The 51,597-nt window shown below is 70.9% G+C and carries 50 protein-coding genes (1 of these 50 cut by a window edge); 20 read left to right on the top strand and 30 right to left on the bottom strand.

What is annotated here, in order from left to right; genetic code table 11:
- A partial coding sequence (locus AAF430_19175; GenBank protein MEM7412359.1) for a hypothetical protein occupies positions 1-273 on the bottom strand: 273 nt, incomplete at its 3' end.
- Between the two features lie 134 nt (positions 274-407).
- Between AAF430_19175 and AAF430_19170 the strand changes: the two genes are divergently transcribed.
- Positions 408-1,808 (top strand): hypothetical protein, encoded by a 1,401-nt coding sequence (locus tag AAF430_19170; GenBank protein MEM7412358.1) that lies wholly within the window; start codon positions 408-410, stop codon positions 1,806-1,808.
- Here the strand turns inward: AAF430_19170 and AAF430_19165 are convergent.
- Positions 1,782-3,251 carry an MFS transporter gene (locus AAF430_19165; GenBank protein ID MEM7412357.1) on the bottom strand — a complete coding sequence of 490 codons (1,470 nt, stop codon included), beginning with the start codon at positions 3,249-3,251 and terminating at the stop codon, positions 1,782-1,784. The genes AAF430_19170 and AAF430_19165 overlap by 27 nt on opposite strands.
- Before the next feature lie 85 nt (positions 3,252-3,336).
- On the opposite strand from AAF430_19165, the gene AAF430_19160 reads away from it, so the two are divergent.
- Positions 3,337-3,888, top strand: a complete 552-nt coding sequence (locus AAF430_19160; GenBank protein ID MEM7412356.1) for a class IV adenylate cyclase — start codon at positions 3,337-3,339, stop codon at positions 3,886-3,888.
- Here AAF430_19160 and AAF430_19155 read toward each other — a convergent pair.
- The 3 genes from AAF430_19155 to AAF430_19145 form a co-directional block, all read right to left on the bottom strand.
- On the bottom strand, positions 3,869-4,246 hold the full coding sequence (locus tag AAF430_19155) for a hypothetical protein (GenBank protein ID MEM7412355.1): 378 nt from the start codon (positions 4,244-4,246) through the stop codon (positions 3,869-3,871). The two genes, AAF430_19160 and AAF430_19155, sit on opposite strands and share 20 nt — an antisense overlap.
- Before the next feature lie 377 nt (positions 4,247-4,623).
- Positions 4,624-5,814, bottom strand: a complete 1,191-nt coding sequence (locus AAF430_19150) for a lipid-transfer protein (protein ID MEM7412354.1) — start codon at positions 5,812-5,814, stop codon at positions 4,624-4,626.
- A gap of 180 nt (positions 5,815-5,994) precedes the next feature.
- Positions 5,995-6,816, bottom strand: a complete 822-nt coding sequence (locus AAF430_19145) for an SDR family NAD(P)-dependent oxidoreductase (GenBank protein MEM7412353.1) — start codon at positions 6,814-6,816, stop codon at positions 5,995-5,997.
- Between the two features lie 144 nt (positions 6,817-6,960).
- Here AAF430_19145 and AAF430_19140 point away from each other — a divergent pair, with 144 nt between their 5' ends.
- Positions 6,961-7,764, top strand: a complete 804-nt coding sequence (locus tag AAF430_19140; GenBank protein ID MEM7412352.1) for a lipoate--protein ligase family protein — start codon at positions 6,961-6,963, stop codon at positions 7,762-7,764.
- Here the strand turns inward: AAF430_19140 and AAF430_19135 are convergent.
- Genes AAF430_19135 through AAF430_19115 form a run of 5 tightly spaced genes read right to left on the bottom strand, consistent with a single transcriptional unit; the run spans position 7,761 to position 12,560 of the window.
- Positions 7,761-8,525 carry an SDR family NAD(P)-dependent oxidoreductase gene (locus tag AAF430_19135; protein MEM7412351.1) on the bottom strand — a complete coding sequence of 255 codons (765 nt, stop codon included), beginning with the start codon at positions 8,523-8,525 and terminating at the stop codon, positions 7,761-7,763. The two genes, AAF430_19140 and AAF430_19135, sit on opposite strands and share 4 nt — an antisense overlap.
- Before the next feature lie 33 nt (positions 8,526-8,558).
- Positions 8,559-9,440 carry a hypothetical protein gene (locus AAF430_19130; protein ID MEM7412350.1) on the bottom strand — a complete coding sequence of 294 codons (882 nt, stop codon included), beginning with the start codon at positions 9,438-9,440 and terminating at the stop codon, positions 8,559-8,561.
- The gene (locus AAF430_19125; protein ID MEM7412349.1) at positions 9,437-10,387 is read right to left on the bottom strand and encodes a diacylglycerol kinase family protein; all 951 of its coding nucleotides are present in this window, start codon (positions 10,385-10,387) and stop codon (positions 9,437-9,439) included. Before AAF430_19125 ends, AAF430_19130 begins: the two co-directional genes overlap by 4 nt.
- Positions 10,387-11,394: a hypothetical protein gene (locus tag AAF430_19120; GenBank protein MEM7412348.1), complete on the bottom strand. Its 1,008-nt coding sequence runs from the start codon at positions 11,392-11,394 to the stop codon at positions 10,387-10,389. The genes AAF430_19125 and AAF430_19120 overlap by 1 nt, the downstream gene beginning before the upstream one ends.
- Positions 11,379-12,560, bottom strand: a complete 1,182-nt coding sequence (locus AAF430_19115; GenBank protein ID MEM7412347.1) for a CDP-alcohol phosphatidyltransferase family protein — start codon at positions 12,558-12,560, stop codon at positions 11,379-11,381. Before AAF430_19115 ends, AAF430_19120 begins: the two co-directional genes overlap by 16 nt.
- A 71-nt stretch (positions 12,561-12,631) precedes the next feature.
- Between AAF430_19115 and AAF430_19110 the strand changes: the two genes are divergently transcribed.
- Complete coding sequence (locus AAF430_19110) at positions 12,632-13,510, top strand: metallophosphoesterase (protein MEM7412346.1); 879 nt, start codon at positions 12,632-12,634, stop codon at positions 13,508-13,510.
- A 1-nt stretch (position 13,511) separates the two neighbouring features.
- On the opposite strand, the gene AAF430_19105 is transcribed toward AAF430_19110, so the two are convergent.
- The 5 genes from AAF430_19105 to AAF430_19085 all read right to left on the bottom strand — a co-directional run bounded on the left by AAF430_19105 (position 13,512) and on the right by AAF430_19085 (position 19,932).
- Positions 13,512-14,306, bottom strand: a complete 795-nt coding sequence (locus tag AAF430_19105; protein MEM7412345.1) for an NTP transferase domain-containing protein — start codon at positions 14,304-14,306, stop codon at positions 13,512-13,514.
- On the bottom strand, positions 14,306-16,012 hold the full coding sequence (locus tag AAF430_19100; protein MEM7412344.1) for an ABC transporter ATP-binding protein: 1,707 nt from the start codon (positions 16,010-16,012) through the stop codon (positions 14,306-14,308). The genes AAF430_19105 and AAF430_19100 overlap by 1 nt, the downstream gene beginning before the upstream one ends.
- On the bottom strand, positions 16,009-18,222 hold the full coding sequence (locus AAF430_19095) for a mitochondrial fission ELM1 family protein (protein ID MEM7412343.1): 2,214 nt from the start codon (positions 18,220-18,222) through the stop codon (positions 16,009-16,011). Before AAF430_19095 ends, AAF430_19100 begins: the two co-directional genes overlap by 4 nt.
- 86 nt (positions 18,223-18,308) lie before the next feature.
- Complete coding sequence (gene kdsA, locus AAF430_19090) at positions 18,309-19,115, bottom strand: 3-deoxy-8-phosphooctulonate synthase (protein MEM7412342.1); 807 nt, start codon at positions 19,113-19,115, stop codon at positions 18,309-18,311.
- A gap of 25 nt (positions 19,116-19,140) precedes the next feature.
- Complete coding sequence (locus tag AAF430_19085) at positions 19,141-19,932, bottom strand: phosphocholine cytidylyltransferase family protein (protein MEM7412341.1); 792 nt, start codon at positions 19,930-19,932, stop codon at positions 19,141-19,143.
- A 284-nt stretch (positions 19,933-20,216) separates the two neighbouring features.
- Here AAF430_19085 and AAF430_19080 point away from each other — a divergent pair, with 284 nt between their 5' ends.
- On the top strand, positions 20,217-22,430 hold the full coding sequence (locus AAF430_19080) for an LptF/LptG family permease (GenBank protein ID MEM7412340.1): 2,214 nt from the start codon (positions 20,217-20,219) through the stop codon (positions 22,428-22,430).
- An 81-nt stretch (positions 22,431-22,511) separates the two neighbouring features.
- Positions 22,512-25,238, top strand: coding sequence for a CehA/McbA family metallohydrolase (locus tag AAF430_19075; GenBank protein MEM7412339.1), 2,727 nt, complete (start codon positions 22,512-22,514; stop codon positions 25,236-25,238).
- 9 nt (positions 25,239-25,247) lie between these two features.
- Here the strand turns inward: AAF430_19075 and AAF430_19070 are convergent, their stop codons facing one another.
- Both AAF430_19070 and AAF430_19065 read right to left on the bottom strand, forming a co-directional pair.
- Positions 25,248-26,057 carry an enoyl-CoA hydratase/isomerase family protein gene (locus AAF430_19070; protein MEM7412338.1) on the bottom strand — a complete coding sequence of 270 codons (810 nt, stop codon included), beginning with the start codon at positions 26,055-26,057 and terminating at the stop codon, positions 25,248-25,250.
- A gap of 24 nt (positions 26,058-26,081) precedes the next feature.
- Positions 26,082-26,951 carry an SDR family oxidoreductase gene (locus AAF430_19065; GenBank protein ID MEM7412337.1) on the bottom strand — a complete coding sequence of 290 codons (870 nt, stop codon included), beginning with the start codon at positions 26,949-26,951 and terminating at the stop codon, positions 26,082-26,084.
- Between the two features lie 126 nt (positions 26,952-27,077).
- On the opposite strand from AAF430_19065, the gene AAF430_19060 reads away from it, so the two are divergent.
- Positions 27,078-27,884: an enoyl-CoA hydratase-related protein gene (locus tag AAF430_19060; GenBank protein MEM7412336.1), complete on the top strand. Its 807-nt coding sequence runs from the start codon at positions 27,078-27,080 to the stop codon at positions 27,882-27,884.
- Here the strand turns inward: AAF430_19060 and AAF430_19055 are convergent.
- Complete coding sequence (locus AAF430_19055) at positions 27,847-28,326, bottom strand: MarR family transcriptional regulator (GenBank protein ID MEM7412335.1); 480 nt, start codon at positions 28,324-28,326, stop codon at positions 27,847-27,849. The genes AAF430_19060 and AAF430_19055 overlap by 38 nt on opposite strands.
- Positions 28,327-28,408: 82 nt before the next feature.
- Between AAF430_19055 and AAF430_19050 the strand changes: the two genes are divergently transcribed.
- Positions 28,409-29,176 (top strand): methyltransferase domain-containing protein, encoded by a 768-nt coding sequence (locus AAF430_19050; protein ID MEM7412334.1) that lies wholly within the window; start codon positions 28,409-28,411, stop codon positions 29,174-29,176.
- A 9-nt stretch (positions 29,177-29,185) separates the two neighbouring features.
- Here AAF430_19050 and AAF430_19045 read toward each other — a convergent pair whose 3' ends face one another.
- From AAF430_19045 to AAF430_19030, 4 genes are all read right to left on the bottom strand, one after another.
- Entirely contained in the window at positions 29,186-29,956 is a 771-nt protein-coding gene (locus tag AAF430_19045) for an NYN domain-containing protein (protein MEM7412333.1), read from the bottom strand.
- 4 nt (positions 29,957-29,960) lie between these two features.
- The gene (locus AAF430_19040) at positions 29,961-30,155 is read right to left on the bottom strand and encodes a hypothetical protein (GenBank protein ID MEM7412332.1); all 195 of its coding nucleotides are present in this window, start codon (positions 30,153-30,155) and stop codon (positions 29,961-29,963) included.
- 92 nt (positions 30,156-30,247) lie between these two features.
- On the bottom strand, positions 30,248-31,234 hold the full coding sequence (locus tag AAF430_19035; GenBank protein ID MEM7412331.1) for a lysylphosphatidylglycerol synthase domain-containing protein: 987 nt from the start codon (positions 31,232-31,234) through the stop codon (positions 30,248-30,250).
- Between the two features lie 32 nt (positions 31,235-31,266).
- Positions 31,267-32,988: an AAA family ATPase gene (locus tag AAF430_19030; GenBank protein MEM7412330.1), complete on the bottom strand. Its 1,722-nt coding sequence runs from the start codon at positions 32,986-32,988 to the stop codon at positions 31,267-31,269.
- A gap of 233 nt (positions 32,989-33,221) precedes the next feature.
- Between AAF430_19030 and AAF430_19025 the strand changes: the two genes are divergently transcribed.
- Entirely contained in the window at positions 33,222-33,785 is a 564-nt protein-coding gene (locus AAF430_19025) for a DUF697 domain-containing protein (protein MEM7412329.1), read from the top strand.
- A 24-nt stretch (positions 33,786-33,809) separates the two neighbouring features.
- Here AAF430_19025 and AAF430_19020 read toward each other — a convergent pair whose 3' ends face one another.
- Both AAF430_19020 and AAF430_19015 read right to left on the bottom strand, forming a co-directional pair.
- On the bottom strand, positions 33,810-35,504 hold the full coding sequence (locus AAF430_19020; GenBank protein MEM7412328.1) for a class I adenylate-forming enzyme family protein: 1,695 nt from the start codon (positions 35,502-35,504) through the stop codon (positions 33,810-33,812).
- Positions 35,505-35,863: 359 nt separating this feature from the next.
- The gene (locus tag AAF430_19015; protein MEM7412327.1) at positions 35,864-36,856 is read right to left on the bottom strand and encodes a pentapeptide repeat-containing protein; all 993 of its coding nucleotides are present in this window, start codon (positions 36,854-36,856) and stop codon (positions 35,864-35,866) included.
- 245 nt (positions 36,857-37,101) lie between these two features.
- Here AAF430_19015 and AAF430_19010 point away from each other — a divergent pair, with 245 nt between their 5' ends.
- The 6 genes from AAF430_19010 (at position 37,102) to AAF430_18985 (ending at position 42,214) form a co-directional block, all read left to right on the top strand.
- Positions 37,102-37,902, top strand: a complete 801-nt coding sequence (locus AAF430_19010; GenBank protein ID MEM7412326.1) for a crotonase/enoyl-CoA hydratase family protein — start codon at positions 37,102-37,104, stop codon at positions 37,900-37,902.
- A 115-nt stretch (positions 37,903-38,017) separates the two neighbouring features.
- Positions 38,018-38,413 carry a VOC family protein gene (locus AAF430_19005; protein MEM7412325.1) on the top strand — a complete coding sequence of 132 codons (396 nt, stop codon included), beginning with the start codon at positions 38,018-38,020 and terminating at the stop codon, positions 38,411-38,413.
- Between the two features lie 113 nt (positions 38,414-38,526).
- On the top strand, positions 38,527-39,354 hold the full coding sequence (locus AAF430_19000) for a MerR family transcriptional regulator (protein MEM7412324.1): 828 nt from the start codon (positions 38,527-38,529) through the stop codon (positions 39,352-39,354).
- 49 nt (positions 39,355-39,403) lie between these two features.
- A complete protein-coding gene (locus AAF430_18995) occupies positions 39,404-39,589 on the top strand; it encodes a hypothetical protein (protein ID MEM7412323.1) in 186 nt (61 codons plus the stop codon).
- Positions 39,590-39,818: 229 nt separating this feature from the next.
- Positions 39,819-40,613: a crotonase/enoyl-CoA hydratase family protein gene (locus tag AAF430_18990; protein ID MEM7412322.1), complete on the top strand. Its 795-nt coding sequence runs from the start codon at positions 39,819-39,821 to the stop codon at positions 40,611-40,613.
- Positions 40,614-40,996: 383 nt separating this feature from the next.
- On the top strand, positions 40,997-42,214 hold the full coding sequence (locus AAF430_18985) for an amidohydrolase family protein (protein MEM7412321.1): 1,218 nt from the start codon (positions 40,997-40,999) through the stop codon (positions 42,212-42,214).
- 164 nt (positions 42,215-42,378) lie between these two features.
- On the opposite strand, the gene AAF430_18980 is transcribed toward AAF430_18985, so the two are convergent.
- Positions 42,379-43,662, bottom strand: coding sequence for a GDSL-type esterase/lipase family protein (locus AAF430_18980; GenBank protein ID MEM7412320.1), 1,284 nt, complete (start codon positions 43,660-43,662; stop codon positions 42,379-42,381).
- Between the two features lie 460 nt (positions 43,663-44,122).
- Between AAF430_18980 and AAF430_18975 the strand changes: the two genes are divergently transcribed.
- Both AAF430_18975 and AAF430_18970 read left to right on the top strand, forming a co-directional pair.
- Positions 44,123-45,067, top strand: coding sequence for a DnaJ C-terminal domain-containing protein (locus AAF430_18975; GenBank protein ID MEM7412319.1), 945 nt, complete (start codon positions 44,123-44,125; stop codon positions 45,065-45,067).
- Positions 45,064-45,342: a MerR family DNA-binding transcriptional regulator gene (locus AAF430_18970; GenBank protein MEM7412318.1), complete on the top strand. Its 279-nt coding sequence runs from the start codon at positions 45,064-45,066 to the stop codon at positions 45,340-45,342. The genes AAF430_18975 and AAF430_18970 overlap by 4 nt, the downstream gene beginning before the upstream one ends.
- Before the next feature lie 10 nt (positions 45,343-45,352).
- Here the strand turns inward: AAF430_18970 and AAF430_18965 are convergent, their stop codons facing one another.
- Positions 45,353-46,105, bottom strand: a complete 753-nt coding sequence (locus AAF430_18965; GenBank protein MEM7412317.1) for a TerC family protein — start codon at positions 46,103-46,105, stop codon at positions 45,353-45,355.
- 54 nt (positions 46,106-46,159) lie between these two features.
- Positions 46,160-46,681: a methylated-DNA--[protein]-cysteine S-methyltransferase gene (locus AAF430_18960; GenBank protein MEM7412316.1), complete on the bottom strand. Its 522-nt coding sequence runs from the start codon at positions 46,679-46,681 to the stop codon at positions 46,160-46,162.
- A 121-nt stretch (positions 46,682-46,802) separates the two neighbouring features.
- Here AAF430_18960 and AAF430_18955 point away from each other — a divergent pair, with 121 nt between their 5' ends.
- The 3 genes from AAF430_18955 (at position 46,803) to AAF430_18945 (ending at position 48,811) form a co-directional block, all read left to right on the top strand.
- Positions 46,803-47,243 carry a DUF3237 domain-containing protein gene (locus AAF430_18955; GenBank protein MEM7412315.1) on the top strand — a complete coding sequence of 147 codons (441 nt, stop codon included), beginning with the start codon at positions 46,803-46,805 and terminating at the stop codon, positions 47,241-47,243.
- Positions 47,244-47,396: 153 nt separating this feature from the next.
- Positions 47,397-48,182, top strand: a complete 786-nt coding sequence (locus tag AAF430_18950; protein ID MEM7412314.1) for a molybdopterin-dependent oxidoreductase — start codon at positions 47,397-47,399, stop codon at positions 48,180-48,182.
- Positions 48,183-48,322: 140 nt separating this feature from the next.
- On the top strand, positions 48,323-48,811 hold the full coding sequence (locus AAF430_18945; GenBank protein ID MEM7412313.1) for a hypothetical protein: 489 nt from the start codon (positions 48,323-48,325) through the stop codon (positions 48,809-48,811).
- 56 nt (positions 48,812-48,867) lie between these two features.
- Here AAF430_18945 and AAF430_18940 read toward each other — a convergent pair whose 3' ends face one another.
- From AAF430_18940 to AAF430_18930, 3 genes are all read right to left on the bottom strand, one after another.
- A complete protein-coding gene (locus tag AAF430_18940) occupies positions 48,868-49,713 on the bottom strand; it encodes an alpha/beta hydrolase (protein ID MEM7412312.1) in 846 nt (281 codons plus the stop codon).
- Between the two features lie 329 nt (positions 49,714-50,042).
- Positions 50,043-51,251, bottom strand: a complete 1,209-nt coding sequence (locus AAF430_18935) for a galactokinase family protein (protein MEM7412311.1) — start codon at positions 51,249-51,251, stop codon at positions 50,043-50,045.
- Between the two features lie 138 nt (positions 51,252-51,389).
- Positions 51,390-51,597 carry the end of an MAPEG family protein gene (locus AAF430_18930; GenBank protein ID MEM7412310.1) on the bottom strand. Its footprint extends 227 nt past the window's final position, so 208 of the gene's 435 nt are visible here — the last part of the coding sequence; its start codon lies beyond the right edge, outside the window; the stop codon is at positions 51,390-51,392.

The following is a 51,597-nucleotide window of genomic DNA, read 5'->3' as shown; positions in this document are numbered from 1 at the left end:
GCCCGTGTGGGCGATCTCGGTGCGCACTTCGAGGCCGAGGGCGCGCAGGTGTTCGGCGACCTTGCCGGCCGTGCGCACCTCGCGGTTCGAGAGTTCCGGGTGCTGGTGGAAGTCGCGGCGCCAGGCGACCACGCGCTCTTCCACCGCGTCGATGCCCCGGGTGAGTGAGGCATCGAGGTCGTCGGTCGTGGTGGCCGGGACGGAAACGCCGGACGCCACGAGCGCGAGCCCGACCCCTGCCGCTCCCGTCCATCGCCACTTCTGGGAAGCCATGCCGATCCCCCTTCGCGTTCGTCGTCGCGGCGCGCCGCGTTTGGCCCGCTCGAGGCCGCAGGGTATCGTCGGCCGCCCAGCGACGCCGCGCGCTCCGAGCCGTCGCTGCTGCGCTGTTCGCATGGGAGGCCGCCATGTTCGATCCGGTTCGTTGGCCCTCGGAAGCCTGGGTGCCCCTCGTCTCGGGCCTGGGCTGGCTCGCGGCCGCCCTGTCGTGGGGCATCCCGGGTGGTGCGCTGGCCCTGGTGCCGGGCGTGATGCTCGCGAGCGCGGGCGGGAGCATGTTGCTCGCCCCCGGCGACCTGCGTCTGCCGCAGATCGCGGCGCTCGGCGGGGCGCTGGGCGTGGTCGTCGCCGTGCTCGCGTTGTTCTTCACGCCGGGCGTGGCGCTGCTGCTCGGTGGGTTGTCGGCCGGGTCGGCGCTCGCCGCCGGTCATCACGCGCTGCGCCTCGATCCCCACCCGGAGGGCGTGCCCGAGCCGCGCACCGGTCTCGGTGTCACGACGGCGGTCGCGATCGACGAGGCGATCCTCGGCACGATGGCGCTCTCGATCCGGTTTCCGACGGCGCCCGACCACGACCGTCTCCAGCGCGAGGTCGACACGGCCCTCGAGCAGTTCGACCGGGCGGGCTTCCTCGCCGATCCCACCCAGTATCACGAGAAGCCGTCGGCGCCGACCGACGTGAAGCTCCAGCCCCGCCGCTTCCGGGACGTCGCCTACGAACAGCTGTCCTTCGACAGCGGCTATGCCCCGCGCGAAGGCGAGCCCGGTCGCGAACGCTGGCTCGCCTACGCGCCGAACGCGACGGCCCATGCCTGGGTGGTTCGCGGCGACCCGGCGGCGCCCTGGCTGATGGCCATTCACGGCTACCGGATGGGTGCGCCCTTTCTCGACTTCGGCGCCTTCGAGCCGTCGCGCTTCCGCGACCGCATGGGCCTCAACCTGCTGCTCCCGATCCTCCCCCTGCACGGTCCGCGCAAGATCGGCGTGCGCAGCGGCGACGGCTTCCTCGCCGGTCAGCTCCTCGACACGGTGCACGCCGAGGCCCAGGCAGCCTGGGATCTGCGGCGTCTGCTCGCCTGGGTGCGCGCCCAGAGCGACGCGCCGATCGGCGTCTACGGTCTCTCCCTCGGCGGCTACAACACGGCCCTGCTGTCGAGCCTCGACGAAGGGCTCGCCTGCGCAGTCGCCGGGATCCCGGCCACCGACTTCGCGCGGACCTTCTATCGCCACGGCGGTCCCTGGCAACAGCGCGCGTCGCGGCACGTCGGGCTCACCCCCGAGCGGATGCGCGAGGTGTTGACCGTCGTCTCGCCCCTCGCGATGCCGTCACGCGTGCCACTGGAACACCGCGCGGTGTTCGGCGGCATCGTCGATCGCATCGTGTCGCCCGACCAGGTGCGCGACCTCGTGCGCCACTGGGACGAACCGTCGACGGTCTGGTATTCGGGCACCCACTTCAGCTTCCGCGACGAACCCGACGTCGCGGCGCTGACCGAGGGGACGCTACGCCGGGCTGGCGTCGCCGCCTGACACGGGCGCGTTCGCGTTCCTCGCATCGAGCGCGGCGAGGATCTCGTTGTGGCGTGCGCGGGTGAGGGTGTAGCTGCGCGCGAACCACACCGAGAGCAGCACGAAGAACGCGGGAACCAGCGAGGCGGACCAGCGGATCGTGGTCAACGCCTCCCAGGGCTGGGGCCCGTACGCGGCATAGCCGCGTCGCTCGAGCACGAAGAGGGCGACGGCCACCGCCAGGGTGCCGGCAAGTTTCCGGAGGAACATGAAGAGCCCGTAGAAGGTGCCCTCACGGCGTTCGCCCGTCTCGAGGTCGTCCTCGTCGACCACCTCGCCCAGCATCGACCAGGGCATCAGGTCCATGACGGCGTAGCCGATGGCGCCGATCGGGGCGGCGGCGAGGATCAACATGCGCGGCCAGTCGGGCTGCACGAAGATCAGCACGGCCAGCGAGACTGCCCACCACAGGGAGCCGACCATGAAGACGCTGGACTTCTCCAGGCCCTGGGCGAAGCGCACCCAGAACGGCAGCGATAGCACCACGAGCACGAAGAAGAGGCCCATCGTGATCTCGAAGTCGCCGGTGCGGAAGAGCCAGGCGGTGAAGTAGATGATCAGCACCGCGGCGACGAGGTCCATCGCCGTCCGACCGCAGAGGTAGAGCCCGACCAGGGCGCGAAAGTTGGCGTTCTTCGCCGCGATGCGGACGCCCTCGAAGAAGCTCGTCTCGTTGGCGCGGTCCTGGAAGTCGGGGCGCTCCCATGTGACTCCGTAGATCGCGAACCAAGGCAGCGCGATCATGGCGCCGTAGAGGGCCCCCACCGCCATGTAGCCCTCGGGCCCGCCGCCCAGCGCGTCGGCGATGGGGCGCAGCAGGATCGCCGCGAACACGCCGACGATCGAACCCGCGTTGCGGTAGGCGTTGAGCGAGGTGCGCGCGTCGTAGCCGAGGGCGAGCTCGGGCTGCAGCGCGAGGTAGGGCACGGCGAGCACCGTCATCGACAGTGACATCACCACGTACACCGACGTGTAGTAGGCGAACATCGCCCACTGGGAGTCGGTCCCGAGCTGGAGCCACATCAAGCCAAAGGCGGCGCCGCAGGGGATCGCACCGAGCACGAAGAACGGACGCCGGCGCCCCCACTTCCAGGGGCAGCGGTCCGAGAAGCGCCCCATGGCCGGGTCGGCGAAGGCATCGAAGAGGCGCCCGACCAGCTGCACGGCGCCTGCGAGGGCCGGCGAGAGGCCCGCGATGTTGACGAGGAAGAAGGTGACGTAGACCAGGCTGAGGGTCGTCAGCACGGTGTTGACCGTGAAGTCGCCGCTGCCGAAGACCGCCTTCCGCCAGGGGACCAGGCGCGGGTCTTCCTCGATCACCGAGGCGGCCGCAGGCGTCGGGGCGTCGTCGGCAGGGCCGGTGGGGCCGCCAGCGTCGGCCGAACGGTCGTCGTGATCAGCCAAACGGGCCTCGTCGCGGGGGTGGGGCGGCGCACCGAGCATGACCGCGACCCGGGGACGGCGCAACGGGGGCTAGGCTGTGCACCCCATGGACACCACCCCCGGAGCGAATCTCGAGATCAAGGCGCGCTGTGCCGACCTCGCTGCGGCGCGTCGCGTCGCGGAGGAGCGGGCGACCGAAACCGTCGGCGTGGACGAACAGACCGACACCTACTTCATCGTGCCCCACGGTCGCTTGAAACTGCGCGAGTCGTCGCTCTCGGGCGGCCAGCTCGTTCCCTATCTGCGTCCCGATCAGCCGGGGCCGAAGCGCTCGGACTACCAGCTCGTGCCCGTGCCCGATCCGCCCGCTTTGAAACGGTTGCTCGCCGCGATCCTCGGTGTGCACCGGATCGTGCGCAAACGCCGCGAGATCTTCCTCGTCGACAACGTGCGCATCCACCTCGACGAGGTCGACGGGCTCGGCACGTTCCTGGAACTCGAGGCCGTCTTCGACGGTCGCGCCGATTCCCTGCCGGAAGAACAGCGCAAGGTCGACGCACTGATGGCGGCGCTGGGTGTTCGCGCCGAAGACCTGTTGGAGGGGTCGTACGAGGGGCTGGTCGGTCCGCCCGCGACCCCTACTCCTCCGGGAGCGTGAGCTCGGCGGGCGTGCGGTAGCGGACCGCTTCGTCCGCATGCGTGCGGGGCCGCGCGTCCACGGACGGCAGACCGGGCGCGATCGACCAACCCACCGGGGTGAACGTCTCGGAGGCGTTGTCCAGGACGATCGGGGCCGGCTCGGGCTCGGCGGGCGGGACCCCCGCAGCATCGGGCGCAGGGCCGGGCGCCGAGACGGCGGCCGCCGAGGGATCGCCCAGGGCGGTCAGCTGCTCCGCCGCCTCATGGGGAATCGAGTTCCCGGAAGCCAGGCAAGGCCACAGGAGCACGGCGGCGCAGAGGCGCACGAGCGACCGCAGTCGCCCGGGTCCGGAATGGAGGGCGTGGAGGGCAGGCATCGCATCCCTTCGGATGCCGCCAGTCTACGCCTGGGGAACGCCGTTTTGGCCAGGAATCGTGCCGACCTCGGCACGGCCTGGCGGGGCGTCGCGGGAGGGGCGGGGCGCTACTTCCGGAGGGCGCCGATCGCCGCGATCGTGCCGACGATGAGCGACGGGGCGATGCCGATGATGAAGCCGACGAAGACGAGGTCGATCGGGGTGCCGGTCACGAATGACTCCTTCGAAGCCGCAGCGCGGTGCGGCGGAGGTATAGGCCGGGGGCGTCCCCCGAGCAACGGGGGGCGAGGCGAGAAGCCGGGGCCCCGGGTCGGCCGACCCGAGGCCCCGCATGCATCTCAGCGGCGTCTCCCGCCGCGGACCTGAGGCGGGCCGCGCTAGAAGCCCTTGCGGTAGGCCGCGACAACCGCCGCGCCGCCCAGGCCCAGGTTGTGCTGGAGGGCGACCTTGGCGCCGTCCACCTGGCGCTTGTCGGCTTCGCCGCGGAGCTGCCAGTTGAGCTCGGCGCACTGGGCGAGGCCGGTGGCTCCGAGCGGGTGGCCCTTCGAGATCAGGCCGCCCGAGGGGTTCACGACCACCTGGCCGCCGTAGGTCTGGGCGCCCGAGTCGACGAACTCGCCGGCCTTGCCCTCACCGCAGAGGCCGAGCGCCTCGTAGGTGATCAGCTCGTTGGCCGCGAAGCAGTCGTGGAGCTCGACGACGTCCACGTTCTCCGGACCGACGCCCGCCTGCTCGTAGACCTTCTGGGCCGCGTCCTTCGTCATGTCGTAGCCCACCAGCTTCATCGAGCTCTGCTCCGAGAACGTGGTCGGCGTATCGGTGGTCATGGCCATACCGGCGATCTCGACGGCCTTCGCCTCGAGGCCGTTGTCCTTCACGAACTGCTCGCTCGCCAGGATCGCCGCGCCGGCGCCGTCACTCGTGGGGCAGCACTGCAGCTTCGTGAGCGGATCGAAGACCATCGGCGCGTTCTGGATGTCCTCGAGGCTGTACTCGTCCTGGAACTGGGAGTACGGGTTGTTCACCGAGTGCTTGTGGTTCTTCCAGCCGATCTTGGCGAAGTGCTCGGCCTTCGTGCCGTACTTCTCCATGTGCTCGCGACCGGCGTTGCCGAAGAACTGGGCCGCCGGCGGCGCCTTCTCGAAGCCGCAGCGGTCGATCATGTCCTTCGCGTGCTTGTCCATCGGGTTGATGCGGTCGGTGAAGTTCGTACCGAGAGAACCCCGCGCCATCTTCTCGAAGCCGAGGGCGAGGACGCAGTCGGCGATGCCGGCCTCGACGAACTGCTTGCCCATGAAGAGCGCGGTCGAACCCGTCGCGCAGTTGTTGTTCACGTTGTAGATCGGGATGCCGGTGAGCCCGAGGGTGTAGACCGCGCGCTGGCCGCAGGTGGAGTCGCCGTAGCAGTAGCCGACCGCGGCCTGCTCGATCTTCTCGTACGCGATCCCCGCGTCCGCCAGTGCCTTCTTGCCGGCCTCTTCGGCCATGTCCGGGTAGTCCCATTCCTTGGAACCGGGCTTCTCGAACTTCGTCATGCCGACGCCGACCACATAGACCTTGTTGCCCATGGCAGCTGCTCCTCGCATCGCGCTTCGGGCCAACGGTCCCGAGCGTCGCAGTGGGGGCCGGTTCGGATCGCGGCCCGCGGGTTGTGGGGGAGTGCGTGGGGCCGGGCTCGCTCGATGGCCAGAGCCCCTTCGCGACGGCGCGCAGGCTAGCACAGGGCCCCAGGCGCCCCTGCGGGGCCTCTAGAGCTTGAAGTGGCGCCGAATCGCCCAGCGGACGGTGCGGTCGGGCAGCAGGCGTCGCAGCAACGGGACCCAGGGCACCTCGGCGCCCACTGCGTAGCGTGCGCGCGGACGCGGTGCCGTGAGCGCGGCCTCGATCACCTCGGCCACCACCTCGGGTCCGGGCGCCGCGTCGAGGGAGCGTTCGATGGTCTCGCGGGCGCGCGCGATCGGCTCCCCATACGGGGAGCCGATCGCGCCCTCGAAGTCGACCGGTTCGTTGAACGGCGTGCGGATGTCGCCGGGTTCGATCAGCGATACGGCGACGCCGGTTCCGTGAAGCTCGTTCGCGAGGGAACCCGCGAGCGCATCGACGGCCGCCTTCGTCGCCGAGTAGTGGGCCTGGAAGGGAATCGGGACGCGGCCGGCAAGCGACCCGACGAGGGCGACGCGGCCCGCGCCCTGGGCGCGCAGGTGCGGGAGCGTGGCGCGCAAGACGCGCAGCACCCCGAAGACGTTGGTCTCGAACTGGTCGCGCGCCGCGGCCAGGGACGTTTCCTCGACGCTTCCGAAGATGCCGATCCCCGCGTTGCACACGACTGCATCGAGGCGTCCCGCTCGATCGAGCAGGGTGTCGACGCCCACCGCGACCGATGCGTCCTCGGTGACGTCGATCTCGAGCCATTCGATCTCGCGGCTGCGCTCGGCGCGGCCGGCGAGGCTTCGGGACGTCCCGAAGACGCGCCACTCCTTCGCGAGTCGATCGGCCGCAGCCGCCCCGATCCCCGACGAGGCACCCGTGACCAGCACCACCCGCTGCGGTTCGGCGCTCGACTCTTCCATTGTTCCTACCCCCCTCTGTCGCGTGCCCGCGAAGCTTGCCGCGACTTCCCTCCCGAGGTCCAATCCTTCCCTGGCTCCGCGCGATCCCTTCCCTGGGTCTGGACAATCGCTTCCCCGGGTCTGGGCACTCGCTAGAGTCGACGCTTGGCCACGCGTCTGACCCTCCTCGACGCGTCCTTCCCGGGACGCCCCGCCTTCGACACCGCCGTGTCGCGCGCGGTGCTCCGCGACGTCGCCCATGGCAAGCGCGGCGAGACCCTGCGGCTCTACGTGCCCGACGACGTGCTCGCCTTCTCGACCACCGATCTGCGTCGGCCGGGCTTCTCCGACGCGGTGCGCGCGGCCCGATCGGCCGGGTTCGATGCGGCGCTCCGCCTGGCCGGCGGCTCCGCGGCCGTGTTCACGCGCCAGACCCTGGCCTTTGCCTGGTGCACGCCCGAGCGCGAACCCCGGGCCGGCATCCATGCGCGCTTCGAGAAGGTGGCGGGCTGGATCGCGCGCGCTCTGGGTTCGCTCGGCGTCGACGCTCGCGTGGGCGAGGTCCCGGGGGCCTACTGTCCTGGCGACTACAGCGTGAACGCGCGCGGGGCCGTGAAGTTGATGGGCGTCGGCCAGCGGATCGTCCAGGGAGCGGCGCACACCGGCGGCGTGCTCGTCGTGGCCGGCGCCGACCGCATCCGCGAACCGCTGGTGCCCGTCTACGACGCCCTCGACTACGACTACGACCCGACCACCACGGGCGCCGTCGAGGACGAAGTCGCCGGCGTCGGCGTCGCAGAGGTGCGCGCGGCACTCCTCGCCGCACTCGCTGAGGGCGCGAGCGCGGACTACGAACTCGAGGACGGTGTGCTCACCCCCGACACCCTGGAGCAGGCCGCGCGCTACGAGACCTCGCACACGCTGCCGGAGATCCCTCCGGCCGATGCGAAAGGTGCGGACGCCGGCTAGGTGCCGATCAGCATGCCGCCTTCGCACGGGACCACGTGACCCGTGAGGAAGTCGGAACCCTCGACCACCGACAGGATCGCCGTCGCCACGTCGTCGGGCGTCGGCACCTTCTGGAGCGGCGTGCGGCCGAGAAAGCCCTGCTTCACCGCGTCGTAGGCGGGCCCGAGGCCTTCCTGGAGCCAGGCTCCGTCGATGAACCCCGGTGCCACGGCGTTCACGCGCACATCCGGTGCGAGCACCCGCGCCATCGTGACGGTGAGGTTGTTGAGGCCGCCCTTCGACGCGCAGTAGGGGATCGAGCTGCCCATCCCGGCGAGCCCGGCGATGCTCGAGACGTTGACGACCTCGCCGCCTCCGTCGGCCTTCAAGGCCTCGGCGGCGGCGCGCGTGCAGAAGAAGGGGCCCATGAGGTTCACCCCGAGGATCTTCTGCCACGCTTCGGGCGTGACGTCCTCGAGGTTCGCGTGGGGAATGAACTCGGTCGTGCCGGCGTTGTTCACCAGCAGGTCGAGGCGACCGAACTCACCCACGGCGCGCTCGACCATGGCCCGGCAGGCGGTGTCGTCGGCGACGTCGGCTTGATGGGCGAAGGCCTTCACGCCGCGCGCTTCGCAGTCGACAGCGGTCTTCTCGGCACCTTCCTTCGAACGGCTGTAGTTCGCCAGCACGGAGCAGCCGCGCTCGGCGAGCTGGCGGGCGGTGGCCGCACCCACGCCGGTACCGGCACCGGTGATGAGGGCCGCTTTGCCTTGGAGATCCATGGACGTCTTCCTCCTGCGGGTCGCCGCCCGATGCTACCGAAGAGCGCCGCTGCGCAGCGCCCGCCAGAAGAGGGGCCAGGCGTACAAGAACGGGTGGCGCCGCTGGCGCTCGCTGGCTTCGAGCTGGAGACCGCTGTGGCGCTCCAGCTTCGCCAGGGCATAGGGCACCCAGTCGCCGAAGGTGAAGGCGCTCTTCACGAGTTGGGCCGCCGCCAGGGCCTTCGCGCGTCGCCGTCGGAGGGGCTCGGCCGACGGCTCCCGGAAGGCTTTGCCCTCGCGAAAACGTCCGTCGAACGCCGCGCGGTCGCCCGCGTAGAGGGCGGTGGCGGTTTCGGGCGGTTCGGGGCGCCACTCGCAGGCGTAGGTGCTGCGGAAGAGGGCAGGCCACAGCCGTTCGGAGGTGAGGGGGGTGCCCGGCGTGCCGGCGTCGGCGGCCCGGACGCCGAATCCGAGTGCGGTCGCGATGGCCGTGGTGGCGGCGCGCACCAGAGCGTCTTCGGCGGCGGCGTTCCGTACGTGGGCCAAGCGCAGGGGCTGACAGAAGCGCGACCACAGGTGGGGACGCCAGGCCGTGGCGCGACACCCCTGGTCGAGGGTGGCCCAGTCGACCACCGCCACTTTGCCCGCGACCGCGTTCGGCAGCACGCGTGCGAAGACGTGGGGCGCCAGGCGCGCATTCGCCCAGGCGGCGAGAGGCCCCGCGTGAAAGCGCCGGTAGTCGGAGACGATCGCGTAGAAGTCGAGCCAGCCCGTGCGTTCGGGCGCGCGCCGGCGCGCGCCGTAGAAGACGAGGGCATCGATGGCGTCTCCGCCCGGACCGTCCCAGATCGCGCGGGCGAACGTGGCGGCGTCCGCGTCCAGCGGCGTGGCGAGTTCCTCGCGAACCCGACGCGCGAGCGGGCGGCTTTCCGTCATGCGCGCAGGAACCCGATGCGCCGGTCGGCGCCGATCCGAATCGTCTCGTCACCCAGGGGCGCGAAGAGCTCGCCATCGATCGTGAACCCGCAGTCGATGCGCAGGTCGATGGCCTCGCCGCGCACACTCGTGAAGCCGTTCTCCGGCGTGAACTCGGCGCGCCGGCGACCGCGCAGGATCGCCGGAGTGGCGCGCGCGAGGCTCGGCGTGTCACTCGCGAGCGCGGTGAGCCGCACGGCCCCGGTCCCTTCCGCCCAGAAGGGTTCGAGACCGAGGAAGAGGCGATCGAGGCTCGTCGCGATCACGAGCCGCTGCTCGCCGTCACCGATCAGGTGTTCTTCCTGCCAGACGCTGCACTTGTCGGGAGCGAGCAGCCCCTCGCGTTGGCCGCCGAGCATGCGGCCCAACAGCGTGGCCGTCATCAAGCCGGCGCCCGCGACGCCCTGGCCATGGCGCGGCGGAAAGTGCTGGTGCACCCAACGGATCGCGCGGTAGATCAAGCCCGCGCCGAAGAAGAAGCCGTAGAGGGGAGCACCGCGTCGCGCGCTCTCGACGCGCAAGACCGGGCGTTCGACGCGGTGGCCTGCGAGATCGCCCGAAGCGAGCGCGTCGAGGAGTCGTTCGGCGCCGCGTACCGGCTTGCGGTCGGCACCCAGGTCGCGCGACGTCATGTTCGTGCGCCCGCCGCGCAGGGGGGCGAGAGCGGGCAACGCGGTGCGATCGGGGTCGCGAAGCAGCGCGGTCAGAACGTGCTGCAGCGTGCCGTCGCCCCCGTTGATCAACCAGACGTCGCAACCGTCCTGTTCGAGGACACGACAGGCCTCGTCGAGGGCCGAGAGGTCGGCGCTCTCGACCACGCGCAGGTCGTCGCGCCGTCGCGCCCAGCTGCGCACGGCAAAGGCTCCGCCGCCGCCGGCCTGCAGATTGTCGAGGATGCCGACGCGCATCAGCTTGCCTCGGGTTCCCGGCTGGAGACCGGGGGCGGCGTGACGAAGGTGAAGCTCGCGATCGCGTCGGCCCCCTCGGCGCCGTCGGCTCGGTGGTGCAGCCGCGCGCGATGCAGCCGGCGGACGGGTGCTTCTCCCCAGGCGTAGAGCCAGCGCAGGGGCAGGGGCAGCGCGTCGAGCGGGCGGGTGGTGCGCAGTCCGCCCTTCAGGTCGACGGCGTGATCGCCGAACTCGAGCCGACCGGGCCAGGCGCCGTTGGCGTCGTGTTGCCAGGCGCGCCAGCGACTCGGGGCGATGGCCGCCCGTCGCCAGGTTCCCTCGGCGCCACGCACGATCCCGGCCGCGCGGCTCGCTCCATCCGCCGCGACCACGTGCACCCAGAGCGCACCGTCGCCGTGCACGTCGACCCGGTGGCGGATGCGCTCGCGCTCGCAAGGCGCGTGCGTGGTGCGGATCAATGATGAGTTCCCGCTCAGGCGCCGCGGCTCGGGCATGCCGCGCCGCCACACCTGCGCGGTGGTCGGGTGGTCGGCGTGGAGCACCGACGCGCGCCAATCGGCGAAGCCGAGGTCGAGGTCGAGGGGTGCCGGCACGCGCGCCGACGTCTCGAGCGCGACCTTCACCCCGCGCTTGTCGTTGTCGACGGAGAAGCGTGCCTGGGGAGTTTCGCCCCGCGCGAGGGTCTGTTCGCTCGAACCGATGCGCAGCGCGTCCCCGCCGTGCTCGGCCGAGTAGCGACCCGCGCGTCGACCGTTGCGGAAGGGGGCCTGGACCCCGTCGGCATCGATCCACACGCCCTGGGCCGCGGCGATCGGCGCGCCCGGCCCACGCGCGGTCCAGAGCACGCGCACTTCGATGCGATCGCCCGTCTCGAAGCGCGCGACCCAATCCCAGTACACGCCAGCGCAGTCACCGGCCGGGAGACGCGACTCGTCGAGCGCGGAACCGGCGAGTGCAGAACCTGCGCCGAACAGCAGCATCGAGAGCGCGATCAGCCCGCGGCCCATGCCACCACCGGTGTGCCGTCGCGCCGCGCGACGAAGGCCTGGAGCAGGCGCACGCTGTGGAACGCGAGGGAGCAGAGCGTCCAGGCGGCGACGAGCGTGAAGCCGAGGTCCGGGCGTCCGACCGCCGTTCCCACGCTCAGCAGCAAGAGGTTCGGATTGCGTCGGGCGGTGATCGTGCGGAAGAGCGCGTCGGCGGGACGCCAGGAATGGCACTCGAACCCGAAGCTCGCGAGAAACGCGCCTTCCAGCACCCGACCGAGCACGTAGCCCCCCACGATGATGGCGGTCGCCGCTTCGTGTCCCGTGCCGAGTCCGATCCCGAACGCCCACCACCAGAAGGGGGGATGCACGAGGTCCAGGCCGTGGTCGAGCACGTCGCCGAGGCGGCTCGAGGTCAGGGTCACCCGCGCGAGCTTGCCGTCGACGGTGTCGAGGAAGGTCATCCACCAGCCGACGAGCAAGCCGGCGACGAAGTGACCGTTCCACAAGAGCCAGAAGGCGACGATCGCGCCCACCCAGCTCCACAGGGTGACCGTGTTCGGTTGGACGCCGCGCTCGGCGCACCAGTGCGTGACCGCGCGCGCAGGGCGCGGCCAGACCCACAGCGTCACGAGATCACTCGATCCCTTGTAGGACGCCGCGAAGGTGTCCGCTTCGATCGCGGCGCGGTGTTCGGGCTCCGCGGGGAACACGAAGGGCTCGGCTCGTTTGCGCAGCTTGGGTTGGTAGGCGGGCACCAGGGCGTCGGGCGTGCGTTCGTGCCACGCCTCCGAGGACGCAGCGTCCTCGCTCGCGTCGTCTGCCGTTTCGCAAAGGTGAGGGCGGATCGCCCCGACCCGCGTTCCCGGCGCGCAGACGGCGAGCGGCCCGTGCGCGGGGTGGACCAGCACGGTGTTCGGTCGTTCGGAGAGCGCCAGCAGCAGCCGCTCGTCGAGCACGAATCCGTCCCGCACGGCGAGGACCACGGCATCGGCGACTGCGCTGGGCGGTGACGCGGTCGTGCACACCGCTTCACAGCCGGCGCGCACCAGGCTGCGGCGCAGGCGTTCGCGCGGCGTCATGCCCCACAGCCAGGCCGACGTGGCGTCGCCCCCGCCGGTCTCCGACGCGTCGCTCGGCACGACCCAGCCCACCCGCGGGTCTTCCCCGTCTCGTTGTCGCCCCATCTCTGCGAAAACTACCATGCGGGTCGCACGGCAGCGTCCGTCGCAGGCGGGGGAACCCCATTCCGACGTTGGTGCATCTCTCGGACCTCCACGCCACGGAGCCCTCGTGGCGGGGCACCGTTGCGGGCGGGGGCAAGCGCTGGCTCGGCGCCCTGTCCTGGTGGGGGCGCCGTCGCCGCCGGTACCGCCCCGAGGTGCTCGAGGCCTTGCTCCCCGCCGTGGAGGCGCTCGCGCCCGAACAGATCGTGGTCACCGGCGACCTCACCCAGCTGGGGTTGCCCGGTGAGCTCGCGGCGGCCCGCGGTTGGCTCGAACGTCTCGGCCCGACGTCTCGCGTGCTCGCCGTCCCCGGGAACCACGACGCCACGGCCGCGACGCCGGATCCTGCCTCCCACGTGTGGGACGCCTATCTGCGCGACCCCGCTGCACCCGCGGGCGAGGCCGCGTTCCCGTCGATTCGCGAGGTCGGCGAGATCTCCCTGGTCGGACTGTGCACGGCCGTGCCGACGGCGTTGCTCGATGCCACGGGTCACGTGGGCGCGGCCCAGCTCGCGCGGCTCGAAGCGACGCTGGAGCGACTCGGTCGTGCGGGGCGCACCCGCGTCGTGGCGATGCACCACCCGCCCGAGTCCGGGGTGACCCACCGCCGCCGCGCGCTCCACGACGGGGCGGCCTTGCGCGGGGTGCTGCGCCGGGTGGGAGCGGAGCTCGTGTTGCACGGTCACCTGCACCGGACGCACCGCGGCGCGGTAGCCGGACCGAACGGGCCGATCCCCGTGGTCGGCGTCGCGTCGGCGTCGCGGCAGGGAGGCGAGGGCGTGCGTCGCGGTGGGTTCCATACCTACGACATCGAGACCCAGCCTGGAGGCGCGCCGCGCATCGCCTGGCGCACCCATCGCTGGGACGCCGCCTCGCGCAGGTTCGAGGCGTCGCGCCCCGAGCGCCTCTAGTTCACAGGACCGGCGGCTCTTGCGCGAGGATGCGTTCGGCGAGAGCCAGGTCGGCGTGCTTGTCGACGTCGAGGGCGGCCTCGGCCTCGCGCAGTCGCACCGGCGCGATGCGGGTCTGGGTGCGGCGCGAGAGCGATTCGAACGCCGTGTAGAGGTCGAGGGCACCGGCGAGGTAGCGCACGCCGAGGCTCGGCCCGAGGGCACCGAGCCAGCGCCAGGGCTTCTTGCGATGGGCTTCGGCGCGCACGAAGAAGTCGGCGGCGCGCCAGGCGCGGGACGTGCGGAACGCAAAGAGGTTGGCTCCGGTGAACGCACCGTCGCGGAGCTGCACCCAGGTGCGCGCCGCACCCGCCGTCGGGTTGCGCACGACGGCCCGCTCTACGACGCCCACCGCGAGGTCGGCCGCGGTGGCGTCGGCGGCGGCGAGGAACCCATCGACCCGTTCCGCGGTCAACAGAGCGAGGTCCGCGGCGGCGACGAGCGCGCGGTCGACGCCGAGCTGACCGAGCCCGGCCACCGCGCTGCGCGCGGGCGACTCGGCGCAAGGCAAGACCCGGATCGCGCCTTCGTCGCGCCACTGGGCGAGCTGCGGGAACGGCTCGAGCGATTCGGGTTCCTCGATGCTGACGGCGATCTCGGTGATCCAGGGCGAGGCCCGCAGCGCTCCGATCACGCGCTCCAGCATCGGAACGCCGCCCACCCGTACGAGCGCACGGTGCGAGACGCCCTCCGCCGCGGCGAGCGGATCCGGACCGCGGCGTCCGGCCAGCACGAGGGCAGCAGTCGGCGCGCCCATCAGGCCACTTCCCGCGCGCGTCGCGGTGCCAGCACAACGCGGCCATCGCGCAGCCGGTAGGTGCGATCGGCGATCTCCGCGAGCGCTTCGCCATGGGAGATGGCGAGCACGGTGGTCGTGCCGCGCAGTGCCGCGATCGTCTCCCAGACGGCGGCTTCACTCTCGGGATCGAGGGCCGCCGTCGCCTCGTCGAGGATCAAGAGACGGGGGCCGGTCGCTAGTGCGCGCGCGAGGGCGAGACGTTGGCGCTGCCCCCCCGAGAGCAGGCCGCCGCGTTCGCCGACGCTCGACGCCCAACCCTCGGGAAGCGCGGCGACGAACGCCCAGGCGCCGGCGGCGCGGAGCGCGGTCTCGACGTCGGCGTCACCGAGATTCGGGTCGCCGAGCGTGACGTTGCGGTAGACCGAGTCGTGCAGAAGCGGCGCTTCCTGGGGAACCCAGCCGATCTGGCGACGCCAGTCGGCGAGATCGACGTCGCCGAGGTCGATGCCGTCGATGCGGAGGACCCCGGACTCGGGACGCAGCAATCCGGTGACGAGTTCGGTGAGCGTGGTCTTGCCGGAACCCGAAGCGCCGACCACCGCGGTGATCTCGCCGGCCGGTACGACGAGGTCGACGCCGGCCAGCAACGCCCGACCGCCGCGGGCGAGGTGAACGCCTTCGAAGCGGATGGCCGTCGTGAGCGGCACCCGCCGCGTTCCCGTCCACGACTCCGCCGCCGACTCGGCGCTGCGGATGCGTTCGTCGATGGCGAAGAGCGCACTGGCCTCGATCGCCATCGACTGCAGCTTGCTCTGGATGGCGTTCCCCTTGCGGAGCGCTCGCGTCAGCAGGAGACACAAGAGCAGGGTGTCGGCGAGGGGAAGGGCCAACCCGCGCAGTGCGGCCCACATCCCGAGGGCCAGCAGCGTGCCGAGCAGGGGCTCCTGGAGCGCGCGCAGGGTTTCCTTGGCGAGGACACGCCGCTCGAGCTGGTGGTGGAGGTCGCGCGTCTCCGCTTCGAGGAGCGGGCCGGCGAGCGCTTCGCGCCCCGTGGCCTTCAAGAGCTTCGCGGCGCCGAGGGTGTCGGCGAGTCGCACGATCAGCGCATCGAGTCGCGTGGTCTGGGCGCGCCCGGCGCGCCCGGCGGTGCGCACGAAGTGGGAGAGTGCGGTGAACAGCACGGCCGCCGCCGCGATCGCGACCGAGGTTCCCTGCCAGGACACCAGGCATGCGAGCGCGAGATACAGCGACATCTCGATGCCGAAGGTCACGACGAGTGCGAGGTACTCGAAGCTGTAGGAGGCGCGGTCGGCTTCGGTCGCGAGTGCGTTCGCGGCGCGCCCGATGGGTTGGCGCGCGGCGTGGTCCCAGCGCGCACCGAGCCAGGCGCGCAGCAGACGCAGGCGCAGATCGGTGGCGATGCGCGCCACCGTCCAACCGACACGGCGCTTTGCGAACCACACCAATCCGCCCTTCGCCCACAAGGCGAGCACGACGAGGCCGATCAGTGCAGGGAAGGTGGCCGGGATGCCCCAGGCGGCGAGCCCATCGCGCACCTGCGCTTCGAAGGGGCTCGTCGTCGCCGCGGCGTCGGTCGCGAGCGAGAGCAGGGGCAGGAGCGAACTCAGCCCGACGCCCTCGGTGAGGGCGGCGATCCCCAGACAGGCCACCACGGCGACGCACGCTGCCGGGTAGGCGCGCGCGAAGTACAGCGCGACTCTCACGACGAAGAGGGTGCCTCGACTCCGCGCGCGACGCCCATCCGCGCCGCGATCTCCTCGGCCACGCGCTCTCGATCGATGCACCCCGGGAGCGGCACCTCGGCGGCGGAGGGCAGGCCGGCGTGGAACGGGCGGGCACGCCCGCTCGCGTAGAGGGCCGCGTGGTAGCGCCGCAGATCGCGGGGAGGGCGGACGAGGCCGCGGTCGATCGCGCGTGCGCAGAGCCGGGCCCAGCTGGGCTGGGGGCGCGGCGTGCCGCGGGACCCGAGGGGCGAAGCGTGGGCTCCGCGCCAGATCCACTCGCGGGGCCCGCCCAGGATGCGGAACGAACGCCGTTCGGGGAGTTCGTAGACGAGCACCGGCCGACCCAGCGAGGTCGCTTCGGCGAGCATCGACTCGCTGTCGCCGGTGACGACGCAGGCGTCGGCGTGGGCGAGGTAGCCGAGGTAAGGGTTGGAGCGGGCGTGTGGGCGCCAGCGATGGAACCAGGTGACCTCGCCCAGGCCCTCGAGCAGGGCGTGGGCGGCGCGCTCGGCGAGCCGGCGGCTGGTGGTGACGAACAAGGAGCCGCCGGTGTCGGCGGCGAGGCGCGCGCATTCCTCGCCGAGGCGACGCGCGACGTCGGCGTCGAGGCGAAACTGCCCAGAGGGCCCACCCACCAACACCGCGATCTTCGGCGACTGCGCCTTCGCCAGGGCGTCGGCCCATTCGCTTTCCGCACGGGCGAGTCGCGCGGGCGTGATCCGATGGAGGGGGCCTTCGGTCTCGATGCGACCGGCGTCGGGGAGCAGACGCGTGTAGCGCGGCGCAACGGCCCAATCGATATCGCGCAGGTCGTCGCCTCCCTTGCGCCCGAGGACGACGACCCGGCTGTGTCCGCCGGACTGGCGGCGGATCCACTGGGCGACCGGCGCGGTGCGACGACCGGCGGCGATCACGAGGTCGGGCCAGGGTGGCGTGAGGGTCTGGGCGCTCGCGGCGTCGAGGCCGGCCAGCGACGCGCCGAGGAAACGGTTGTGCATCCGGGCGGCGGCGCCGAAGCCCAGCGGCTTCTCTTCGCTGGGCCAACCCAGGGCTTCGGCGAGCCCGCGTGCCTGGGTCGCATTCCCCGGCCGATCGTCGAGCAGCAGCCAGACGCGCGGCGGATGCGATCGGCGCCAGCGACCCCCGCGGCTCCGCGCGGCGCCCCAGACCAGTTCCCACGCGAGGCGGGGGTGGGCGCGGGTGGCCTCGCGCAAGCGTGTCTCCCAACGGTCGCGCTCGCGCCCGTGCCCGCCCGAGCGCATCTCCAGCTGCACCGACTCGGTGGCGCTCGCGCACAGCGCGTCGAGTATCCAGGGCAGATCGTCGTCGGGAACTCCCGCGATCCAGCCATCGGCGTGGACGCGCGGTACGGGGGTGGGCGGCGGCGTCTCGGGCGTCGGTGGCAGGAACCCGTCGCGGGTCGCCTGGATCCACGGCGCTTGCTGGACCCACCAGTCGGCGTAGCCGTCACTCGGCTGTGCCTGGTTCCAGACGTGGAAGCGGGCCTCGATCGCCTCGCGCTCCAGCGCTTCCCACTGCGCTGCGCGCGGGTGCGGCAGGTACGCGAAGCGGTCGGGAAAGGGGCGCCAGGGTTGGGTGTGGAGGGTCGTGAAGTGCAGGAGCTTCGCGTCGGCAGCCGCGTCCTTCGCGCCGCCGTCGCGGACGTTCCAGGCCGGATCGAGGGGGCCGAAGAGACCGGGCTTCGCGGCGGCCTGCGCTTCGAGCGCGCGGCGTGAACGGCTGTGCACCTCGTCCAACGGCCACACCCGCACCATCCGCTCGGCATCGAGCAGCATCACCGAGAGGTCGTTCGGCGCGACCGCCGAATAGCCGCAGTCCAGGAGAGGAAGGTCGAAGAGCTCCGCCGGGTCGGCGAGGAAGATCTGGTCGACGTCGTGGTAGAGCGCGCGACCGCGGCCCCCGGCAAAGTGAGGTACGGCGAAGCGGTAGCGGGTGAACCCCGTGGCTTCGCGGCGCTTCCACAAGCCCGTGGGGTTCCGGAAGCCTGCAAGGTTCTTGAGGAACGACACCTCGTAGCGTCGCGCGGGGTCGCGCACGCGCGCGAGCGACCACAGCCAGACCCGCTCGGCGCGCTCCTGGCCAGGCTCGGTGCCCACGAACAAGCGCACGGCGGGGCGCTCGTCGGTGCCGCGGCCGGGCAGCACGACGCGCATGGGTTGCTCGCGCATCCGGACCCGTCCCCGGGTCGGTGGGATTCGGCGAGCGTCGGGCATGGCGGCCCTCGGGCGCGGGGGCGAAGGAGCTGGCAGCGGGATCAGGCGTGCACGGCGGCGCGCAGCGCGACCGCATCGTGCAGCAGGGCGTCGAGGTCTTCGAGCCGGATCTGGCAGGCGCCGTCGCAGGGCGCGTTCTCCGGATCGGGATGGACCTCGACGAACAAGGCGTCGATGCCCACGGCCACCGCGGCGCGCGCGAGCGGCGCCACGAAGCGGCGGTCCCCACTGCTGGCGATCTCGGCGGCGCCCGGGTGCTGGACCGCGTGGGTGGCGTCGAGACACACGGGCGCGATCTCGCGCATCGTCACCAGGCCGCGCATGTCTACGACGAGATCGTGGTAGCCGAAGCTGGTGCCCCGCTCGGTGATCATCGCGGCCGGTGCACCGGCCCGCTTCGCCTTTTCGACCGCGTGCGCGAGGTCGTCGGGCGCCATGAACTGGGCCTTCTTGAAGTTGATGGGCACGCCGGTGCTGCCGCAGGCCGCCACCAGGTCGGTCTGTCGCGCGAGGAAGGCGGGGATCTGCAGCAGCTCGGCCACTTCCGCGACCGCTTTGGCCTGGCCGGGCTCGTGGACGTCGGTGGTCACCGGGAGACCGGTCGCGGACTTCACCTCGTCGAGCATCCGCAGACCTTCGTCCAGGCCCGGCCCGCGGTAGGAGTGCCGGCTCGAGCGGTTCGCCTTGTCGAAGGACGCCTTGAAGATCGCCGGAAGGCCGTGGCGGTCCGCCAGGGCGGCGACCCCCTCGCCACAGGCAAGGGCCCCGTCCAGGCTCTCGAGCACGTTGAGTCCCGAGATCAGCACCAGGGGTGCGCCGGGGCCGACGGATACGTCGCGGATCTGCATGCAGTGGGGCCCTCCGGGGCCGACTTCAGGGGTTGATAGCGAGGCTCGCGGGCCTTGGCGAATGCGCGGGGCGCCGGGCGGGCCGGCGGGACAGCTCGTGGCGTGCGCGCTGGAGATCCGCGAGGTCGTCGATCTCGCGCCACCAGGCGCCATCGACCGCGAGCGTTTCGATGGGGAGCATTCGGGCGAGCCGGTCCACGGCGTCCAGGTACCAGGAAGAGAGGGCCGCCGGGTGTCGCACGGCTTCCTCGAGGCAGTGTACGAAGCGCTTCGGTCCATCTTCGGCGAAGCGGAACAGGCCGATCGACTCGGCATGGGTGCGTCCGGTCGCCAGCGCCTTGCCGACCGCACGCACGCGTCGTCGGGCGTCGAGCTCGACCTTCATGTCGTCGTCGTCGTAGCGGTGTTTGTGATCGACGGTCATCAGTACGTCGCTCGGCGGTGCGTCCAGCACGCGTCGGAGGATCTCGGGTGCGAACAGGGTGTCACCGTTCAAGAGCAGGCAGGGTCCCTCGAACTCGGAGCGGGCAAGCCAGCAGGTGATCAGGTTGTCGGCGTGTTCGTAGAACGGATTGAAGCGGGTCTCGATGTGGATGCCCGGGATCGGGTGCGTCGCGAGCCATTCCTCGACGTGCTGCGCCCCGAACCCGATGAGTACCACCGCGTGCTCTACGCCGGCGCGGGCCAGGGTCGTGAGCTGCCGCGCGAGCAGCGGTTCCGCGCGGGTGGCGGACACCGAGAGCAGGCACTTCGGAATCTGGCGGGTCAAAGGCAGCAAACGCCGCCCTTGTCCCGCGCTCAGCACGACCGCCTTCATGGTTCCCTTCGTCGCCCGGGCGCCGGCTGGCTCGTGTGGGCGCAGCGCGGAACCCTCGCGTGGCAGAGCTGGAAAACGGGAGAAACGTCGAGAGGGCGGGGGATCGGGCCTGGCGCCGGGTTCGCGTTGCCGCGATGCGTTTCGGCGCCCTACGTTTGCGTCTTCCGGGGGGAGCAGGAGACTGCGGGGCACCCCGTGGGTTGTCAATGGGATCGCCGGCAGCCGGACCGCGCGGCCCCCAGGGAATCGCGGGCCGTTCGATGAGAGGTCGCCAACCGAGCCGCATGATGCGCCATCGCCCGCTGGGACCCACCCTGACGCGCGCCATCGCGCGAGAGATCGCGGTGGTCGCAGCGGTGCTGACGGCCGTGTTCGGGTTCGTGGCCCTGCTCACCGAATGGCTGGTGTTCGGTCAGGCCTTGGGACGCGGGGGCGGTGCCGACGCCGTGACCTCGTGGGCACTCGAAGCGGGCATCGCGCTGCAAGCGGCGCTGCCCTTCGCGAGCGGCCTCGCCGTGCTCCTGGTCGCGGGTCGCTGGTCCGCCGACCGCGAGCGCGATGCGCTGGCCCAGTGTGGCGTCGGTCCCTTCGCGTGGTGGCGTCCGGTCGGCGTGGTCGCGGTGGCGGCCGCGGTCGTCGCGGGCGTGGGCAGCCTGTGGAGCACGCCGGCCTCCGAGCGCGCGTTGCAGATCGAGCGCGCTGCCTGGCTCGACGCGCGCCCCTGGGACGCCATGGAGCCGGGGCACCCGATGGCATTCGGGGCGTGGCGGCTCGCGGCCGAGTCCGTTCGTGTGGATGGGAGCCTCGCGCGCGTGCGCCTCTTCTCCCCGACCCTCGGCGACACGCTCTTCGCGCGCACGGGGCGACTCTGGCGCGATCCCGAGCGCGGGGTCGGACTCGAACTCGAGAACGGGCGCGCGCTGCTCGCCGCCGGCGGCGCCCAGGAGCTGCACTTCGACGCGCTCACCCTGTCGCTTCCGGCCCCGGTGAACTGGGGCGGTGCGCGCAACCCGGCGGACGCCGTGCGCGGACACGGGTTCGCGGCGCTTGCGACGCTGGTGGTGGGGCCGGATCCGCGGCTGGCGGTGGCCGCGCGGCGCGAACGGCAGCGACGCTGGGCCGAACCGCTCTGGGCCTTCGGCTGGACCCTGGCCGCGTGGCCGTTGGCGCTCGCGACCCGCGTGCGGTCGCGCATGCGCGCGCTCGGCGTCGGGGTCGCGGCGCTCGCGGGAAGCTTCGCGGCCCAGGCCCTCGGGGCGGGGGTCGCGCAAGCGGGACTCGTCGGCCACGGCGCGTCGGTGTGGACGCCGCATGCGCTGTTGCTCCTCGCGGGGGTCGCGTGGCGAGGACGCGTTCGCTTCGGCGCGCGCACCCCATCGCGGCGCGCGGCGTCCCCGGCGCGCGACGGCGAGCGCCACGCCGTCGCGTTCCGCAGCGGGATCCTCACGCGCCACATCGCGGCGCGTTTCCTGGTGCTCGTCGGTCTCTCGTTCGGCGCGCTCTTCGTCTTCTATCTGGGGATCGATTTCCTGGAGCGACTCGCTTGGTTCGCGCGCCACGCCGCCGAACCCGACGAGGTCGCGCGTTTCTACGCGGCCCGCGCGCCCTTGTTGGCGGCGCGGGTGGTGCCGTTCGCGATGCTGGCTGCCGCGGCGCTGCTGGTCGGTGCCCTGGCGGCGGATGGAGAGCTGGTCGGGCTGCGTGCGAGCGGCGTGTCGGGGTTGCGCGCGCTCGCGCCGGTGTTCGTGCTCACCTGGCTCGCCGTGCCCGGCTATTTCCTGCTGCGCGACCAGGTCGTCCCGCGCACGAATGCCCACGCCGACTACCTGAAGCGCACCGAGATCAAGGCGCAAGCGCGGTCGCCCGCGACAGCGTCCACGCGCGCTGTGTGGCAGCGGTCCGGCGACCGTTGGGTCGCGGCCGACGCGTTCGACGCCGAGCGCGGCATCGCCCGCGCCTTGACCGTCTTCGAACTCGACACCGAGGGTCTGCCCGCCGCGCGCTCGGACGCCGATCGTGCGGTGCACACCGGGGAGGGCTGGTGGACGCTCGAAGACGCGACGACCTGGACGCTCGGAGCCGGGAGGAACGCACGACGCAACGGTCCGGAGAGGACGCGCCTCCAGGTGGGTGTGGGCGCTCTCGATCCGATGCATCTCTCCAACGAAGGCCTGACCCGCGCCATTGCGCGCCGTGAGCAGACGGGCGTACCCACCACCGGTCTGCGCACCGCGTTCCAGGCGCGCAGGGCCGGAGCGCTTGCCCCGGCCCTGCTGCCGGCCGCGCTCGTACTCTTCGTCCTGGGCGGTCCGCCCCGGCTCCGTTGGGGGCGAACGCTGGCGTTCGCCCTCGGTGTGTCGGCCGGGTACGTCGTCCTGGTGGGGATGACGACGACCCTGGGTTCCCAGGGTGTGCTCGCTCCAGGGGTCGCGGGCTGGTTGCCCAGCGCCGCGTTGGCCGCGCTCGCCGTGGCGCTCTGGCCTCGCGCGCGCCGCTAGCCGCCCGATCGTTCGCCGCGGGAGGCGCGCTACGTTCCGCCCGTGATCGGTGCGGCGCGAGCGTGGCAACGAGGGGGGGTCGTGGCCTTCGGGCTCCTGCTCCTGGCATCGGGAGTGGGCGCCGAGCTTCGGGCCGAGCGCATCGAGGTCGACTCGGTCGAGACGTTGCGCGTCGGCGGGCCCGATTCGATCGGCGGGGTCGGTGACTGGTGGCTCGCGAACGACGTCATCGAAGCGGTCATCGACGACGTGGGTCGCGAACACGCGAAGCAGAACCACGGCGGGACCCTCGTCGACCTGGGCCTCCGCGATCGTCAGGGCGAGGATCAGTTCGCGCGCCTGTTCCCGATCATCAACCTCACCCAGCGCATCGAGGTGGGCTACGACGCGATTCGCGCCGAAGTCGATCCCGACGGGGCGTTCGCGCGTATCGTCGTGACGAGCTCGGGGCTGCGCGCGCTTCCACGCGGCGGTTTCTGGGCGCGCGCGCTCGACCCGCTGGTGCCCGACCCGGAAGACATCGCCGAGGTTACCGTCGAGACGGTGTACGAGGTGCGTCCCGGCGAGCCCTTCGTGCGGATCGAGACGACCCTCACGAACACGGGCGAGGACGGGGCACCGGTCTTCGCGTTCGGCGACGTCTGGATGCGCGGGGGTCGCAGCGGTCGCATCTTCCTCGGCAACACACTCGCCCCCGAGGCTTCGCGCGGGTTCCGCAACATGGGTTTCGCGCGCGACGGCTTCCCGTCGGCCGACGCGATCGCGGCGTTCACCCACCTGGGGCTCGTCGGTGTCGAGGGGTTCCCTCCGATCGCCTACGCCCTGGCCTCGCCCGAACGCACCGAAGCGGGCCTGCCGATCTTCGGGGTCACCGAAGAGCACGTGAGTGTGGCGGTCTCGCTACTCGGCTCCCGTTCGCCGAGCCTCGGTCTGCTGGGTCTCGCGCGCGCGCTGTTCCGCGAACTGGAGGCCGGGGAGCAGTCCGTGTGGTCGCGGCGCGTGTACGTCGCCGGACGTTCCGATGTCGCCGCGAACTCGGACCGCGTCTTCGTCGATCTCGGCTTCGCCGACGGCCGCGCGGGGCTGCGCGGCGCCCTCGACACGGGGGCGCGGCGGGCCGTGCTGTGGGTGGGGACCGAAGCCGGCGCGCCGGTGACATCGCGGCGCATTGCGTCCGGCGAACCGTTCCAGATCGTGTTGCCGCCGGGTCGCTACCAGGTCGAGCTTCGCGTCGCGGGCGCCCAGAACACCACGCGCGTGATCGAGGTCCCGGAGGCGGCCTTCGCCGAAGTCCGCTTCGACACGCCGACCGCCCTGGCGCAGCTGCGCTTCGCGCCGGCCTTCGCCGATGGGGGGCCTGGCCGGATCATCGTGGAGGGCCGGGACGGCACCCCGGATCCGCGCTTTCACGACGATCTCTGGGACGCCCGCCTCGATGGAGCGCCGCTGCCGAGCGCGCAGATGAGCCGGTCCCTGTGGTTCACCGGGACGCCGCAGGATCCCGCCGCGGTGGCGCTACCGCCGGGTCGCTATCGACTCACGGCGACCCGCGGGCTCGACTGGAACCTCGCGCAGATCGAGTTGACCCTCGCGGAGCCCGGCAGCGAAGCGGCGGTGCCGCCGTTCGAACTCGAAGCCCTGCCGCCCCTGGCCGGGGTCGAGGTCGCCGACCTCCACGTCCACGCCCAGGCCAGCGACGACTCCCAGACGCCGAACGAGCAGCGCCTGCGCGCCTACGTCGCCGAGGGCGTCCACGTGCTCGTCGCCACCGATCACGATCACGTCCCCGACTACCGCCCGGCGCTGGCACGCCTCGGCCTCGCCGACCGGCTGCGCGTGGTGCACGGTGTCGAGATCACCAGCAGCACGCCGAGCGCCGTCGCGCCCTGGACGATCGGGCACCACAACGCCTGGCCCGTCGAGCCGCGTCCGACGTTGCATCGTGCGGGAGCGCCTCCCAGTCAGAACCTGCTCGTAGGAGAGCTCTACTCGAAGCTCCGTCGCGAACACGGCGCTCAGGTCCTGCAGTTGAACCATCCGCGCGGCCGGAAGCCCGCGCGCCACGACGGCAGTTTCTTCACCCACCTGAGCCAGGGACCCGCCTTCGATCCCGCGGCGCCGCTGGATGCGCCCGACCATGCGCCGCTCCTCGAGGCCGCTGCCGACGGGACCCGCGCGCTGGACTTCGACGCCATCGAGGTGATGAACGGCAAGTCGTACAACGCCTACCGGCTGATGCGCGCGGACTGGCACGCCTTGCTCCGACACGGCGTCCGTCGCACGGGGACCGCGAACTCGGATACCCACGGCGCCGATCAGCTGGCGGCGTACCCGCGCAACTACGTCTGGGTGGGAACGGATCCACGGCCGGAGCCACAGGCGGGCTTCGATCGCGCCCTGCGCGAGGGACGCAGCTTCGGAACGACTGGTCCGCGCATCCGCCGCTTCCAGGTGGGCACGGCCGAGGCCGGTGCGCTCGTGCCCGGCGGCGAGGCCGGGTTCGTCGCTTTCGAGGTCGACGCGGCCGACTGGGTTCCGCTCGAAGAGGTGCGGATCGTGGTGAACGGCGACGTCGTGCATCGCACGACTGAGCGCACGGGACGCGTTCCCCTCGCGCTCGACGCGGATGCCTTCGTGGTGCTGGAGGCGGGGGCGCCGCTCGACGCGGACGCTGCAGCCTGGCGCGCGGCACACCCGGGCCCCTACACCGAGACGGTGGTTCCGGGCTTCGTGTCGGCTGCGTTCTCGAACCCGATCTACGTGGACGTCGACGGCAACGGACGCTTCGACGGGCCCGGCGTCCGCTGACTCCGGGGGCTACTTCCCCTCGAACTTCGCGTCCTCTTTCGCGGCCATCGCCTTGTAGCCGAGGGTCATGTCGTCGGAGGTGAAGAGCGGCGCGGCGCTGGCGGCTTCGAAGCGCAGCGCTTCGGCGAGGCCCTGTTGGGCGCGGTAGTTGATCGTGCGCTTGATGCCCTGCACGGCGAGTGGCGCATTGCCGGCGATCTCGGCGGCGAGCGCCGTCGCGTGGTCGACCAGCGTGTCACGCGGCACGACTTCTTGCACGATGCCGATGCGCAGGGCGGTTTCGGCGTCGATGCGTCGGCCGGTCAGGGCGAGGAGCTTCGTCCAACCCGCACCGATCTCGGCGATCAAGCGCAGGTCGCCGCCCGCATCGATCGACACGCCGACCTTCGGCTCGGGGAGCGCGAAGCGCGCATCGTCGGAGGCGATGCGGATGTCGCCCATCATGGCGACTTCGAGGCCCGCGCCGAGGCAGTAGCCGTGAATCGCCATCACGACGGGCTGCGGCAGCTCCGCGAGCACGTGGAAACGTTCGTGGACCCATCGGAACTTCTCGAAATAGTTGCGGGTCTTCTCGGCCGGGGAGCGGCCGGTGATGCGGTCTTCGGGCATGCCGAGGTCGACCCCCGCGCAGAAGGCCCGGCCCTCGGCGCGGAACACGACCGCGCGGATCGTGTCGTCGAAGCGAATCTCGTCGGCGAGAGTCGTCACCTGGCGGGCCGACTCCCAGCTCCAGGCGTTCAGCTTCTCCGGATTCGTGAGCACGATGTGGGCGAGCGGCGGCTCGCGTACGAGTTCCATCAAGACGGGTCGTTCACTCAAGAGAGGGGTCCTCGCAGGTGGGGCTCAGAGTTCGAAGGGGCCCTTGCCGAGTTGTTCGCGGATCGGCACGAACTCGGGCATGAGCATGGCGCGGCGCTGCCAGTTCGCGCCGTCGACGACCAGGGTGTGGCCGCTGATGTAGGCGGCGTAGGGAGACGCCAGGAACGTGGCGGCCCAGCCCAACTCGTGGGGAAATCCGACCCGGCCCGCCGGAGCCCGGGCCCCGTCGTTCTTGCGGCGTTCGGGGACCGAACGAATGTTCTGGGTCTCGTCGTCGTGGGGGAAGAGGCCGGGCACCAGGCCGTTCACGCGTATCCCGTAGGGTCCCCATTCGACGGCGAGGGTCTCGGTGAGGTTCTTGACGCCGGCCTTTGCGGCGGCGGAGTGGGCGAAGCCCGGACCGCCGGTCCAGGCGTAGGCGGCGCCGATGTTGACGATCGCGCCCGGCGTTTCGGCCGCGATGTGCCGACGGCCGAACTCGCGCGAGCAGTGGAACGTGCCCGAGAGGACGATCTCGACGACCGCACGCCAGGCGTTCGGGCTCATGTCCTCGGCGGGAACCGGGAAGTTGCCGGCGGCGTTGTTGATCAGGACGTCGGGGAGACCCGCCTGCTCGGCGACGCGGTCGAAGGCGGCGGCGACGCTGTCCGCCTGACGGACGTCGGCGGTGGCCGACAGGGCCTTGCCCCCCGCCTCTTCTACCGCCGCGACACCGGCCGCGAGGTGCTCTTCGGAGCGCGACACGATCGCGACCGTCGCGCCGAGTCGACCGAACTCGACGGCCATCGCTTTGCCCAGGCCGGTCCCGCCTCCGGTGACCAGGACGACCTGACCGTCGTAGCTGCCGGCGGGCAGGGCGTGGGCTCCGAGCGGCGGGGGTTCGGGCAGTCCCATGAGATCCTCCAGAAGGGGTCGAGCGAGCCCCCGCTTTGTAGTCGCCCGAGACCCGCGCTGGCAAGGGCAGGGCACCGACGGAAGCCATCGGGAGAGCGTGGTAGGGTGACGCGCCACGGAGGAGCGGTGAGCGAAACGATCGAGACCGGAACCGAGCAGCTCTTGTGTCACGTCGACGAACGGGTCGCCGTCCTCACCCTGCATCGTCCCGAGGCCCGCAACGCGCTGACCATCGAGATGAAGGAAGCGCTGCGCGCCGTGCTGCCCGTGCTCGACGACGACACCGGGGTGGGGTGCGTCCTGCTGACCGGCGCGGGCGGCGGGTTCTGCGCGGGCGGCGACACGAAGGTCATGGCCGAGGGGCCGCCGCCCGAACGCGAGCCGCGCGTGCGCATCCTGCGCCGCGAACACGAGGTGCCCGCGCTGCTGCACCGCCTGACGAAGCCGGTGTTGGCCGCGCTGCCCGGGCCCGCTGCGGGCGCGGGGTTCGCGCTCGCGCTCGCCTGCGACCTGCGGATCTTTGCCGAGAGCGCCTTCGTGACCACCGCGTACGCGCGCCTGGGGCTCTCCGGAGACTACGGCGCCAGCTGGTTCCTCACGCGACTGCTCGGTCCGGCCCGGGCCCGCGAGCTGATGTTCACCGCACGACGCGTGAGCGCCGAGGATTGCCTCGCGCTCGGCCTCGCCAACCGGGTCGTGGCGGAAGCCGAACTGCCGGACGCAGCCCTGGCCTGGGCGAAGGAGATCGCGAGCGGACCGCCGATCGCCCTGCGCTTCATGAAGGAAAACCTGAACCGGGCCCTCACCGAAGATCTGCAGTCCTGCCTCGATGTCGAAGCCGAGCGCATGGTCTGCGGTGCCTTCACCGAGGACTACGTCGAGGCGGTGAAAGCGTTCAGCGAGAAGCGGAAGCCCGAGTTTCGCGGGAAGTAGCCCCGCGGCCCGCATAGGCCGCCAGCTGATCGGACAGCTCGTCGGCGAAGTGCACGAACGCCCCGAGGGTCGGCGCGTCGAAGTCCTGCCAGATGGCGGCGATCGCGCGTTCGCGTCCGCGGCGCAGGTTGCGCAGCACGCGCTTGCCTTCGGCGGTCAATCGATAGCGGCGCTGGCGCCCATCGCTCGGGTCGATCTCCACGACCACGAGGCGCTGGTCGAGCAGGGCGCGGAGCCCGCGTGACACCGCCGCCGGCGTACATTCGCGCTCCTGAGCGAAGAGCGACGGCAGGAAGTGCACGTCGGCCACCTCTTCGAGCAGGGACCACTGGGATTCGGTGAGCCCGACCTCGCCGGCGAGCTGACGCCGCCGCAGGGTGAAGAGCTCGGTGAGCCGCTGGAGGGCGGCGATGGCCTCGTGGATCTCGGGTCGCGCTTGCATGATATTTAACTTATGTTAATAATTATTGATACGCAAATGAAATGCACTTGACCCCGTTCTCACCCCCACTCCGGAGTCCTCCATGGATCAGACCGCCTCTATTCAAGACCGCTTCGGCCCGGCTGCGGCCGCCTACGTCACGAGCGCCGTGCACCGCTCCGGGCCCGACCTCGACGCTCTCCTGGCCGCGGGTGTCCGCACCGGCCACGAGCGGGTGCTCGACCTGGGCTGCGGGCCGGGGCACACCGCATTGGCCTTCGCGCCCCGCGTCGCCGAGGCGGTGGGTCTGGACCTCACCCCGGCGATGCTCGATGCGGCGCGCGCCCAGGCGATGGAGCGGGGCATCTCCAACGCGCGCTTCGAACCCGGGAATGCCGAGGCGCTTCCCTTCCCGGATGCGTCCTTCGACGTGGTGACGTCCCGACACTCGGCGCACCACGTGGCCGACCCGGCCGCCATGCTGCGTGAGGTCGCACGGGTGCTGGTCCCGGGAGGACTCTTCCTGCTGTCGGACGCGGTGGCCCCCGACGACGCGGCCAGCGACACCTTCCTGAACGCGTTCGAGGTGCTGCGCGACCCGAGCCACGTGCGCGACCACCGCGAGGCCGATTGGCAGGCGCTGCTCGCGACGGCGGGGCTGGCGTCGGAAGTGCTCGACCGCTTCGTGCTCGAGATCGATTTCGAAGCCTGGGTGACCCGGATCGGGACCTCGGCCGAGGCGACCGCGGGTCTACGCGTGCTCTTCGACGCGGCACCTGCCGAAGTGCGGGCGCGCTTCGGGCTCGAGCGGCCGGGCGACTACGATTTCCAGCTGCCGATCGCGGTCCTGCGCGCGGAGCCGCAGGCCTAGGGCCGCCGCCTAGCGCCGCGGGCGCACGACGTAGTTGCCGCGGTCCTCGTCGAACTCGAGGTCGATGTGGCCGTCTTTCTCGACCATCTCGAGCACATCGGCGAAGGAGCGGGCTCCGTAGTAGCCCTCGTTGAAGCCGGGGAAGAGCCGCCGGATCGTCTGCTTGACCATCGAACCCCAGATCGTGTCGTAGTCGCGTTCCAGGGAATCGACGGCTTCGAGGATCTTGTCGGCCAGCTCGTCCTTCTTGTTGCCCGAGTCGTCCTTCTTCTTCGTCGAGGGCTTCTTCTTCTTTTTCTTCGCTTCGACGTCCCGGATCAGGTCGTCGTAGTAGACGAACTCGTCACAGCTCCCGATCAGGAGATCGGAGGTCGAGCTCTTCACGCCGCAGCCGACCACCCACTTCTCGTTCTCCTTGAGCTTCGCGACGAGCGGCGAGAAGTCGCTGTCGCCCGAGATCAAGGCGAAGGAATCGATGTGGTCCTTCTGGTAACAGAGGTCCAGCGCGTCGACGACCATGTGGATGTCGGCGCTGTTCTTGCCACTCGCCTTCGACTGGGGAATGTCGACGAGCTCGATGCCGTGGGTGTGGAACTCGCGCACGGCCTCGCGGTAGTTGCCCCAATCGCAGTAGGCGCGCTTGTAGACGATGCGGCCCCGCTGCAGGAGACGCCGCAGGACCAGGTCGATCTGGAACGAGCCCTTGCGCATCCGGCGGACGCCGATGGCCAGGTTCTCGTAGTCGATGAAGACGGCGATCAGAGGTTCGTTGTTGGCCAAGCGCTCAGGCTTCCTGCTCGACTTCGGGTTCTTCTTCTTCGACGAGGCCGTAACCGGCCAGGTCGTCCTGGGTGGCGACGTCTTCGTCCGCCGCGACGCCCTCGCGTGTGGCCCGCTTCTCGCGCTTTGCAGCGGCCTTCTCCGCCTTCTTCAGCTCGCGCTGCCGCTTCAAGACGGCCGTCTTGCTCTTTCTCGCCATCGGCGTACTCCGCAGGGAGGAGGGAAGCTGGGCGGGAGGGCGGGGCCTGTATCGTAACGCGCACGGCGCCCCGTGCACACGAACGCGCCGCTTCAGGTGTCCGTCGGGTCGGGGAAGATCGGCTGGGGAACGCGTTCCCCCTCACGCCGGGCTTCGCGAACCGCGCGGATCAGCTGGAGCGCCCGCGACAGGAAGATCACGCCCAGGATCACGTTGAGCACGAGGAAGATCGCGTTGATCGAGAAGGCGTAGGCGATCAGGTGGTCGCGGTCGCCGAACTCACCGAAGAGCGCCGCCCAGGTGAGCTCCCGGGTCCCGAAGTTGCCGAGGGTCGGAATCAGGAAGGTGAGATAGATGATCGGGAGACGCGCAGCCATCGCCGTCCAGTCGATCGCCACCCCGAATGCGTGGGAAGCCAGGTACTGGATGTGCACGTCGAAGAGGGCGAGCAGGCCGAAACCCCAGATGAACGGCGCAATGGCGCGCGGCGGGAAGCGGTCGAGCCAGGCGTTGATCGGCTCGAGGCGCTTGCTGGTCACCCGCCCGCGGCGAGCGGACCAGATCAGCACCGCCGCCACCGCCACCACGACCCACATGGCCACGGCGGTGAAGAACACACCCGGCACGGCCATCACGCCGCCTGCCTGGAAGGGCAGGGCGATCGTCACCTGGATCAGCATCACGAACATGTGGCTGACGACGGGCACCAACGCGGCGGCCACCACGGCGTCGTAGCGACCGCCGCAGAGCTGCACGAGGCCGATGAAGTAGGCGGCGTCGGAGAGCGGGTTGCTCACCGCGCGGGCCAGCTCGGAGCCGCCGCGAATCGCGAACACCGAGAAGACCGGGACCTGCACGACGAAGCGTCGCAGCGCGACCGCGGACAACGACGTCCACGCAATGAAGAAGGCGAGACGGTCGGCCGTGGCGTAGAACAGGAACCACGGCACGTCGGCCTCGCCCATCGCCCCGAGCAGCCGACCCCAGTCGGTCGCGTAGCCGAAGACGTAGAAGAGCAGCCCCGCCGACACGACCCACGGCAGCACGCTCCGCCAGCGCTTGTACGAGCCCGTCGCCATGGTCTCCTGTTTTCTGTCGACGGGGCTCGCGACTACGAAGAGGCGCGAGCGAGGTTCACGGACTCGGGGAGCAGGCTCGGCGTGGTGTAGCGGGGCAGCGCGTCGTAGAGACTCATCTGGGTGCGCGGGCCGACGGCGCCGTCCACCTCGATGCTGCGGTCCCACTGGAAGCGCGACACCGCGTCGCGGGTGCGTTCGTCGAAGCTTCCGTGCGCGGTTTCGCGGTAGTAGCCGAGCTCTCCCAGCACCTGCTGCAACCACACCACCGGGCGTCCCTGGTCGCCGGGCCGAATCACGCGCGGCAGATCCTCGTGATCGCGCCAGACTGCATAGACCTCGCCGTCCAGGTGTTGCAGCAACTCGGCGGTCTCGATGCTCACGCTCTCTCCCCGCACGACGCCTTCGAGCTCCACGCGGTCCCCCACGACCGATCGCAACAGCGCGACCCGCGCGACTCCCGCGCGGTCGCGCAGGGATACGATCGCCGGCGTTGCGGCGTCGAGCAAGGCCGTCATCTCCGGGCGGACCGGCAGCAGCTCGAGGCGCTGTGATGACAGCCGCGCGCGCAGGTCTTCCTCTTCGATGGGCTCGCCTTCGGTCGGCGGAAGCTCCCAGGCGGCGAGGATCGCGTCGAGCGTGGCCGAGCGGGCCGCGTCCGGGGTCTGGGTGCGCAGCAGGCGCTCGAGCGCGACGCCCTGCAGCGGGACGCGGGGGGCCGGCGGTTCGGGCCGGGCGACCTCGACCGGCGCAGGCTCCGGCTTCAACGGATCCGCCACGACCGGCGCAGGTGCCGCGGGAGGCGCAGCGCTCACCGCGGGCGGTTCGGGGGGCGCAGAGCCGGGTTGGCGCATTGCGCCGGCGAGCGCGATCGCCAGGGCGATGCCCGTCGCGAACGCGAGGGCCCCGGCGCGACCGCCGAAGGCCCAGCGACTCGAGGCGCGCCGGGTGCGCGCGGGGCGCAGCTCGGTGGCCGTGCGCGAGACGAGCTTGCGGTCGATCTGGGCCTGCTGTTCCGCATAGCCGGCCAGCAGCGCGCGGTCGCACACCAGGTTGATCACGCGCGGGACGCCGCGACTCAACTGGTGGACCGCCTTCAGCCCGCCGTCGGTGAAGATGGGACGGTCGAGCGCGCCGGCGATCCGCAGCCGGTGCCGAACGTAGGCGGCGGTTTCCTTCGCTTCGAGCGGTCCCAGGTGCCACCACACGCTGATGCGTTGGCGGAGCTGGCGCATCTCGGTTTGCGCGAGCTTCTCGTCGAGTTCGGGTTGTCCGAGCAGGACGATCTGCAGGAGCTTCGTCGTCTCGGTCTCGAGATTCGAGAGCAAGCGCAGCTGCTCGAGGGTCTCGGTCTCGAGGTTCTGGGCCTCGTCCACGATCAGCAACACCCGCCGCCCCTGGGCACTCTGTTCGAGCAGGAACCCGTTGAGGACTTCGGTCAGCTCGGGCCGCGATTCGCCGAACGTCGAGAGTCCGAACTCGGCGTTGATCGCCTTCAGCAGCTCGAGCGGGGTGAGCGTCGGGTTGAAGAGGAAGGCGACCTCGGACTCGGCGCCCAGGCGACTGAGCAGGGTGCGGCAGAGCGTGGTCTTGCCCGTGCCGACTTCGCCGGTGATCGCCATGAACCCCTCGCCCTGTTCGATGCCATAGACGAGGTGCCCCAACACCTCTCGGTGGGAATCCGAGAGGTACAGGAATCGCGGGTCTGGGCTCAAGGCGAAGGGCTTCTCGCGAAACCCGTAATAAGAGAGGTACATCGAGGCGCTCCGGCGCCCACGACGTGCGTGGGGGAGCCGCGATTCTAGCAACCCTCTCCCCGCCGGGGGCCGTTTGGGGCGGGAGTAGCGGTCGGGGGAAGCCGGAACACGCGGGGTGCCGGGTCGGAGCTGCACCCCGGGGCCGCGGGTGCCGGCTTCCAGCTGCGGGCGAGTCGTCAGGCAGGGCGGAAACCCCCTGGCGGGAAGGCACGCCACTTGCTCTCCTCGTGAGGATGGCCCTCGACCGGACCACCGAGCTGATCCTCCGCCACGCGGCGGCCGCGATCGCGGCTGCCGCCACGCCCGTCCCCATCGCCGACGTCGCGGCGGTCACGACCGTGCAGCTGGATCTGCTGCGGCGCCTCGCCGAGCGCTACGACGTTCCCTTCGACGCGGTTCAGGGCCGTGCCCTGCTCGGCGCGATCGCCGGGGCCTCGTTGGCCCGCTTGGGCGCGAGTACGCTCAAGGCGTTGCCCGGCGCGGGTTGGTTGGCGGGGGGTGCCGCCCAGATGGCGCTGGCCGGGGCTTCCACGGTGGCCGTGGGCCAGGTCTTCCGCGAGCACTTCGAAGCGCGCGGCTCCCTCGAAATCGACGACGCCGATGCGCTCCGGGCGCGCTTCGACGAAGCCCTCGAACGGGGCCAGGACGTCGCGCGGACCCTGCGCCAGGCGGATCGACGCGAGCCCGAGGATCCGGCGGCCCAGCGCCTCGCGCGCCTGGAGCGCAGCGGTGTGCTCACCCCGGAAGAGGTGGACGCGCTGCGCGCCCTTCACGCCGAGGACGACCCCGAGCGCTGAGCGCTCGCCCGTGTCTCCGGCGCGCTAGCCCGCGTCGACCAGGGCGTCGCGGATCTCGCGCTTCAGGATCTTCCCCGACGCGTTGCGCGGGAGCGAGGTCGAGCCCAGCTGCACGATCGACGGCACCTTGAACCCCGCCAGACGCTCGCGGACGTGGGCCTGCAGCTCCGCCGTCTCGAGCTGGTGCCCGTCCTTGACCACGATCGCCGCCGCCACCTCTTCGCCGAGTCGTTCGTGGGGCATGCCGAACACCGCGGCCTCGTACACCGCCGGGTGTTCGTAGATCGCGGCCTCGACCTCAGCGCAGTAGATGTTCTCGCCGCCGCGCAGGACCATGTCCTTCGCGCGGTCCTGGACGTAGACGAATCCCTCTTCGTCGATGCGGCCGATGTCGCCGCTGCGCAGCCAGCCGTCGACGATCGTCTCGGCCGTGGCTTCGGGACGGTTCCAGTAGCCGCGGATCAGGTTGGGTCCGCGGAACCAGATCTCGCCGACTTCGCCCGAAGGCAGCGCCACGCCGTCCTCGTGGGCGACCTTCATCTCGACGACCGGCACCGTGCGACCGCAGCTGGTCGGCTTGCGCAGGTAGTCGTCACCCGCGTTCTGCGGTCCGTAGGCGTTGGTCTCGGTCATGCCGTAGCCAATGCCCGGCGCCGCGTTGCGGAAGCTGCCATCGACGCGCTTCACCAGCTCGGGGGGCGCGGGCGCGCCGCCGCCACCGACGAAGGCGAGGCTCGTCGTGTCGTATTTCTCGAAGTCGGGGCTCTCGAGCAGGTCCCAGGACATCGTCGGTACGCCGACGAAGTTGCTGACCTTCTCGCGCTCGATCAGCTGGAGGGCACGGCCGGGTTCCCACTTGTACATCATCACCAGCTTGTGGCCGCCGCCGAAGCAGGAGAGCATCACCGCCACGCAGCCCGTGACGTGGAAGAGCGGGACCACCAGGATGAAGCAGAGCGCCGGCGGCGGTGCCGGCGCGGCCTCCGCATCGTCGCCTTGCCCGCTGGTCAGCGCCAGCGCCATGCCGCGACATCCGAAGGCGCCCATCGCCGACAGCACGGCGTGGTGGGTGGAGACGGCGCCCTTCGGGCGACCCGTCGTGCCCGACGTATAGAGGATGGTCGCGTCGGCGTGCGGGTCGATGTCGACGGCCGGCATCGGCGTTCCGAGGGCGACGACGTCTTCGTAGCGGTCGACGCCGGCGGGCAGCGACCGGTCTTCGCTGCGCACCACCACCGTCGCGACACCGGCGTCGGCGATGGTGGCCTGGGCACGTTCGAGTCGTTCGAGGTCGGCGATGAGCACCTTGCTGCCCGAGTCGCGCAGCCCATAGTCGATCTCGTCTGCGGTCCACCAGGCGTTCTGCAGGACGGCGACGCCGCCCACCGAGGTGATCGCCGCGAACGCGACGATCCACTCCGGATAGTTGCGCATCGCGATCGACACGCGATCCCCCGGCTCGACGCCGTAGCGTTCGACGAGCGCGGCACCCAGCGCGTCGGCGTGGCGCATGACCTCGCCAAAGCTCCACTGCTCGTCTTCGTAGACCAGGAAGGGCTGGTCACCGCGGGTGCGCGCCAGGTCGAACACGGCGCGCAGCGACGGCGGCGTGCTCTTGAACACCTTGAGGCGTTGGCCGCGGATCTCGGCCTCTTCGATTTCGAAGGGGCCACCCGGGCCAGTCAGCATCGCGATCGCTTCGTCGTAGCCAAGGCCCATCGGCCGCACCCTCCTCGAGGCAAAGGATCCCGAGTCTAGGCGCTGCGGGCGGGAGCGGGAGGACGTTTCGCCGCGTTCGGCTCTGGCGGGAAGGAAGGAGACCCGGAAGCCGCGCGGGTGATTTCACGGCTTCCGGGCCTCACTTCGTCCGTACCCCGAGTGGAGAGTGCCCGAGGTGTCGCCCAGCCGGTGTGAGGTGCTTCACACCGGGCCGAGAAATTTCGCTGTTCCCGCGGTGGGTTCGAGTCCGCGGGGCCCGCGCGTGGAGGGGGGGAGTGCACAGGCCCCGCGGCTCGAGGGGGGAGGGATCGGAGGAGGGAGGGAAGCAGCGAGGGAGCGAGAGGGAGGAACGAAGCGGGCTAGTCGCGCCGTCGCGACAGCCAGACGAGCAGGGCGAGCCCGGCGAGTCCGGCCGGGAGGCCCGGCTCGGGCAGCGGAGTGGTCGGGGGAGACGGGGTCTCGGCGCCCTGGCCGGCGACGCAGGGGTCGGCTTCGCCGTCGCGGTCGGCGTCGATCTGGAAGTCGCCGTTCTCACAGAGTCCGAAGACGAAGGTCATGGTGCTCGTGTCGATGCCCGCCGGGAGACGCGTGTCGGCGTCGTAGAGGGCGTCGATCCAGACGGCACGCTGGGCGTGCTTTGCGCGGCGCAGGTCTGCACCGAGCAGACTCGCACCCGAGAAGTCGGCGTCGCGCAGGTTGGCCGCACGGAGCCGCGCCCCGTCGAGGACGGCGCCCTGGAACTGGGCATGACGGAGGTTCGCCTTGTTCAGGCGGGCCTCGATCAGCGAAGCGCCGGTGAAGACCGTCCGCTGGAGCTTCGCGCGCTGAAGTCGCGCGCCATCGAGCACCGCGCCGTCGAAGCGGGCGCGCTTCGCCTGCGCCTTGCGCAAGTCGACGTCCGTGAGGTTCGCGTCGACGAAGATCGCGCCGACGAGCTTCGCGCCGCTCGCCTTCGCAGCGACGAGGCTCGCGCCGTTGAAGTCGGCCTTGTAGGCCTGCACTTTGCGGAGCTTCGCGTTGTCGAGCGTGGCGCCGCGCAGGTTGGCGCGCGCCAGCTTCGCGCGGTTGAGCACGGCTTCGGTGAGCCGGGCTTCGGCCAGGTTGGCGCGCTTCAGGTTCGTCTCGACCAGGCGCGTCGAATGGAGATCGGCGCCGGAGAGATCGATGCGGCGCAGGTCCTCGCGACTGTGGTCGTCGAAGGCGTGGTACTCGCCGGCGTGATCGCCCTTCTTGAAGAGGGGACCGGCAGTGGCCGGGAGGGCCAACGCCAGGGCGGCGGCGGCGCCCGCGAGGGCGCGGAGTGCGACGCGGTGGCCCGGGGGCCGACCCGCGCGACGGATCTGGGGGGTCATCAGCGATGCCTTTCCGGTCCACAAAGCGGGCTGGGAAGCGTCCTTCGCTCCAAGCCCGGGGCGGTCACACGAGAGGCGATGTCACGGTTCTCTTCGGCGGGTCAGGTGAAGGCTTTAGCCCACACTCGGTATTTCCCAGGACCCGACCGGCAATTCGGGCGCAACCGGCGGCACGAAGTCACGGTCGAGCCGGCCCTCCGGGTCTCCTAGGCTGGACCGCGCTTTTTCGAAGGAAGGAACGCTTCATGCCCGACGCGATCGTCGAACGCGACGGCCACACGATGGTCATCACGATGAACCGGCCCGAGCGCTACAACGCGCTTTCCGGAGCCATGCTGATCCGCATGTTCGACGCCTATGAGGAGGCGTCACAGGACGCGGAGGTCCGCTGCATCGTCGTCACCGGCGCGGGCGGCAACTTCTGCTCGGGCGCGGATCTCAAGGGGATGGCCGGCGACGGCGGCAACGAAGACCCGGAGATCGACGTGCAGGGCCGCCTCGCCGCCGACCGGGACGTGGTCTACAAGGCGCTGTTCCGCCACTACCGACCGACGAAGCCGATCGTCGCAGCCGTCGAAGGGGTCGCGATCGCCGGTGGGACCGAGCTCCTGCAGGCGATGGAGATCCGAGTGGCCGGCGAGAGTGCGCGTTTCGGCGTTTCCGAAGCGCGCTGGTCCCTCTACCCGATGGGCGGGTCCGCGGTGCGGCTGCCGCGGCAGATTCCGTACACCCAGGCCGCCGAGATCCTGCTGACGGGGAAACACCTGCGCGCACCCGAGGCGAAGGAGATCGGCCTGATCGGCCACGTGGTGCCGGATGGCCAGGCCCTGGAGAAGGGGCTCGAGATCGCCGCCACGATCGGTCGCAACGGGCCCCTCGCCGTCGAGGCGATCACCCGGACCCTGCACGAGTGCGACGGCATGGAGCTCGATGCTGCCCTGCGCCACGAGTGGGAGTACGGCCAGGCCGTGTTCGCGAGCCAGGACGCCAAGGAGGGGCCGCGCGCCTTCGCCGAGAAGCGCACCCCCCAGTTCCAGAGAAAGTAGGAGCCGCCACAGAAAACAGGGGCCGGCCCTTGACTCTCCGGTCGGGGGAGACCGCAGGTTGGGTCTCGCGGGCGCGGAAAGCGCGCCCCACCACGCGAAACCCCAGGAGATCCCCATGACCAGCCTCTTTCCCGACGTGTGCACCGATGACGTCGCGGCCTGCCGCGACTTCTACACCCGCCTCCTCGAGCTGAAGGCGGTCTTCGACAGCGATTGGTACGTCCAGCTGCAGCACCCCGAGGACGAGCGGATCCAGCTCGCATTCGTCCAGCGCGCACACGACAGCGTGCCCGCCACCGATCAGAAGCCCGCCACCGGTGTGCTGGTCACCTTCGAGTGTGACGACGCCACCGCCGTGCACGCGCGTGCGCGCGAGCAGGGCGTGCCGATCGTGCAGGAGCTGCGCGACGAAGCGTGGGGCCAGCGCCACTTCATGACGCGCGACCCCGCCGGCCTCCTGGTTGACGTCGTGGAGCTGATCCCGCCGACGGGCGAGTACGCCGCGCAGTAGTCTGAAAGCCACGGAGTCGTCTGAACGGCATGGCGGGGACGGGACGCCTCCTGTCCCCGCCGCGCTCCAGGCCCCGGCGGGCGGAGGTGCACACGATGCGGGAAAGCAGCTGGATGCCCATCGGACGCTTCGCGCGCAGCTGCCGGCTCAGCGTCAAGGCGCTGCGCCACTACGACGAGCTGGGTCTGTTGGCGCCTGCCTTCGTCGATCCGCAATCGGGCTACCGCTACTACGCCCGCGAGCAGGCCCGCGACGCGGTGATGATCAGCATGCTGCGCTCCCTCGACCTGCCCCTGGCGGTGATCCGGCGCGCCCTCGCCGCCGAGCCCACCGAGCTCAAGTCGCTGGTCGATGCGGAAGCCGCGCGGGTCGAGGCCGAGCTGGCGGCCCAACAGCGGGCGCTGCTCTCCCTGCGCCAGATCGCGAAGACCGGTCAGCTGGCTCCGTACGCGGTGCAGACGGAGACCCGGTCGTCGCACCCGGTGCTGCGCATCTCGGGGGAGACGGATTCCGAACGACTCGTCCCCGACACGACCGAGCTCGTCTACGCCCTGTTCGACGGCTTCGCGCGTGCGGGCAGCGCGGTGGCCGAGCCCGTTCTCTGCATCAACGAGTTCGGCCCCGACGATCGGATCGCCGTCCACGCCTGCGTGGCCTTCCCCGACGGAGCCAGCGCGCCCCGCGTGGCCGGCGCCGAGCCTTGGGAGCTGCCCGGGGGGCGCTTCGCCACCGTCGAGCATGTCGGGCCGTACGAGACCCTCGGCCTCGCCCATCACGCCCTCCACGCCTGGGCCCAGGAGCGGGGCCACCCGGCACGCACGACCAGTGGCTCGCGCGAGTCGACGGAGATCTGGGAGTTCTACCGGAACGACCCCGCCGATGTTTCCCCGGAAGAGCTGCGGACCGACGTAGCCCTCCCGCTTCTCGACGACGAGGTGTAACCGGCCGCGCCCGGCGGCTTCCAAGAGACGCGCCCGCCCGGAGGATTCCGTGGCTTGGATCTCTCTCGTCCTGCTCTGGGCTGTCTTCACCTTCGCCGGCATCGGCCTGATCGTCTGGAGCGAACCCTGGTGGCGCGCGCGTCCGGTCGCCGTAGCCCGCACGCGTCGCCCCGTGAAACCGAACCGTCCGGTGGCCCCTTGCCCGTCGGCGGGTATGGCCGGCTGCTCGGCCTGAGCCGTCCTGGCGCTGCCGCGCATGGGGCCCAAGCGGGCTAGCAGGATGCCGAAGCACCCATTCCCGTCGCCACGCGGCGTCTTCGGGCCGCCTTCTTCGTTCCCGAAACTCGCGGTAGCGACACTACCGCTTCGTTTCGGCGCCTCGAAGGCAACCGGAACTCGCTCGCGTCGCTCGGTCCAGGATTCTTCAGCAGCCTGCTAGCCTACGCCTCCCACTGGAGGCCCCCATGTCCGACCGCGTCGAAGTCCAGATCTCGAACCACATTGCCGACGTGCGGCTCACGCGCAGCGACAAGCTGAACGCGTTCGACCGCCCGATGTTCGATGGCCTGATCGAGACAGCCCAGGGCCTCGCGAAGGAGCCATCGGTCCGCGCGGTCGTGCTTTCGGGCGAGGGCCGCGCGTTCAGCGCCGGACTCGACTTCGCGTCGATGGGCCAGACCGGCCCGTCCTTCAAGGACATGCCCGAGGTACCGGACACCCCGGCGAACTGGTTCCAGGCGGCGGCCTTCCTGTGGCGCGAGCTTCCGATGCCCGTGATCGCGGCGGTGCAGGGCGTCGCCTACGGCGCTGGGATGCAGCTGGCCCTGTCGGCGGACATCCGCTTCGTCACCCCCGATGCGAAGCTCTCCCTGCGCGAACTGCACTGGGGACTGATCCCCGACATGTCGGCGACCCAGACCCTCCGCAGTCAGGTCCGGCTCGATGTCGCGAAGGAGCTGATCTACACGGCCCGCGTCGTGTCCGGCGCCGAGGCCGTCGAACTCGGTCTCGCCACTCACGTGACGGATTCGCCGCACGAAGCCGCCCTCGAACTCGCCCACGAGATCGCGGCCCGCAACCCCACCGCCGTCCGCGCGGCGAAGGAACTGCTCGAGACGACCCAGGTGCGGGAAGCCGAGGCGGCACTGGCGCTGGAGCAGGAGCTGCAGGCCCGCGTGATCGGCAAGCCGAACCAGGCCGAGGCGGTGAAGGCGAACATGGAGAAGCGGCAGCCCGAGTTCGGCGACGCCGAGATCTAGGGGCCCGGCGCTCGCGGCGCGTTCAGGTTGCTCGAGGCGAACGCGACCTTGCGGTGGGTTTCCTCCGCGAAATGGCTCGCGTGGGACGCTGAGGTCCTGACCGCTTCGGGGCCGGGGCGGCGTCTCCTCGTCCGACGGCATTTCCTGCTGCGCTGAGTTTCGCTGCGGAAACCCACCGCGCACCTGCACGCCTGCGCGCGTGGCGCGAGGCTGCGGAAACCCACCGCGCGTCCGCGCGCGGCTCGATGCCGCGGGGATCCGACGCGCGATCGTGCGTGTCCCGCGCGGAGGTCGTCGCGCGCGACCCCGCGCGTGGTTCGGCGTGCCTGACGAGGGCCTGGGGGCGATGGAATCAGCGTAGACTGACGCCGAGGAGGGACGTCATGGCCCGCGTCGTCAAGCTCGGTATCAACCGCCCGGTCACCCGACCGCTGTTGCCCGATCCGGATCCGCGACCGGTGAAGTACACCTTCATCTCCGTCGACGATCACCTGATGGAGCCGAAGCACACCTTCGAAGGGCGCCTCCCCAGCAAGCTGCAGGACCGCGCGCCGCGCGTCGTCGAGACCGAAGAAGGCCACGAGATCTGGCAGTTCGAAGACACGCCCTACTTCCAGGTGGGATTCATGTGCGTCGCGGGTCGTCCGCGGGAAGACCATCGCGTCGAACCCTCGCGATACGAGGAAGTCCGTCGCGGCTGTTGGGACATCGACGCCCGCATCAAGGACATGGACATCGGCGGGATCTACGCCTCGGTCAACTTCCCGTCGGGCGTGACCGGCTTCGGGGGCACGCTCTTCTCGGAGGCGAAGGACCCGGAGCTGGGCCTGGCCTGCGTGCGCGCCTGGAACGACTGGCTCTTCGAGGAGTGGTACACGCCGTACCCCGAGCGGATCGTTCCGTTGGGCATCACCTTCCTCGCCGACCCGGAGCAGGGCGCCGCAGAGATCCGCCGCAACGCGAAGCGCGGTTTTCGCGCCGTGACCCTGCCCGAGCAGCCGCATCGCCAAGGGTTGCCGCCGATCTTCGATCCGTCCTGGGAGCCGATCATCCGCGCCTGCGCCGAAACCGAAACGGTGATGAACCTCCACGTCGGCTCGTCGGGCTTCGCCCAGATGCCGCCGGGTGCTCCGATGCTCGAGCTGGGCTCGACCCTGTTCGGCTCGATCGCGATCACCTCGTGCGCCGAGTGGCTGTGGAGCGGTTGGCCCGCGAAGTACCCGGAGCTTCGGATCGCGATGTCCGAAGGCGGGATCGGTTGGGTCGCCATGCTGATCGATCGGCTCGACGACATCATGAGCCGTTCGGGTTATGGCGCCGGATGGCCCGACCCGAAGAACTCGCCGTCGGACGTGCTGCGGCGCAACTTCTGGTTCTGCATGATCGAAGACGCGTCGACGATCTGTACGCGCGAGACGATCGGCGTCGACAACATCCTCTTCGAGTCCGACTACCCGCACGGCGACGGCACCTGGCCCGACACCCAACGCGTGATCGACGAGGTGCTGGGCGACTTGCCGGTGGACGAGATCCGCAAGATCACGCACCAGAACGCGGCGCACGTCTATCAACACCCGCTGCCGAAGGTGTGCATTCCCTAGCGAGGCGGTCCCCTGTGGGTCGACGCCGGAATCGCGGCCTGTCTACGCACTCGAGGCGGGTTACGAAGGCGCGAGGGGCGCGCGCATCGCCGGACTCGAAGACCTCGCCCACGTCTTCGACGCGGACTGGGGGCCTTCGGGCGGAGATCGATGGGGCTCGAGCGCTAGAGCGAGGCCGTGGTGATGGCACTCAGCGTCGCTCGGCGTTCTGCACGGGCAACGGCGACTTCGAGAAGTCGCTTGGCGAGGATTGGGGTGAAGCGCTCGGCTGCGACGCGGTGCCCTTCGGTGTTGTAGTGACCGTCGCGCACGAAGCGATGGTCCTCGCCGTCCGGGGCGATCGCGTGGGCGAACACGCCCTCGCTGGCAAGACGCACCTCGTCGATCATGGCTACACCCCGCGGTGATCCGAAGAGGACGAAGCCCGCGGACGTCGAGCCGACCGTCTGGGCGAGTTCGGCGATGATCGCGGAGGTGAGCCGGCTCGGGTAGGAGGAAGTCGCGGGCTGGCTCGCCGCGACTTCGGTCGCGGTGCGCTTCGGGGCGCCGAGGCGATACAGACTCCGCAAGAGGTCCGGCGACTCCCGCAACCGAGTCGTGAGCACGCTAAAGAGCGCCGAGTGATCGAACAGCGCCATCTGCAGCTTGCACGCGGCCCGCGTGGAGGCACTGTCGGCGCGCACGACGGTCGCCTCCGCCGTTGTCTGTAGCTGGGCACAGACGTCCGTATCGTCGGGGGGCCTCACGAGTTCGAGACGCTCGTCCTCGTGGAGCACCAAGGCGGGCTTGCTAAAGACGCGCCGCGACCGATGCAACGTCATGTTGTTGCGCGTGTCGTTGTCTGAATGAAGCAGCATGACGAGGTCGGGGTCGAAGCGAATCCCCCGCTCGCGATAGAAGAGATAACTCTGGTCGGTTCCGTAGCCCCGAACACCCGCGTTGATCACTTGAACCGGTGCGCCGACTCGCTTCGAGAGCTCGCTCTCGAGTAGCGCAGCGAACGTCTCCTCGTAGGGCACCTCGAAGCCTGCCACGACCGAATCGCCGAGGAGCAGGACGCGATACCCGCGTTCGGGACGCGGCCCGATCTCAGGCCCCCTGAGCCCATCGGAGTTGATCGCGACATCGGCGCGGAACTCGATCGGCCACGGGCGCGGCCCGACGAAGGTGCCGACGGCGTTCGACTGATGCGACCAGCCGAGCAAGCGGTCTGCCTTCCAGAACATCGAAGGTTTCGAGTAGGTCGAGTGGATCGCCTCGTAGCCGGCGAAGCGGAGCGCGATCTCCAGTGCCGCGAGCGTCAGCGTCACGGAGACGAGGGCGAGGCCCACGTTGAGAACGAAGCCCGCGAGCCGGCGGGTGCCCTTCGCTTTCGAGACACGGGTAGAAGACACGCCGTCGCAAGGTCGGCCGCGGTCGAGATCGCCTTCGGGGGTGGCCCACTGCATCCGCATCGACTCCACACGTCCGGGCGGCCCCGTCGGGGCACCGGGGGTTCTGAAGGGGAAGTGGGAGCCGAAACGCTCACGTGTCACGCCGGGAAGAGGATTCTGCGGGCCGCACCGCGGGCGCATGGCTCCACCCCGCTCGGGTGCCGTGAGAACCGCTGTTTTCGCGGACGATTCGGCGATTTTCGCGGGCCCCGGGGATGGAGGCTCCGTCGGAGGTCGCGCGCCCGCGAGTTCAGGCCGAGCGGACGAGATGCACTCGGCCTGACCGGGACAAGCCCGCCGATCCGACGCGCCCCTTGTCAGCGTGAAGCCGAGCACCCCGCGCGCCTCGAGCAGTCCGTGGTGTCCCCTCCAGCGGCTTTCGCTCGGCCAGAGTGACGATGGCGCCTGGGCCCCTCGGGGTGGTCGGGCCGCGGAGCCCTTGATCCGCGCTCCGCGGTGCTTAGGTTGCGGCGGCATGTCCGAACAGCGCGATCTCTATACCGTCCTCGGTGTGGCCCGGGACGCCGACTTCGACACGATCCGGAAGGAGTACCGGAAGCTCGCGCGGCAGACCCACCCCGACCTGAACCCGGGGGACGAGAAGGCGGCCGAACGTTTCAGCGAGATCTCCCGCGCCTGGGAGGTGTTGCAGGACACCGAGAAGCGGCAGCTCTACGACGAGTTCGGCGCCGTCTCGCTCGAGGCCGGCTTCGACGCCGAGCAGGCGCGCACCGCGCGCGACGCCTTCGGCCGCCGCTTCGGCGGCGCGGCACCGGGCACGGACTTCGGGTCCGAGTTCCAGTTCGGGGACCTCGACGACCTGCTCGGCCGCTTCTTCGGGGGGCGGCAGGCGGGCGAGGCCGGCTTTCGCATGCCCGGCTCCGACCTCGAAGCCCATCTCACCCTGGATTTCGAGCAGGCGATGCGCGGCGGCGAAACGCCCCTGACCCTGCAGGGTCCGGACGGGACCGAGACGGTCAAGGTGCGCATTCCGCCCGGCGTCGACAGCGGCGGACGCCTGCGGATTCCCGGGAAGGGCGGTCCGGGCGTCGGCGGCGGAACCCGCGGCGATCTGTGGGTGACGCTCACCGTACGGCCGCACCGTTTGTTTCGACGCGAAGGGCGCGACCTCGCCTTCGATCTCCCGGTGAGCGTGCGCGAAGCGATTCGCGGCGCCGAGATCGAGGTGCCGACCCTCGACGGTCGCGTCCAGCTGCGCGTTCCGCCGGGCACCCACAGTGGCACCCGGCTGCGCCTGCGCGGGAAGGGCGTCCCCGATCCGAAGGGCGGAACGTCCGGAGACCTCTACGCCCACGTGCAGATTCGCGTCCCCGAGGCGATCGACGAGGCAGCGGCACTCGCGCTCGACGCGCTGGAGGACCTCGAGGATCCCGGCCTCCGCAAGGAGCTCTTCTCGTGAGCCGGCGCGTCCGCGTGGAAGACGTCCTCGTCTTTCTCGGCGTCGAGCGCCGCGGGTTCCTCGAGCCACTGCGCGACGAAGGGCTCTTCCTCGCCGAAGAACTCCTGCCGGACGAGGCCGAGGAACTCCGGGTCGCGCAGATCCTCGTCCAGGACCTCGGCGTGAACCCGGCCGGTGTCGACGTGGCGCTCCACCTGCGGCGGCGGTTGCTCGCGCTCGAAGCGCGCACGCGCCGATTGGCGCAGGCGTTCGAGCGCGATCGAGAGCCCCGCTAGCGTTCGCCCCTCACTCGGCGTCGGCGAGGCGCGGCTGATCCCGAAGGACCACGGGCTCGTGCTTGCTCCCCGCACGGATGTTCAGCGTTTCCACGAAGAGCGAGAACGTCATCGCCGAGTAGATGTAGCCCTTCGGGATGTGCTGATCGAAGCCCTCGGCCACGAGCATCGCGCCGATCATCAATAGAAAAGCCAGGGCGAGCATCTTCGTCGTCGGATGGCGGTTGATGAACGCCGAGATCCGTCCGGCCGAGACCATCATGATCCCGACGGCGATGACCACCGCGATCACCATCACACTGACGTGTTCCGCCATGCCGATCGCGGTGATCACCGAGTCGAGGGAGAAGACCAGGTCGAGCAACAGGATCTGGGTGATGACGCTGGCGAAGGAAGCCGTGCCCTTGAGCTCGTCAGGCGTGACGTCCCCTTCGAGCTTGTGGTGGATCTCGTAGGTGCTCTTGCCGATCAGGAACAGCCCGCCGACGAGCAGGATCAGGTCGCGGCCCGAGATGCCCTGGCCCCATACGGCGAACAGGTCTGCGGTGAGGCGCATGACCCAGGCGATCGACAACAGCAGGGCGACCCGTCCGAACATCGCGAGCCCGAGACCGATGCTCCGGGCGCGGGCGCGCTGATGCTCGGGAAGCTTGTCGGACAGGATCGAGATGAAGACGATGTTGTCGATCCCCAGCACGATCTCGAGAGCGGTGAGCGTGCCCAGGGCGACCCAGGCCTCCGGGTCGGCCATCCATTCGAACATGTCGACGACTCCTCGCGATGGAGGCGCGAGGATGCGTCTTGCGACGGCGCGAAGCTAGAGCGCCCCTTCGAGCGCGAGCAGCTCTCGCTTGCGTTCCACGCCGAGGGCGAAGCCGCCCAGACTGCCGGCGCCCGCAATCACGCGGTGGCAGGGCGTGAAGAGCGGGATCGGGTTGGCGCCACAGGCCTGCGCGACCGCGCGGGAGGCCGTCGGCTGGCCGATGCGGCGAGCGACCTCTCCGTAGGAGCGGGTGTGGCCGCGCGGGATCTCGCGCAACGCCTGCCAGACGCGCTGCTGGAACGGCGTCCCGGTCGCGTCGAGCGGCGCGTCGAGTTCGGTGGCGTCGCCGTCGAAGTACGACTCGATGGCGTGCAGGGCCCGGCGTCCGACGGCGCTCTGCAGAGCGCGGCGCGGGGTGGCGGGAAAGGCGCGCTCGAAACGGTGCCAAAGCGTGTCGGCGGATGCGTCGAGATCGAGGTGACGCACGCCGCTCTCCGAGGCGACGAGCAGTAGCCGGCCGAGGGGCGTGTCGCAGAGAGCGGTCTCGAGTCCGGGTAGGGCGTGGGCGATGGCCATGGTGTTCTCCTGGTGGAGCCGAAGCGCTCCGGGGTGTCGATGCAGCGGCGAAGCTAGGTCGTGCCCCGGCATGCGTCTGGCCGGATTCGGACGCGGCGATCCGACGTGCTAAGCAGCCCGCATGTCCGAGCGCACCTCGCTTCCCGTCGAGTTCCTCTTCCGCATCGAAGCCGAGACGAGCGCACCGCTCTCCGTGTCGCCGGGTCCCCATGGCGATCGGCTGATCCTGGGCGCGTCGGGCGGTCGCTTCGAAGGCCCCCGCCTGTCGGGCCGCGTCGTGCCCGGACCGGGATCCGAGTGGGCCACGCTGCGCGGGGACGGCAGCCTGAAAGCCGACGTGCGCCTCGTGCTCGAGACCGACGACGAGGCGGTGATCCTCATGACCTACAACGGCGTGGGGCGTCCCGACCCCGAGCGCGGCCTGCGCATCACGACCGCGCCGCTCTTCGAAACGGGCGACTCCCGCTATCAGTGGCTGCACGGGCTGCAGGCGATCGGCATTGGTGCGCCGATCGCGGGCGGGGTGGGGTACGACGTCTACGCCGTGGAGTGGCCCGGCTGAAGCCCGCTTCCGGACCCGTCTCCCCGGGGCGCGAACCGCGCATTCGGCGGGTCGCGGCACGCGGACTGGAACCACACCCGTGCGATCCACTAGCTTGTGTTCCGGGGAAACCCCTAGCGCCCGATCCGGGGCCCGGGGAGAGGGGAGGGGCCGGTGCGCGAGAAGCCGCTACCGCCGGGCCAGGTCGAGCACGACACGTTTCCGCGCTTCGGCCTGATGGCCTTCAGTCATCGCTATCCGGATGCGCCGGACCAGCTGGAACTCGTGGTCAAGGGAGACGTCGCGAGTCCGTTCAGCCTGTCCGGGGAAGAACTCGGCAAGCTCTACCGCGAGGAGCGCGTGGCCGACTTCCACTGCGTGACCACCTGGTCGGTGCGTGGGGTGCGCTGGAGCGGTTTCCTGTTCCGGGACTTCTACGAGAAGTTCGTGGAACCGCGCGCACGTCCGAAGCCCGACGCACGTCTCGTGGTGCTGCGCTGTCAGGACGGCTATTCCGCCAGCCTGCCGCTCGAGGACCTGTTGGCCGACGACGTCCTGTTGGCCGATCGGCTCGACGGACGACCGCTCGACATGGCCCACGGTGCACCCCTGCGGCTGGTGGCGCCGGCGCACTACGGGTTCAAGAACGCGAAGCATCTGCGGGGCATCGAGTTCTGGCGCGACGCACGGAAGTACAAGTTCCCCGGGCCGCGCCTGATGGACCATCCGCGGGGGCGGGTGGCCGAACAGGAGCGCGCCGGTGGCCTGCCGAACTGGCTCGCGCGCTTCCTCTACCGCCGCTTGATCGGTCCGGTGACCTCTCGCTTCCGCAAGGGGCTGGAGCGCTACGAGGCCGATCAGCGCCGGGCCGCCGAAGCCGAAGCCGCCCGACGCGCCGAGGAGGAGGCGGCCGCCGCCGCCGCTGCCGCGGCGGAGGACGACGGCCAGCTTCGTCTCTGAAGTGTGCTGTCTTCGGCCGCTCGTCGCTGGGCGCGCGCGGCTCGCCGCTGGTCGCTGGAGGTCCGAGCTGGCATGATGCGAGGGCCGCGGCGCCCGAGTGCGCGGACAGGGGAGGCAGGTCGATGACAGGCGGGTGGATCGTGAAACGAAGTCGCCAGATCGAAGCCATGGGTCTCGCGCTGCTGCTGCTTTGTGGAGCGTGTGCTTCGACGGCGCCCTTGCCCGAGTCGCGGCCCATCACGATCTCCGAGGGACTGACGCGGCAGAACGTCGAAGTGGCGATCATCTCGGCGCTCACGAACCGACCGCCGCCCGAAGAGTACGATCCGCGCCTGCGCCTCGATGACGAGACCTTCAAGCTCTTCATCTGGAAGCACTACATCCGCGACAGCGGTCGCGCCTGGATGGTCGAGCGTCGCGATCCCGGGGCCGTGACCGCGGCGATCATCCGTCGCGAGTACTACCTGCAGGTGCGCGTCGACTACGGACGCGATGCCGTGAACTGGCAGGTCACCGACTCTCGCGGTCTGGACCGCGAAAATGGCCGCATCAATCGGCGCGCGGCGGACTGGCTCGAGAAGCTGGACCTGCGCCTGCGCCACGAGCTCGGCCGGATGGCCTACTTCTAGGCCGTTCTCGAACGTCGACTCCGGCCGGGGGGCGTCTACTCCGGCCGAGGGTGCGTTTATTCGGCGAGCGCTGCGCGCACGGCGTCGGCCACCGCCTCTGGCGCGTCGGTCGGGATCATGTGGCTCGCGCCGGGCACGTCGATCCAGGTGGATCGCGGCGACACGCGTTCGAGGTAGCGCGCCGCGGGAGCGAACACGGGCGCCGAGCGGCTGCCGACGAGGATGCGGATCGGGTGTTCGATCGCAGCGAGGTCACGCCGTTTGGCGAACTCGCCGAGCGCCCCGCCCCCGAAACGGATCTCGGTGAAGAGGGCGTCGGCGTTGTCGAGCATGGTGTCCCGCCACGCGTCCGGGTAGGCGTCGAAAGCGTTGCCGGCGCCGCGGTACTGACTCACCCAGCGGTAGAAGACCAAAGCGCCGGCGTGGTTGCCGCGCGTATGTCGCGTCCACTCCCAGCGCGCCACCGCACCGAGGGCCAGCGGGCGCGGCGCTTTCAGCTGGAGCGGCGGCTCGGCCAACACCAGGCTGCGCACGCGGTCTGGATGCCGGATCACCAGCTCGAGCGCGATCATGGCACCCGCGCTCCACCCCACGAGCACCGCGGGTGCGTCGAAGCGATCGCGCAAGAGCGCGGCGGCGTCCTCGACGTGGCGCGCGAACTCCCGTACCGGCGGGTGCTTCGAACGCGCGCAGCCTCGCCGGTCGTAGGCGACGAGCTGGGCGTCCTCGCCGAGCGCGTCGAAACACGGATGGAAGAGATCGGCGAAGGCGCCGGCGCCGTGGATCAGCAACACCGGCGCGCCGTCGCCGACGCATTCCGTGTAGAGATCGCAGCCGCCCACCGAGAAGCGCTCGGAGTGGATCGATCGCTGCGACGCCGCGGTGCGTTCCTCGGCTCCCATCGCGCCAGCGTACCAAAGGCGCTGCCGCCGGCGTCAGCGTGGCGGTTTCGCTCCGTTTTGGCCGGCGGACCCCTCGAGCGCGAAGAGACGGCGCGAGAGGCAACGGCGGCACATGCCGTAGTTGAGAGTCGCGACGTCGACGGGACCAGGAGGGGCGGGCTCGATCGCGCCTCGGCACCATGCGCAGATCGTGCGTACGAGCCGCGACGACGAGGGCACGCACAAGGCCAGGGGAATCATCCGCATCGCCGGCAGGGAATCACACGGAAGTCACCGACGGGTGACCCTCGCGTGTCGAGACGATGGGATCTTCGGGAAACCCGCGGGGGCTAGCCGGGCAACACCACCCGCGCTCCGTCCGCAGGTTGCACCAGCAGGGTGCGCGCGGCGGCCGCCAGCGCCGGCACGGCCGCGCGATAGCGCGCAAGCACCTCGTGCGCCGCCGCTGCGGCCGTCGCCGCCTCGACGAGGGCGACGTTGCAGCCGCCGTAGCCCGCGCCGGAGAAGCGCGCACCCACTACGCCCGGCGTTTCGCGCAGGATCTGCTGGAGCCGCTCCTGTTCGTCCGAGCCGGTCTCGTAGTTCTCGATGGAGCTGCGACAGGAGTCCCACATCAGCTCGCCGAAGGCGCGGAAGTCGCCGCGGGTCCAGGCCTGCACGCCGGCGCGGACCCGACGGCGCTCTTCGAGGAAGTGTCGGGCCCGGCCGCGTTCTCCATCGGGGAGGGCGTCGATCCCGGCTTCGAGCAGGTCTTCAGGGAGATCTCCCAGACGTGAGGCGGGAGCGTGGCCGTGCCGGTCGGCGATGCGGGCGGCGGCGGACCGGCATTCCGCGACCCGCGCGTTGAACGGCGTGCTCGAGAGCACGCGGCTCTGCCCGCTGAAGACGATCAGGAAGCGCACGGCGTCGGCGTTCGCATCCGCGGAGAGCGGGCGCCAGCGAACAGCGCGCGTGTCGATCTCGAGCAGTCGACCCGCTTCCGAGCCCACGATCGCCGCCGGGTCGAGCACCCCGCAGCGCACACCGACGAACTCGTTCTCCGCCCGAACGGCCAGCCGCACCAGCTCGCTCGGCGCGAGCGCGATGTCGTTCACGTGGGCGAGGGCGAGCAGGTAGCCGACCAACACGGACGCCGAGGACGAAAGCCCGCCGCCGGGCAGATGGCCCGAGAGTTGGCCGACGAAGCCGCGCGGTGGCTGCGGGAGTCGCTCGGCGAGTACGCGCACCGCCGCCCGCGCGTAGCGCTCCCAGCCTTCGCCCGGCGCTTCGTCGTCGATCCGGAAGCGCAGGCTCCCGGCGAAGTCGTCGCTGTGCAAGACGACTTCCGGCGACTCCTGGGGCGCGAACGCGAGCGCGGTTCCGACGTCGATCGCGGTCCCGAGGACGGGGCCGTGCTGGTGGTCGATGTGCGCGCCCAGTGGGCACACGCGGTAGGGGGACAGGACGACGCGAAGGTTGGCAGGGGTTTCGAGGCGCTTCGCCAGCGCGCGTGCGACGCGCTCACCCCGTGCGGCCAGCTGTGACGTGTCCGCGTCCATCGGGAGCCACCCGTCCTTTCGCGTGCGCGTGGGCCACCCCCGGCCCGTCCGGCGAGAGAACCACCTCTTCTCTCGCGGCGCCACGCACGCAGCAGGCCGTATCGTCGCGCCCGCGGCGGATGAAGGCGAAGCGGCGCGCTAGCGACTCGCCGCTGCGACCGCGAGCCAGGCCCACATCGTGAGGAGTACGCACCAGCTGCCGAAATACGCGGCGATCCGCGGGCGCAGCGCGTTCGAGCCGGTATGGATCCAGGTGTGCACCGCTCGGAGCGCGACGTAGCCCCAGGCCAGCCCCGTGAGCACTGGCGACGCGATCTGGGTGGCCAGCGCGGCGAGGCAGGCCGCA

The organism is Myxococcota bacterium, assembly GCA_039030075.1.
Lineage (GTDB): Bacteria > Myxococcota_A > UBA9160 > UBA9160 > SMWR01 > JAHEJV01.
This window is presented reverse-complemented; position numbering and strand designations above follow the sequence as displayed.

Bases quoted from the DNA above. Each gene is read 5' to 3' on its own strand.
- AAF430_19085 (MEM7412341.1), bottom strand. From the start codon at position 19,932: ATGAAGGCGGTCGTGCTGAGCGCGGGACAAGGGCGGCGTTTGCTGCCT.
- AAF430_19130 (MEM7412350.1), bottom strand. From the start codon at position 9,440: ATGACGGAAAGCCGCCCGCTCGCGCGTCGGGTTCGCGAGGAACTCGCC.
- AAF430_19115 (MEM7412347.1), bottom strand. From the start codon at position 12,560: ATGGGGCGACAACGAGACGGGGAAGACCCGCGGGTGGGCTGGGTCGTG.
- AAF430_19015 (MEM7412327.1), bottom strand. From the start codon at position 36,856: ATGACCCCCCAGATCCGTCGCGCGGGTCGGCCCCCGGGCCACCGCGTC.
- AAF430_19145 (MEM7412353.1), bottom strand. From the start codon at position 6,816: ATGGAAGAGTCGAGCGCCGAACCGCAGCGGGTGGTGCTGGTCACGGGT.
- AAF430_19050 (MEM7412334.1), top strand. From the start codon at position 28,409: ATGGATCAGACCGCCTCTATTCAAGACCGCTTCGGCCCGGCTGCGGCC.
- AAF430_19125 (MEM7412349.1), bottom strand. From the start codon at position 10,387: ATGCGCGTCGGCATCCTCGACAATCTGCAGGCCGGCGGCGGCGGAGCC.
- AAF430_18975 (MEM7412319.1), top strand. From the start codon at position 44,123: ATGTCCGAACAGCGCGATCTCTATACCGTCCTCGGTGTGGCCCGGGAC.
- AAF430_19065 (MEM7412337.1), bottom strand. From the start codon at position 26,951: ATGGGACTGCCCGAACCCCCGCCGCTCGGAGCCCACGCCCTGCCCGCC.
- AAF430_18980 (MEM7412320.1), bottom strand. From the start codon at position 43,662: ATGCAGTGGGCCACCCCCGAAGGCGATCTCGACCGCGGCCGACCTTGC.
- AAF430_19035 (MEM7412331.1), bottom strand. From the start codon at position 31,234: ATGGCGACGGGCTCGTACAAGCGCTGGCGGAGCGTGCTGCCGTGGGTC.
- AAF430_19095 (MEM7412343.1), bottom strand. From the start codon at position 18,222: ATGCGCGAGCAACCCATGCGCGTCGTGCTGCCCGGCCGCGGCACCGAC.
- AAF430_18965 (MEM7412317.1), bottom strand. From the start codon at position 46,105: ATGTTCGAATGGATGGCCGACCCGGAGGCCTGGGTCGCCCTGGGCACG.
- AAF430_19135 (MEM7412351.1), bottom strand. From the start codon at position 8,525: ATGGATCTCCAAGGCAAAGCGGCCCTCATCACCGGTGCCGGTACCGGC.
- AAF430_19000 (MEM7412324.1), top strand. From the start codon at position 38,527: ATGCCCATCGGACGCTTCGCGCGCAGCTGCCGGCTCAGCGTCAAGGCG.
- kdsA (MEM7412342.1), bottom strand. From the start codon at position 19,115: ATGCAGATCCGCGACGTATCCGTCGGCCCCGGCGCACCCCTGGTGCTG.
- AAF430_19025 (MEM7412329.1), top strand. From the start codon at position 33,222: ATGGCCCTCGACCGGACCACCGAGCTGATCCTCCGCCACGCGGCGGCC.
- AAF430_19055 (MEM7412335.1), bottom strand. From the start codon at position 28,326: ATGCAAGCGCGACCCGAGATCCACGAGGCCATCGCCGCCCTCCAGCGG.
- AAF430_18935 (MEM7412311.1), bottom strand. From the start codon at position 51,251: ATGGACGCGGACACGTCACAGCTGGCCGCACGGGGTGAGCGCGTCGCA.
- AAF430_19005 (MEM7412325.1), top strand. From the start codon at position 38,018: ATGACCAGCCTCTTTCCCGACGTGTGCACCGATGACGTCGCGGCCTGC.
- AAF430_18960 (MEM7412316.1), bottom strand. From the start codon at position 46,681: ATGGCCATCGCCCACGCCCTACCCGGACTCGAGACCGCTCTCTGCGAC.
- AAF430_19040 (MEM7412332.1), bottom strand. From the start codon at position 30,155: ATGGCGAGAAAGAGCAAGACGGCCGTCTTGAAGCGGCAGCGCGAGCTG.
- AAF430_18985 (MEM7412321.1), top strand. From the start codon at position 40,997: ATGGCCCGCGTCGTCAAGCTCGGTATCAACCGCCCGGTCACCCGACCG.
- AAF430_19020 (MEM7412328.1), bottom strand. From the start codon at position 35,504: ATGGGCCTTGGCTACGACGAAGCGATCGCGATGCTGACTGGCCCGGGT.
- AAF430_18955 (MEM7412315.1), top strand. From the start codon at position 46,803: ATGTCCGAGCGCACCTCGCTTCCCGTCGAGTTCCTCTTCCGCATCGAA.
- AAF430_19030 (MEM7412330.1), bottom strand. From the start codon at position 32,988: ATGTACCTCTCTTATTACGGGTTTCGCGAGAAGCCCTTCGCCTTGAGC.
- AAF430_19120 (MEM7412348.1), bottom strand. From the start codon at position 11,394: ATGGGCCGCGGGCTGATCGCGCTCTCGATGCTGCTGTTCGGCGCAGGT.
- AAF430_19150 (MEM7412354.1), bottom strand. From the start codon at position 5,814: ATGGGCAACAAGGTCTATGTGGTCGGCGTCGGCATGACGAAGTTCGAG.
- AAF430_18990 (MEM7412322.1), top strand. From the start codon at position 39,819: ATGTCCGACCGCGTCGAAGTCCAGATCTCGAACCACATTGCCGACGTG.
- AAF430_19160 (MEM7412356.1), top strand. From the start codon at position 3,337: ATGGACACCACCCCCGGAGCGAATCTCGAGATCAAGGCGCGCTGTGCC.
- AAF430_19170 (MEM7412358.1), top strand. From the start codon at position 408: ATGTTCGATCCGGTTCGTTGGCCCTCGGAAGCCTGGGTGCCCCTCGTC.
- AAF430_19155 (MEM7412355.1), bottom strand. From the start codon at position 4,246: ATGCCTGCCCTCCACGCCCTCCATTCCGGACCCGGGCGACTGCGGTCG.
- AAF430_19105 (MEM7412345.1), bottom strand. From the start codon at position 14,306: ATGGGCGCGCCGACTGCTGCCCTCGTGCTGGCCGGACGCCGCGGTCCG.
- AAF430_18940 (MEM7412312.1), bottom strand. From the start codon at position 49,713: ATGGGAGCCGAGGAACGCACCGCGGCGTCGCAGCGATCGATCCACTCC.
- AAF430_19010 (MEM7412326.1), top strand. From the start codon at position 37,102: ATGCCCGACGCGATCGTCGAACGCGACGGCCACACGATGGTCATCACG.
- AAF430_19080 (MEM7412340.1), top strand. From the start codon at position 20,217: ATGATGCGCCATCGCCCGCTGGGACCCACCCTGACGCGCGCCATCGCG.